The organism is Cognatishimia activa, from assembly GCF_001458335.1.
In the GTDB taxonomy this organism is placed as follows: Bacteria; Pseudomonadota; Alphaproteobacteria; order Rhodobacterales; family Rhodobacteraceae; genus Cognatishimia; species Cognatishimia activa.
This window is the reverse complement of sequence record NZ_CYTO01000009.1, coordinates 112066-167202: the sequence shown is the minus strand read 5'-3', so window position 1 is coordinate 167202 and position 55137 is coordinate 112066. Positions and strand designations below refer to the sequence as shown.

The following is a 55137-nucleotide window of genomic DNA, read 5'->3' as shown; positions in this document are numbered from 1 at the left end:
CGCGCGCGGCAATGCCCGCGCGAGGTCGCGCAGCCGTTGGCCGCGCTGGGTCACACCTTGCTCAAGCGCACGAGTCATACGCGCGCCTTGTTCATCCACCCAAGCGAGCATCTCTAGCCTTACCGGAACCGCAAGCTCCGCCGCAGCCGTGGGCGTGGGCGCGCGTTTGTCGGAGGCAAAATCAATCAACGTCGTATCGGTTTCGTGCCCAACAGCAGAGATCAACGGAATGTCAGATGCCGCAGCCGCGCGGACGACGCTTTCTTCGTTGAACCCCCAGAGATCCTCGACGGAACCACCACCGCGCGCAACGATGATCAGGTCAGGGCGCGGCAAGGCCCCACCGGGGGTCATCTTGTTGAACCCTTCGATCCCGCGCGTGACTTCGGGCGCACATTTTTCGCCCTGAACGGCCACAGGCCAGATCAGCACTTTCCGTGGGAACCGATCCCGCAAGCGATGCAAAATATCGCGAATAACAGCGCCCGAGGGCGAGGTCACCACGCCGATCACACTTGGCAGGGTTGGCAACGGTTTCTTGCGTGCCGGATCGAACAATCCTTCCGCAGACAGCTGTGCTTTGCGCTTTTCCAGCATGGCCATCAGCGCACCAACGCCTGCTGGCTTCATGCTCTCAATGACAATTTGATATTTGGACTGCCCGCCGAATGTGGTGATCCGCCCAGTCGCGACCACTTCCATACCCTCTTCCGGGCGCATGGGCAGCTTGGACGCCACGCCTTTCCACATCACGCCTGCGATGACGGATTTGTCGTCTTTGAGGTCCAGATAAACGTGACCCGAACGTGGGAAACTGACTCGTCCAATTTCCGCACGGATTCGCACATGGCCGAAATTGCCCTCAATGACCTTTTTGATCGCTCCAGAAAGCTCTGAAACCGAGAATTCCGGGGCGTTTTCGCCTTCTCGTGGGTCGTCAAACAGTTCTGACATCCTGCCTCGCTTGATTGCTGCGCGCGCCCAGCTTAGAACGCCCCCAACGGAAGGCCAAGATGCTTGGTCATGTGGAAGGGCGACTTGATGAACATTCTTATTCTCGGCAGCGGCGGACGGGAGCATTCTCTGGCTTGGGCGGTAAAGCAAAACCCCAAATGTGATCGTTTGATCGTAGCGCCGGGCAATGCCGGAATTGCGCAAATCGCGGAATGTGCGTCCCTTGATATCGAGAATGGCGGTGCAGTCGCGTCCTTTGCCGAAGAGAACGCGATTGATTTTGTGATCATCGGCCCAGAAGCGCCATTGGCAGCAGGGGTCGCTGATCGCCTGCGCGAAGCTGGGTTGCTGGTGTTTGGCCCATCGGAAGGGGCCGCGCGCCTTGAAGCGTCCAAATCCTTTACCAAAGAAATCTGCGCGGCTGCGAATGCGCCAACTGCGGGCTATGGCCATTTCACCGACGCCGAGCTGGCGAAAGCCTATATTCGCGAAAACGGCGCGCCGATCGTTGTGAAGGCGGACGGGCTTGCGGCCGGCAAGGGCGTGATCGTTGCGATGGACGAGCAAACCGCATTGGACGCAATTGACGATATGTTTGGTGGTGCCTTTGGCGGTGCTGGCGCGGAAGTTGTCATCGAAGAGTTTATGGACGGCGAAGAAGCATCTTTGTTTGTTCTGGTCGACGGCGAAGAAGTGCTTTCCGTGGGCACCGCGCAAGACCACAAACGTGTAGGTGAAGGCGATACAGGTCTGAACACCGGTGGTATGGGTGCCTATTCCCCTGCGCCGGTTCTTTCTGCAGAGATCGAAGCCAAAGCCATGGACGAGATCGTCAAGCCAACCATGGCTGAGATGGCAAAACGCGGCGTGCCCTTCCAAGGGGTGCTTTATGCGGGCCTGATGATCAAAGATGGCCAGCCGCGTTTGGTGGAATACAACGTGCGCTTTGGTGACCCGGAATGTCAGGCTTTGATGTTGCGCCTTGGGGCGCAGGCCTTTGATCTGATCCATGCAGCCGCAGAAGGTCGTTTGGCCGAGACGCAAGTGAACTGGGCGGATGATCATGCGATCACGGTCGTTATGGCGGCTAATGGTTATCCGGGGTCTTATGAAAAAGGCTCAGTCATTGGTGGGCTTGATGACCTGGCAAATGACAGCATGAATGTTGTATTCCATGCGGGCACGAAAGCGGATGGCGAGAAGGTTCTCGCGTCTGGTGGACGTGTGCTGAATGTCACGGCCCGTGGCGCAAGCCTTCAAGAAGCGCGGGATCGCGCTTATGAAATGGTTGAAGCAATTGATTGGCCTGGCGGGTTTTACCGCAAAGACATCGGCTGGCGTGCGCTTTGACGGTTCGGGAGCGAGGGGCCTGCCCCTCGCGCACCCTGGGATATTTTAGCCAAAAAGAATGTGTTTAACAGCTTGTGGCGGCTGTGATGCTTGATCGGCCGGTGAATGGGCCAAGCCTTTTCACTTCAGTGGTCTTGCCGTCGAAGGTGACAGACAGGATGTTTCTCCAGTTCGCATCTGCCACAATCATTTCTGGGCCTTTACCGCAGTCGCGAATGCCGCCAGAAATGTAATCTTGCCCGATACGATGGTTCGTTACGCCGCTTCGCTGCGCCACGGGAGTTAGAGAATAGCTTTTATCCCCTTCTTGCTTAAACCGCAAAATACGCAGGGTTTTCGCAAGATGCGGACGATCCACGTAAGCGATCTCCATATGGCCATCCCCATCAAGATCCGCAGCACCAACGACCGCAAGCCAACGGAAACGCGTGCCGATAAATGGGTTTGAGACCATCGGGCTCAGTTTGCCATCCTTGAACTGATAAACCGCAACTTGCGCTCCGCCGTTTTGATGGCTTTGCACGGCAATCACTTCGGGTGCGCCGTCCCCGTCAAGATCGACAAGCCGTGGTGCGGTATCTTCAAATACCACGGTGTCTTCCCAAGCCAATGCAAGCCTTTTGCCACCGCGAAGCGTGACTTCTAGCGTCGTATACTCGCCCTCAGCGCCAAGCACCTTGTGGCCATATCGATCTGTCGGATTAAGGTAGCGCGCGGATTTGATTTCGGCGGTCGCAGAGAGCGGCATCATCAAGATTGCCACAAAAGCAGACACCGGCAAAGCGCGGCGAAATAAGCGGTTGAATTGGCGCAACGGCTGACGCCGTGCTTTGCTCTGGGTCAGGTGCTGCGCCAAGTCTCTCATTACACCTGTCGCTCCGGCACAAAGACCTTCAAACCATCCAGTTCTTCGGTCACTTTGACCTGGCATGTCAGGCGGGAGCGTGCGGGGTCCGGCTCAAAGGCGAAATCAAGCATGTCTTCTTCCATGTCGTCCTTGGGCTCCAATTTATCCGCCCAAGCGCTGTCCACATAGACATGGCAGGTTGAGCAGGCACAGGCCCCGCCGCAATCGGCATCAATGCCCGGCACGTTATTGTCGCGAGCGCCTTCCATTACGGTCAGGCCTGGTGCCACATCGACCGTATGCTCGGTGCCACCGAATTCCACATAAGTGATTTTCGCCATTTGTCTTTCCTTAGCTGTCTCAGGAAAACATCTAAGCCGGGCGAGAATGAGAGACCAGTTCTTTTTCGGCGGAATGCTTCACAGTTGCGACAGCCCTGCATAGGGCGAGCAAACGCAAACCTAATCATTCAAATTCCGCCGACAGGCTTTCCGGCTTTCCTCAAACAAGATATGAAAAGAAAAAACGCCTTGAGAGGCCGAGCATGCAACACCGACGCGCTTTGATATCGCTGGCCGCCTTGGCCGTAAGCGCCTGCACCGCAGGTGGGCTGCAAAGCAATGTGGATGCCTTGCGCGAACCAGATGTGTTTGCCAGCGGCGGGCGAACCCCTCCCGGCGCTCCGCCTGGGACGTGTTGGGGCAAATCCGTTAGTCCGGCCGTCGTGGAAACGGTGACCGAGCAAATTTTGGTCCAGCCTCCGGAGGTTTCAACGGACGGTTCCGTGGTTCAGCCCGCAATTTATAAAACCGAAACCTTACAGCGCATCGTAAAAGAGCGGCGGGAAACTTGGTTTGAAGCCCCCTGCCCATCTGTTTTGACCGAAGAATTCATCGCATCGGTGCAAAGGGCTCTTCAGGTACGCAAACTGTACCGCGGCCGTATTTCTGGCGTCATGGATGCGCGGACCCGTGCCGCGATCCGGCGCTATCAAGCACCGCAGGGCCTCGACAGCGGAATTCTGGCTTTGGAAACGGCACGACAGCTGGGTTTGGTTGCGGTCAAACGAGAGCAAAGTGAAGACAGCTGAGACACGAAAAAGGGCGCCGAAGCGCCCTTTGTTTTGACATATAGCTAGCGTGCTATTCCAGACCAAGCGCCACAAAGCGGGGCTCACCGCCGCGATGCACAAGCAGCAAGATCGACTTACGCCCAGCGTCTTCAGCTTCCTCAATCCGTGCATCCAGATCAGAAATCGACAGCAATGCCTGCTGGCTCGCCTCAACGATCAGATCACCGGGGCGCAAGCCTTTTTCGAACGCACTTGATGCTTCATCCACAGCGCTGACCACAAGACCGGTCGCTTCTGGATCAAGCCCCAACTCGTCACGCAATGCTTCCGTCACCGGCGTAACCGTCAGTCCGAGAATCTCTTTCTCAGTTGGTTCTTCCGGATCTTGTTGCGCAACCGCGGGCACGGCCGCTTCTGCTTCTTCACGACGCCCTAAAGTCACTTTAAGTGTCTGAGTTTTCCCGTCACGCAGGACCACAACGCGAACTGCTTTGCCCACTTCGGTGTTACCGACAGTACGAACCAACCCGCGGACATCTACCACATCTTGGCCGTCAAAACTCAGGATCACGTCATTTGCAAGAATGCCGGATTCCTTCGCGGGCCCTTCAGGTACGTTGGTGACGATCGCGCCATTTGTGCCTTCTAGCCCTTCAATGGTTTCCACCATGTCTTCAGAGATGTTTTGGATTTGAACACCCAACCAACCGCGGCGGGTTTCACCAAACTCTTGCAACTGGTCAATCACGCGCGTCACAACGTTTGACGCCATAGAGAACCCAATGCCGATTGAGCCGCCGTTTGGCGACAGGATCGCTGTGTTCACACCAATCACGTCACCATCCATGTTGAACAGCGGACCGCCTGAATTGCCTCGGTTGATCGCAGCATCCGTCTGGATGAAGTCGTCATAGTTACCGGAAAGCGCACGATTACGCTGGGACACGATCCCTGCAGAAACAGAGAAGCCTTGTCCCAGCGGGTTGCCGACAGCCAGAACCCAGTCGCCCACGCGCATTGCATCGCTATCGCCAAAGCTCACGAAAGGTAGCGGCTCTTCGCTTTCAACTTTCAGAAGCGCAATGTCGGTATTTGGGTCTTTGCCGACAACGGTCGCCGGAAGCATTTCGCCAGAGAAAAACTCTACTGTGATTTCATCAGCACCGTCGATCACGTGGTTGTTGGTGACAACATAGCCATCTTCAGAAATCACAAAACCAGACCCCAAGGCAGAGCTACGCCGTGGTCGCTCCCCTTCTCCTTGGCGATCTTGAAACTCGCGGAAGAAATCCTCAAACGGGCTGCCTTCGGGGACGACGCCGCGCGGCCCTGCGCGGCTGGCAACGGTGGTCGAGGTGGTGATGTTCACCACAGATGGGCTCACTTGGTCCGCGAGGTCCGCGAAACTATCGGGACGCGCCTGAGCGACGACCGCCTGCGCAACCAGCGCAACAATGGCAATAAATGAAAGCCACATCATTCGGATGTAGCCCGCCCGGTTGTCTTCGGACTTTGAAATTGGAACGGAAACGGCCTGTGGTTTCACTCCCTGAACTCCTTTATCTGGTCTTCGTTACGCACCTGCCCCCGAAACAGGTATCTTTGCTTAACATAGGTCAGCATTTAATTGTCACAACCAATTGCACGCCGGTTCAATTGCTTGTGAAAAGCTTGTTACAATTCTCTGGGACATCCTTGCACCCAAGATTGGTCACTAAATTTCCTCGTGCATCCTTAATTGAAAAGGTGTTCATTTATAATCACTTAGCAAAAAACTCAAGCAAATCACCGGTCAAGCAATTTAATTACCTAAAATGGAGAAAATATTAACTATTTGTGTTGTCAGATTTCAATAAATTGGCAAGTATCAATTCAATATTAACCGAATGGAGACGAGAAAAGCGCGAGTGAGTTCACCGTAGGGGGAGAAAACATGCACTCATGGTTCACACAAAAACTTAACGAAATGACCGGTCTGGCACATTATTGCCAATACCCGGTACTTAAAGCTCATTTCATCCTGGCTCAGAAAGCCGTTGACGAAATTTACGACAAACCTGCACATAATGGCGTTGGATTGGCGCAGCTTTTGCCATTGTTGGCAAGTGAGGCTGAAAACGACGGCCACTTTGAGGTCGCAGGCCACCTAAGAAATGCGATGAACGCGTTAAATGCTGATCAAGAAAAAGTCCTAGCAGTCGATTTCCGCACCCCCCGTAACCTTGGGGTAGCGCGGCTAGAAGAGAACGCGTCCTAGTAGACTAACGGCGTCATTGTTGAATGCAGAATGCGTTTCATTGATGCCCTTTCAACCAATGGGAAAACGCCTTTTAAAGGCGTCATCCCAGCACTCGGGCACTCACAACAAGACACAAACCGAGCGCCGCGCACAAAACGCCCAATTGGCGTTTTTGCCCCGCTGATAGCTCAGCCATAAGCTTTAGGATCTCTTCCATACGCGAAGGGGCCAGCGCGAACGCCAGCCCCTCAATGATCAGTACAAGCCCGAAGGCCCAGAAAATCGTTGCGATCACGACGCCCTACTGCGCGCCGAGATCAGACTTCAGATAGTTGAAGAATTCACTATCCGGAGACATGACCATGGTGGAGTTATTCTCCAGCAGCGCCGCGCGGTAGGCCGCGAGCGAGCGGTAGAATTCAAAGAACTCCTGATCAGAGCCGTAAGCATCCGCAAAGATTGCGTTCCGATTTGCGTCTGCTTCACCGCGAATGATCTCTGCCTGACGTTTTGCGTCAGACACCAGCTCAACAACTGTACGATCCGCTTGCGCACGAATACGCTGCGCCGCTTCTTGACCGCGGGCACGTTCGTCTGTCGCTTCACGTTCACGTTCTGCGCGCATACGAGCAAATGTTGCGTCAAGGTTTTCGCGTGGAAGGTCGGTGCGCTTCAAGCGCACGTCGATGACTTCAAGACCAAGCGCCTGTGCATCCCTGATCGCACCTGTCCGAATACGCAGCATCAACGCCGCACGGTCGGTGCTGAGGATGTCATTTGAGGCCACGGAACCTAGGATCTCACGGGTTTGAGACCGCAGGATCGAGTCCAAACGACGGCCTGCAACCGCAATCGCCTGATCGCCAGCCGCACCAGTCGCCTGACGGAACTGGTTCACGTCATCGATGCGGTAGCGCGCGAAGGCATCCACAACCAGACGACGGTCATCCAGCGGCGTAACTTCGATTGGGTCAAGGTCACGGCTCAGGATACGGTCATCATAACGCGCGACGTTTTGGATAAATGGCAATTTGAACGCCAGACCCGGCTCTTCTTTGATGTCAGCAACCGCACCAAACTGCAGAACCAGCACCTTTTCCCGTTCATCCACAATGAACAAGGAATTCAGCGCAACGAAGACTGCACCTACAAGTGCAATCAAGGCTAGGAGGGAACGTGTCATTGGTTTGCTCCTTTTCTGAGTTCGTTAATTGGCAGGTAAGGCACAACGCCTTGGCCACCGGTTTGCTCATCAATGATGACTTTATCCACGCGACCCAGCACCTCTTCCATTGTTTCAAGGTACAGACGCTTACGAGTCACTTCCGGTGCCTTCTGGTATTCTTGCAGAACCGCTTGGAAACGGCTTGCTTCACCTTCCGCCTGGTTCACCACTTCAGCGCGGTACGCTTCCGCTTCTTCCAAGGTCTGCGCCGCTTCACCACGCGCACCCGCCAGAACAGCGTTTGCATAAGCATCCGCTTCTTTCTGGGTCCGGTCACGTTCTTGTTCTGCCGCCTGAACGTCACGGAACGCGTCGATCACCTGTGTGGGAGGGTCGGCTTTGTCAAAGTTCACACGAACGATGTTCACACCAGAGTCATAGCTGTCCAACGTGAGCTGGATCAGATCCTGAAGGCGTTCACCGATAGATGCACGATCACGGTTCAAGATCGGCGCCAAATCGGATTGCGCGATAATCTCGCGCATCGCCGATTCAGATACCGCGCGGATCGACAGTTCTGGGTCACGCAGGTTGAACAGGAACTTCGCTGGATCGTTGATGTTCCAAACAACTTGGAAGTCGATATCCACGATGTTTTCGTCACCGGTCAGCATCAAGCCCGCATCAGAGCCACGTGCACCAACACCGATGTCTTCGGTTTGTTCGCGGGTCACCTGAATGACTTCGCGGGTCACAACCGGCCATGGGGCAAAGTTAAGACCCGGCTGGCCTGTGGAGGAATATTCACCCAAGAACAGCTCGACGGACTGTTCTTCCGGTTTCACGGTGTAAAAGCTCGACATGCCCCAAAGCACAACAGCCGCCACAACACCAAGGCCAATCGTGCCTTTGCCAAGGCTAGGACCTTGACCGCCAGAGCCGCCACGGCCACCGCCGGATTGACCGCCACCGCGACCGCCCATGAGGACGCGCAGCTGGTCTTGGCCCTTTTTCATCAGGTCATCAATGTCAGGAATCTGCGGGCCATCATCCTGCGGGCGTCGGCCGCCTCCGTTATTGCCGCGATTGCCACGGTTATCACCCCCCCCACCGCCGCTGTTTCCGCCGCCGCCCCAGGGGCCGCCGTTGTTACCAGCCATAAAGGTACATCCCTTTCGTCATACACTTATGCATCACTCTAACCTGTGTGATGCGTAAAGAAAATCAACCCGTACGGGTCGGAGTTTTCATTGTTACCAATTCTTCGGACATGGTCGGGTGAACGGCCACGGTCCGGTCGAAATCTTCTTTTGTTGCGCCCATTTTCACGGCAATCCCCGCCAGTTGGATCATTTCGCCCGCGCCCGGCGCGACGATATGACAACCCAGAACTTTACGTGTCGCCTGGCTTACAATCAATTTCATCAAAACACGCTCGGATCGACCAGCAAAGGCCTGTTGCATCGGTTTGAACGACGTAGAGTAAACCTCAATCGGCTCCTGCTCGCGCGCGTCTTCTTCTGAGAGACCAATCGTGCCCATTTCAGGCTGCGTAAAGATCGCAGTTGGGATCAATTCGTGATCTGGTTTGGTCGGATTGCCTTTAAAGACTGTCTCCACAAAGGCCATGCCTTCGCGGATCGCAACCGGTGTGAGGTTCGCGCGGTCAGTGACATCACCCACCGCATAGATCGAAGGCACAGCGGTTTGGCTATAGTCATCCACAACGATCTGACCTTTGCGGCCCAGCTCGACGCCAAGTTCCTCAAGCCCAAGGCCCTTAGAGTTCGGGGAGCGACCAGTCGCAAACATCACCTGATCAAACAGGTTTTCGTCACCATTTGTGGCTTTGACCCAAATCTTGTCGCCTTCTTTGCGCATCTCAAGGACATTGGTGCCCAAATGCAGATCAATGCCGCGCTGGCACATTTCCTCAGAAACGAGCCCACGCGCTTCATCATCAAAGCCCCGCAGGATTTGCGCACCGCGGTAATATTGAGTGGTCTTAACACCCAAGCCATTCATGATGCCTGCAAATTCGCTGGCAATGTAACCACCACCCACGATCAGAATGCTCTCTGGAAGCTTCTCCAGATGGAACATCTCATTCGACGTAATCGCATGCTCAATGCCGGGGATTTCCGGCAGGACCGGACGCCCGCCGGTGGCAATCAGAATGTGCTTCGCGGTTTTCTTGGTGCCATCAGACAGTTCAACCGTGTGGGCATCCGTAAGTGTGGCCCGGCTGTCGAACGTCTCGACTTTGTTGTTGCCCAGAATATTGCGATAAATGCCTTCCAGACGGTCCAGCTCGTTATGCATGGATGTCTTGAACTTATCCCAGTCAAACCCGCCCGGCTGAATATCCCAACCATAGTTCTGTGCGTCTTCCACCATGCCGGAATACTCGCTGGCAAAAACCATCAGCTTTTTCGGTACACAACCGCGGATCACACAGGTGCCGCCGTACCGGTCTTCTTCCGCCAAAGCGACTTTTGCGCCTTCTTGCGCCGCAACCCGTGCCGCGCGCACGCCACCGGAGCCACCACCGATGACAAATAGATCGTAATCAAAGCTCATGATTTTCCTCAGTCCGACAAATCAGCGAAGAGGTTTTCGCCTTCCACAAAGTCCAGCATATTCTCTTCTATCGTCCCTGCATTTATGTCGCGCACTTGGGCTTTTCCATCCCCATAGCCGATCACAACCGTGTCACAAATGTCGATGAACAGGCCATTTTCCACAACACCTGGCATTTGGTTCAGGATCATCGCGGTTTGGCGCGCGTCGCCAATGCGCTTGAGGTGCAGATCAAGAATGTGATTGCCTTCATCTGTCACGTAAGGGCTTTCGCCATTCATCCGCAGGGACGCAGAACGGCCCAAGACATCGAGAGAAACGAGGGTTTCTTCGATCAAAGCCTGCGTGGTCTGCCAGCCAAATGGGATCACTTCGACCGGCAAAGGAAAGGCACCCAATGTGTCCACTTCTTTGCTCGCGTCAGTGATGACGATCATCTGATCAGAAGCGGTTGCGACGATCTTTTCCTGCAACAGCGCCCCGCCACCGCCTTTGATCAAGTTAAGTTCAGCGTCAAACTCGTCAGCGCCGTCAATGGTGACGTCCAGCCACTTGGCCGCATCAAGGCTGACCACCTCAACACCCATCTCTTTTGCAAGGCTCGCGGTGCGGGTAGAAGTCGGCACACCGCGGATCTTAAGACCCTCTTCGCGCACGCGTTCCCCAAGGCAACGCACCATCCAAGCGGCGGTAGATCCGGTCCCCAAACCAACACGCATTCCGTCTTCGACAAACTCCACTGCCTTCTTGGCGGCAACAAATTTGGCCTTGTCGATCGGCGACAACTCTGTGGTCATGGGCGACTCCGTTTTTTGTACTTGCAGAGGTTATAGGCAAGATAACCGCCCCACGCGAGAGGCATTTGTGATCGGAATGTCTTGAGGCCTGCAAGAATGGTCGCAAATCGGGTGAAATTGCGAAATCACTTTGAACATACTTGAGGGACTTGATGAAGTTTCCTATAGGAAACTCAGCTGCCGATCCTTATATAGCAGTTAGGGAATTAATATGAGTGACATGTATCGCCTTCATTACGCACCCGACAATGCGTCTGTGATCATCCGGCTTGCGCTGCTTGAGCTGGACGTCCCGTTTGAGGACGTGTTGCTGGATCGCAGTAAGGGCGAACAGAGCCTACCGCCCTATCTAGAGATCAACCCTGCTGGCCTGATCCCTGCATTGGAAACAGATCAGGGCATTCTCTTTGAAACCGGCGCAATCTTGCTTTGGCTGACCGAGCGCCACGGGGCGTTGGCACCAAGCATGAATTCCGCAGAGCGAACAGGTTTCCTGAAATGGCTGTTTTACGTGGCCAACACATTTCACCCTAACCTTCGGATACACTTCTATCCGGGCAAGTATATCGCAGAGGGTCACGAAACTGCGCTGCGCGACGGCTGCCGTACCAATCTCACCCAGTCTTTAAAGTTGCTTAATGAAGCCGCTGGACAAGGTCATATTTGGCTGAACGGGCAAGACCCAAGCGTGGTTGATTTCTATCTAGCCGCCTGTCTGCGATGGGTAGCACTCTATACAAATGGCGGCACACCGTGGTTTTCGCTGTCCGATTGGCCGAACCTCTATGAGCTTTGCGCTAAGCTAGAGAAACGAAACTCGATTCAAAAAGCCAGTTGGATCGAAGGCTATAGCGAAAACCCTTTTACCGATCCGAAACCCATAACCCCACCAGTAGGGACCGCCACCTAATGTTTTTGTCAGTCTTTGATATGTTCAAAGTGGGCGTCGGCCCGTCATCGTCCCACACCATGGGCCCGATGGTGGCAGGCGCGCGGTTTCTGGACGCCATGCGCGCCAGCCCGTTTGAGTTCCACGGCCTTAGAGCCAGCTTGCATGGCTCGCTTGCATTTACAGGCGTGGGCCACGCAACTGACCGCGCCACTGTGCTGGGTCTCGCCGGTTTCAAACCGGAGACATATATACATGAAGACGCAGAAGCGGCTCTGGCAGAGATCCGCGACACCAAAACCGTCGCCCCCGAAGGCCTGCCGGTTTTGGTGTTTGATTCCAAAAATGATCTGAAGTTTGATTTCGGCCCCGCCCTGCCCGGTCACGCCAATGGTATGATCTTGATGGCAACGGACGCTCAAGGCGACGTCATATTACAAGAGACCTACTACTCCATCGGCGGCGGGTTTGTTGTGACCGCAGCAGAGTTGGAAGCTGGCCAAGACACTGATGATGGCGCGCCGGTCCCCTACCCATTCAAGTCAGCCAATGAAATGCTGCAAATGGCGCAGACATCAGGCAAGTCGATCGCCGCCATGAAGCGCGCCAACGAACATTCGCGTGGTGGGGCTGACAATATGGCCAAAGGCTGCGCGCGCATTTGGGACGTGATGAACGGCTGCATTGATCGGGGACTGGAGAACGAAGGGATCCTTCCGGGCGGCCTCAATGTGCGCCGCCGTGCGAAGGCAATCAATGACTCGCTTATGGCTGAGCGGGGTATGAACCTTGTCGCGCCACACACGATCAACGATTGGATCAGCGCCTACGCCATGGCGGTGAATGAAGAGAACGCAGCGGGCGGACAGGTGGTCACAGCACCAACCAACGGTGCTGCAGGCGTTTTGCCTGCCGTAATCCGCTATTGGCTGGATCACGTGCCCGGAGCCACATCCTCGAAAATCGAAGACTTCCTACTCACCGCGGCTGCAATCGGTGGCCTTGTAAAATACAACGCATCCATTTCTGGCGCAGAAGCGGGTTGCCAAGCAGAGGTGGGGTCTGCCTCAGCCATGGCTGCAGCTGGGCTTTGTGCGGTCATGGGTGGCACGCCAGAGCAAGTGGAAAATGCGGCGGAGATTGCTTTGGAACATCACCTCGGCATGACCTGCGACCCAATCAAAGGTTTGGTCCAAGTGCCCTGCATTGAAAGAAATGGCCTTGGGGCTATCAAAGCTGTGTCTGCAGCGAGCCTTGCCCTGCGTGGCGACGGGCAACACCTTGTGCCCCTTGATAGTGTCATCGAGACGATGCGACAGACCGGGGCTGACATGCACGAGAAGTATAAAGAGACCTCTCTGGGCGGTCTCGCGGTGAATGTTCCAAATTGCTAAAGCTTAGTTCGCAATCGGCGCGAAGATGCATGGATCGCTTGGCAAAAGAGGCTGTGTCGTACAAAGACCGCGCGCAACCGAGTAAGCACTCATGACACGAGGCACATAGTTTTTTGTCTCCGGGAACGGAGGCACGCCACCATGGTCACGCACAGCCCCTTCTCCGGCATTATATGCAGCCAAAGCTAAGATTGGGTCGCCATTATAGCGTTTGAGCAAAACATCCAGAAAAGCGACGCCACCCTTAATATTGTCGCTCGGCAGCGTGGCGTCGGCGACTTCAAATCGCTCAACCGTTACCGGCATCAATTGCATCAAACCCAGAGCACCTGCTTTACTCACTGCAGCGGGGTTGCCTGCTGACTCCGTATATATGACCGCCAGTGCAATTGCCGGCGAAACCTCTGTACCAATGGTTGCCAATAGAATGTCACGCCCATAGGCCGTCGCGATGTCTTGCATGGATTGAAGACGAGGCGGCGGCAGGGATTGTTTGCCATCTGGCGTAATCACGGCCTCAACCGCATCGGCCAAGCGTCCTGGATTTGGCGTTTCTGGTGATGCGTCGATGCTTGCCCAGAACCATTCATAAAGGGATTGCGCCGGAGTGGCTGTGTTCAACGTGTCGGCAGGAGGGATCAGAGGCTGAGTAACGCCCGGCGCAGGCGGCACGGCAGGATTCGCGCGTTCTTCGACCTGTACCTTGATGCGCTTGGTCTCGTCTTTGCTTGGCGGCTTCAGGCGCTTCGCTTGAAAATCTGGAAAGGGGGGTGGCTTTTTGGCAGCGGTTTCTGCATGCGTCGCAAAGGGAAACGCAATTAACAAGCCAAGAATCCCTGCGAGTTGCCTGATCTGCATTGAATGTCCGCTCCGATTTTCTGTTTTGAGCGTAGTTTGCCAAGATAATCACATCAGAACCAGAAAAACCGCGTGTCTTTAAGGTAAACAGCTGTCAAAAACTCACAACCCTAGCGGGAAATCGGTGCATTCCCAAAGGCGAAAAACATTAAACTCAAACTTTATTTATTTTTATTTCTATTATTTATCAATGACTTAAATAGCAAAACACAAGAAAAAGCACCCTACCCAAAAAGGCACCATTCGTGCCCAAATCGTGCCCCAATCAAAGGGCTATATATGCTCATACCAAGTCGGGAACAGGCCAAAGAGAGAGACGGCCAACAACGGACCTGAGGCGGTGAAACTGAAATTTACTGAGATCCTTTGGCGGGACACACAATGATCAAGTTCATCAAAAACTTCCGTAAAGACGAAAACGGCGCCGTAACAGTTGACTGGGTTGTTCTGACAGCCGCAGTTGTTGGTCTGGGTGTTGCAGCTTACTCTGCAATCGAAGGCGAAACAAACCAGCTGTCCGCAGACATTGCAGCGACAATTGCCGCAGAAAACGTAACTGCTGACGAAGTTATCGCAGCGGGTACAGCAGGCGGCTAATATACAGCCCCCTAGTTATGCTTATGGGGCCGTGCCGTTCTCGGCGCGGCCCTTTCTTGTTTACCGTCTACGGACTTGCGCTTGAAAGCGTGCGTGTATGATTTTTGGGCTGAGAGGGAGCGCAGATGTTTCAAAAAATTAAAACCTTTGTCCATAACGAAAATGGTGCAGTAACAGTCGACTGGGTCGTGTTGACGGCAGGCATCGTAGGACTTTGTGTTGCCGCTTATTCGTCCATTGAACGAGAAACCAATCAATTATCTGCAGATGTATCTGCAACTGTTGCAGATTGGGACGTTACCACAACACAGCTGACAGCCAGCGATGGCACGTCTGGCGGCTAACTTCGACGCCTAGGGAACTGAGTATACCGTCCCTCAATTGTCAGAAAAAAGTCGGTTGTGGACCGCTATTTTGCCGCAGTTCTCTGCAATCTTGAGATCGAAGTATCGCGGCGCTTTGCCGCCGAAAAAAACAATCTGAGGTGACACCATGCGTGGTTTGTTTGCAGTCGTATTATTGGTTGGGCTCGGCCTTGCGGGCTTCGCTGTCCACATGGCGCAGAGCTATGTGAATAAATACCAATCCGCATTGGCACAGGAACGCCAGTCGCGCGTTCCTCCGATCGAGCTGACAGAAATTTATGTCGCCTCCGAAAAGTTGAACTACGGCGACAAGCTGTTGCCGGAGAAAGTCAAACTCGTCAAATGGCCGAAAGAATCTCTGCCAAATGGCTGGTATGCGGACTCAGATATCCTTTTCAAAAACAACAACTCTAACCCGCGTCACATCTTGCGTCCTATCGAGGATGGCGAACCAATCTTGCAGGTTAAGATTACAAAACCTGGTGAAGCGGCGGGCTTGACCACACGTCTTGAAAAAGGCATGCGCGCCTTTGCAATTCGTGTAGATGTCGCCAGCGGAGTATCAGGCTTCTTGCGGCCGGGCGACCACGTAGATGTGTACTGGACCGGTTCTGTTGAAGCGATCAGCGAAGACGGAAGCCGAGACTTCACGAAGCTCATCCAAGCCGGTGTTAAACTGATTGCGGTTGACCAAAAGGCAGACCTAGAAGGAGTGGACGGTAACGTTGCGCGCACAGTGACTGTTTCTGTCAAACCGGAACAGGTTGCCGCATTGGCCCAAGCACAGAACTCGGGGAAACTCTCTTTGGCGCTTGTTGGGTCACAAGATGACACTATCGCAGAAACCATTGAAGTCGACCAAGACAAGCTTCTAGGCATCGAGCGCGCCGAGAAAAAAGTTGTTCAAGTGCGTGAAGCCGAGCGGACGTGTACCATCCGCACACGCCGAGGTGCCGATGTGGTTGAAATCCCAATTCCGTGCTCAAATTGAGCCTAATCAAACGCTTAGAAATGCGCCCTTGCCGAAGGGCGCATTTTTTGTTGGGCAAGGTGTTGCCCCTGCCCCACATGCAAAACCACGTGGAAGCCATTGATTCTTGCAAAAAAATGCGAACTAGCGCACATTGGCTTCAATGCGGACGAAAAGAACCGCGAATTGAGGCGTGATCGGAGAGGCAGGTCACATGACATATCGGAACTTCCTAAAGGCGGCCCTGCTTGGGGTAACCGTCGCAGTAACACCCATTTTAGGCAGCCATTTGGTTGCCGAAACCCTTCGCGTGGTGCGCAATGGCACTGATGCGAGACTTGGGGTCCCAATGAACCGAGCGGTTGTCGTAGAAAGCGACACACCGTTCGCCGAACTCAGTATTGCCAACCCGGCAATCGCTGACATTTCCAGTCTTTCAGACCGTACCATCTATGTGTTGGGCAAGTCACCAGGGGCGACAACCTTGACCTTGCTCGATGCATCGGGCCGATTGATCACCAATGTGGAAGTCCGTGTGTCCGCAGATGTCACAGAGTTCAAAGAGCGCCTGAAACAGATCTTGCCTGGTGAGAAGATCGAAGTGCGCACTGCAAATGATGGCATCGTTCTCTCTGGCACCGCCAGCAGCCCACAGAAAATGCAACGCGCGCTTGATCTAGCAGCACGTTACGCGCCTGAACGAGTGTCTAACCTCATGACTGTCGGCGGTGTGCAGCAAGTTATGTTGAAAGTCCGCTTCGCAGAGATGCAACGTAACGTTTCCAAAGCGCTCAGCGCATCATTGAACGGTACAATTGATGGAAACGGTCTCAGCACCGGCACGTTCCTGTCTGCAGGTAACGCCCAGGCGCTGATCGATGGTGATCCAATTGCAGTATCTCCAGGTACACTTGGAGCCTTTAATTTTGGCATCAATTCCGGTGCGGTTAACTTGAGCGTCCTGCTGGAAGCCCTGGAATCTCGAGGCATGACACGCTCTTTGGCGGAACCAAACTTGATTGCCCTGTCGGGACAACAGGCAACCTTCCACGCCGGTGGCGAGTACCCAGTACCGGTTGCCCAAGAAGACAGCACGATTACCGTTGAATTCAAGCCGTTCGGTGTAAGCCTGCAGTTTGTTCCGCGCGTGGTCGATGGCGATTTGATCAATCTTGAGCTAAATACGGAAGTATCCGGCATCGACGCGGCGAACGGGTTTACCAATGGTAACTTCACAATTTCCGCCTTCACGTCACGCAAAGCCTCCACAACAGTAGAACTGCGCGATGGCCAAAGCTTTGCAATTGCTGGTCTTTTGGAAGACGACTTCCGAGACGTAAACGCACAGGTCCCTTGGCTTGGCGATATCCCAGTATTGGGCGCCTTATTTCGCAGTGCCGATTACAACCGCTCTCAATCAGAGCTGGTGATCGTCATTACCGCGCATCTTGTTAGCCCAACACGCGGTGAAGCGATTGCATTACCAACAGATCGCGTAATGCCGCCATCTGAAAAAGATTTGTTCTTGTTTGGCGAGATTTCCAAAGGCAACCGCCCCCAAAAGGGCGCTGCGGGCGAAGTGGCAAAACAAGACTTTAGTGGCTCTTACGGCTACGTCTTGGATTAAGAGAGGATAAGGGAATGAAAAAAATCGTTTTGATTTCAACCGCTCTCTTCGGATTGGCCGCATGTGACGATCCTAACGCAACTTTCCCCAACTTTTTTCAGGAAGCGGGCGCCATCACTGACGTGCACGGCACCTTTGGAGCAGCGACGACCAACAATATCGCGATCCAAAACGGGGATCGCAGCTACACAATTAGTCTGGCGCGCCGCTTTGCTGACGAAGTACCAAGCACTGTAACCTTTGCGTTCAACTCAGCGGCGCTGGATGACACGGCGAGAAACACGTTGCGCACCCAAGCCGGCTGGATCGCTCAGTTCCCGGAAGTGCGCTTTAAAGTTTATGGCCACACGGATGCGGTGGGTTCCAATGCTTACAACAAGCGTCTGGGTTTGCGCCGGGCGCGTGCAGCGGTTTCCTATTTGGTCAGTCAGGGAATTGACCGGTCGCGACTAGAAGCCGTTGTGTCCTTCGGCGAGACACAGCCAATTATCGTGACCGAGGGCCGCGAACGCCGCAACCGCCGCACAGTGACTGAAGTTACAGGTTTTGTGGATGGTCATCCAAATATCTTGGACGGAAAATACGCCGCGGTGATTTACCGCGAGTATATCGCGAGCGCTGTGCCAATTCCGACAGGCGCAATACCATCGATCTCTCAGAGCGAATAAGACAACGGTAAAAATAAACCGACTACCAAACTTTGGCCCGCAATTTGCGGGCCATTTGTTGTTAAAGCAGGTTTTTTCGATTGTCTCCAATTCGGCAATAACCGCCCATTTGCCTTCTAAAAGTCGCACGATACCGCACAATTTCGGTTTTTTAGCCCCAATCTTGCCCTGTTTGCCCATCACAAATCTTCCAACGGGATGAGTGTGCTCGGCGTGAGTCGAGTGTGATTTCCGGGAATTGGCCGATACGAGCCGATCTTGGGACATCGTCTAAGGAAGTAAGGCATGACGAGTAGTGAAATGACAAATTCTGATCCGAACGCGATCCTGGCCTGCACGGTCTGTCGCGATGTGCAGAATTTTGACCTGCTGATTGTCGACATGGAAGAAGTCATGGGCGAACAGTGGGGCGATCTTGGATTTGAGGACGCGCTGCAATTTTTTGAACAAACGGAAGCGAAAGATCTCGAATTCATCGCGCTGGCGATTGATGATCTTGACGAAGATGACCCGGAAGTTCTGAAAAAGATCGTCATCGCAGCAAAGGAAAAGGGTATCAAAACCCTCTTGATTGCAGAAGACGTGACCCCTTCCCTGCTCCATCAATTGCTGCGCATGGGGGCGGATGAGTTTATCCCCTACCCGCCGCCCTCCGGCGAATTGCTCCAAGTCGTTGATATGATGCGTAGCGAGCCTGATCTTGATTTGCCCGCGCCAACTCCGAAAGTTGAAACTGAGGCAGCACCGGCCGCCCCGGTTTCTTTAAATGCGGGTGCGCAGCACCATGGTGTCATTATTGCTTCCCACGGTTTAGGTGGCGGCACAGGGACAACCACCCTGGCCGTAAACCTTGCTTGGGAACTGGCCACGGTCGCGAAAGACAAATCCCCCTCAGTCTGCCTGATCGATCTGGACCTGCAGTTTGGCTCTACATCCACTTTCCTAGATCTTCCGCGCAAAGACGCTGTGTTCGAGCTGCTGCAAGACACCGAAAGCATGGACAGCGAAAGCTTTGGCCAGGCGCTTCAAAAATTCGATGATAAACTGAACGTGCTGACGGCACCGCCGGACATGCTGCCATTGGACATGGTCGGACCAGAAGACATCGAGCGCTTGCTTGATATGGCAAGCCGTCACTTTGATTTTGTCGTGATCGATATGCCAAAAACGATCGTTCAATGGACAGAGACGGTTCTGAACAAGTCTCATGTGTACTTCGCGACCCTTGAAATCGACATGCGTTCGGCACAGAACGCAATGCGGATGAAGCGCGCGCTTCAGGCAGAAGATCTGCCGTTTGAAAAATTGCGCTACGTGCTGAACCGCGCGCCGAAATTTACTGATCTCAGCGGCAAGTCCCGCGTCAAGCGCATGGCGGAAAGCCTGGATATCGCGATTGACGTTCTTCTCCCCGATGGCGGCCGCCCAGTCATGCAAGCCAGCGACCACGGCCAGCCATTGGCTCAGCTCGCAGCAAAGAACCCACTACGTAAAGAAATCGCAAAGCTCGCAAAATCCTTGTTTGAGCTTGATGAGGACAACAGCCAGGCGGCTTAAGGAATTGACGGATGTTTAGCAGATACAAAAAAGACACCCAGGCAAAACCAGTTCAAGCGGCCCCAAAAACCGCGCCTGTCCAGGAAGCGGATGCTGGACAAGATCCAGCGGAGTTGGAACGTGCAGTTCTGCGCAAACCGATCCCAAAAGCAAAGGCAAAAGCAGAGGCGAGTGATAAAGAACGCAAACGCAAAGAGCGTTTGGGTGAGATCAAACTGGAACTTCACCGCGAATTGCTCGACAACTTGAATCTGGCTGCGCTGGAAAAGGCGACAGAGAACGATTTGCGTAGTGAAATCAATGCGATTTCCACGGAAGTCTTGCAAGAACGGTCGATCGTTCTAAACCGCCAGGAACGTTCTGGTCTGTTCCAAGAACTCTACAACGAAGTCACCGGCCTCGGTCCGCTGGAAACATTGCTGCAAGATGACACCGTGAACGACATCTTGGTGAACGGTCCGCAGCAGATTTTTGTGGAACGCTCCGGTAAGCTCGAGCTAACAGACATCACCTTTAAAGATGAAAAGCACCTGTTGCGGATCATCGACAAGATCGTATCGGCCGTTGGTCGTCGTGTTGATGAATCAAACCCCTATGTGGACGCTCGTCTCGCTGATGGCTCTCGTTTCAACGCGATGGTCCCGCCAATCGCGGTTGATGGCTCACTGGTTTCCATTCGTAAGTTTAAGAAAGACAAGCTGGGTATTGATGACCTGGTGAACTTTGGTGCGTTCTCTGAGGAGATGGCCGCGTATCTGCAGGCCGCCGTCGCGACCCGCCTGAACGTGATCGTTTCAGGTGGTACGGGTTCTGGTAAAACGACAACGCTGAACGCGCTTTCGTCTTTCATCGACAACTCTGAACGTATCCTCACCATCGAGGATACGGCGGAACTTCAGCTTCAGCAGACCCATGTGGGCCGCATGGAAAGCCGCCCACCAAACGTGGAAGGCAAAGGCGAAGTTTCCCCGCGCGACTGTCTGAAAAACGCGCTGCGTATGCGTCCTGACCGCATCATCGTGGGTGAGACCCGCGGCGAGGAAGTGATCGACATGCTGCAAGCGATGAACACCGGTCACGACGGTTCGATGACCACAATCCACGCGAACTCTGCACGCGATGGTGTATCGCGTCTTGAGAACATGATCGCGATGGCCGGTATCGAAATGCCGATCAAAGCCGTTCGCTCGCAGATTTCATCTGCGGTGAACCTGATCGTACAGGCCTCTCGTCTGCAAGACGGTTCTCGTCGCATGACATCCATCACCGAAATCACCGGCATGGAAGGAGATGTGATCTCTATGCAAGAGGTCTTCCGCTTCCAGCGCACAGGCTTGACGCCTGAGAATAAAATCATCGGTCATTTTACAGCGACCGGTGTACGCAGCCACTTCTCTGAACGTTTCCGCATGTGGGGCTATGACCTGCCTGCGCATATCTATGAACCGAGTGCAGGATAAAAGCCATGAGCACAGAACTTCTGATATATGGTCTAATTTTCGCGGCCGTCCTTGTTTTAGTAGAGGGCGCGTATCTAACGGTCTTCGGGAAATCCATCAGCCTGAATAACAAGGTCAGCCGCCGTCTTGAAATGCTGGACAAAGGTGCGGCACGGCAAGATGTCTTAGAACAGTTGCGCAAAGAAATGGCGCAGCACTCAAAGTCTCGCTCCATTCCGCTATATTCCTTGCTCGCAGAAAAAGCGCAGAAGGCAGCCATTGCCTTTAGCCCGCAGCAATTGATCATGATGATGGTTGTGCTAAGTGGCGTTGCCTTTGTCGGTATGACCATCGGCACGCAGGCAGGCATGCTCACCAACGTGCTCATGTCTGCAGCAGTGGGTATTGGCGCGGTCTATACATGGGTCAGCATGAAGGCCGGCAAACGTGTATCCATGATCGAAGAGCAATTGCCGGATGCCATCGAATTGATGGTCCGCAGTCTGCGCGTCGGTCACCCGTTCTCGTCAGCGATCCAGATCGTTGCGAAGGAAACACCTGATCCATTGGCGACAGAATTCGGCGTAATCGCAGACGAATCCGCTTACGGTCGCGATGTGGGCGAAGCTCTTAAAGACATGGCAGAACGTCTGGACATGCAGGACATGCGTTTCTTGGCGGTGGCAGTCACCATCCAACAACAATCCGGTGGTAACTTGGCTGAGATCCTCGCGGGTCTGTCAAAAGTGATCCGCGCTCGTTTCCGCCTGTTCCGTCGTGTGAAAGCGATTACGGCGGAGGCGAAATGGTCAGGTAAATTCCTGTCTGGCTTCCCGGTTGCAGCATTGATTTTCATCAATTTGAGCGACCCTCACTATTACGACGAAGTGAAAACGCACCCTTGGTTTGTCATGGGCTGCATTGCGGTTGGCTTATTTCTGGCAGCCAACCTGATCGTCATGCGCATTCTCACAAATATCAAAGTGTAAGGACACCCAATGCCTATTTTCGATACACTTACAAATCTGATGACAAACGCCCTTGGTCCCTTCGGACCCGTAATCATCGTTGGTGCCCTGGGTATTGTGACAGTCGCAATGGCAATCGCCATGATAATGCGTGACAAAAACGACCCCCTCGCCAAATTGGGTAAAGCGGGCCGTGAAGGCACGACCAATGACTCAAAAAAGGCCAAAGCCAACAAAGAAGCTTTGCGCCGCGCTTCCAACAATGAGAAGCTTGAAAAATACAAAGGGTTCCTTGAACCTCAAAACGAGGAAGAACTTTCCTCGATGCAGCTCAAACTGATGCAAGCTGGCTACCAGTCTCGCGATGCGGTGCGCGCATTTTACCTTGCGCAGGTTGGTTTTGGCGTGCTCGGCCTGATCATTGGGGTCGCGTATTTCACGCTGGCACTCGATCCGGAAACCGCAACAACCAAAGACATGCTGCAATGGGTCCTTGGCCCCGGTGCTGCCGGTTACTTCCTGCCAAAATACTGGATCACACGCCGTGTTGACAGCCGCAAGGAAGAGATCACCAACGGCTTCCCTGACAGCCTTGATATGATGCTCGTATGTGTGGAAGCGGGCCAATCTCTGGACCAAGCCATCATCCGTGTTGCAAAAGAACTGCGCGCCAGCTTCCCAACCTTGGCAGACGAATATGAAATCGTCGCCCACGAGATGAAAGCCGGTAAAGACAAATCAACCGTTTTGACCGATATGGGAGAACGTTGCGGCGTGACCGACGTGTCAAGCTTTGTGACCGTGATGAACCAATCCACTACCTTTGGTACGCCAATTGCCGACGCGCTTCGGGTTTATTCGGCCGAAATGCGCGACAAGCGTGTCATGCGCGCAGAGGAAGCGGCAAACAAGTTGCCAACCAAGATGACTCTTGCCACTATGATGCTGACGGTTCCGCCACTTCTTTTGATCTTGGTTTCCCCGTCCGTGGTGAACATTACACAGATCTCGCAGTAGGCAACGTGAAACAACTCAATCGGCTGATGTCAAAACTAGTTCTGATTTTCGGTCTTGCATTGGCCGCCTGTACCACGGGCGGCCTTGGCACATCTAAAGACAGCCCTTTTGCGCCAAGCGTAGACTCAAAAAAAGACGCCGTAGATCAAATACTTGTCGGCCATCGTCTGATGGATGCCGGAGAATATGAGCTCGCATTGGATGCTTATACACGCGCTGCAGCCAAAGAAGGCCTTACCGCGGAAATCCTATCAAACATCGGCAGCGCGAACCTGCGTTTGGGTCGTTTGGGACAAGCAGAATCCAATCTGCGTGACGCGATCGAGAAGAACGAATTCAGTCCAGAAATCTTAAACAACCTCGGCGTCATTCTGATCGAGCGAGACAAAACAGCGGAAGCCGTCCAGTATCTGCGCAGGGCGTTCGCACTGGACAATGGCGAAAGTGACGCAATTCGCGACAATTTGCGCTTGGCACTCGCAAAATTTGAAAATCCTGATTATGATGCCTCTCAATTAGAACAAGAATTCAAATTGGTGCGCCGGGGCGGAGCTGACTATCTCCTTCAAAGCACACCATAGAGACGAGCAGCAAAAGGACGCATAAAATGCGCCAGTCTATTCTAATGGGTATGGGGCTCGCCGCAGCGGTAGTGCTGGCGGGCTGTCAAAAAGCAGGCGAAGCAGAAGTAGATCGTGCTCTTGAAGCGGTGAACGCAATCGATGGGGCGGACCTATCGGACGTGATGCTCACCGCAGCGGATCCAAATGAAGCGGTCGCTTATTTCTCACGAACATTATCCGAAAACCCGGATCGCATTGATATTCAACGGGGCCTTGCCACGTCTCTGGTGCGCGCAAAACGATATGATGAATCCGTCACCGCTTGGAAACGTGTTGTGAAACACCCAGATAGCCGACTTGATGATCAGGTTGATCTAGCCGACGCACTGATCCGCACTGGCGATTGGGAACAAGCGGATAAAACGCTGGATGCGATCCCGCCGACTCACGAGACATTCAAACGCTATCGCCTAGAAGCCGTGGTCGCGGACTCCGCCAAGGAGTGGAAGAAGGCCGACAGTTTCTACGAAACCGCGATCGGTCTGACCACGCGACCAGCCGGCGTCCTGAACAACTGGGGCTATTCAAAACTCACCCGCGGCGATTTCTCTGATGCAGAGCGCCTGTTTGGGCAGGCCATCCGCGAAGACACAGGATTGTTCACCGCGAAAAATAACCTTGTTCTGGCCCGCGCCGCGCAACGGAATTATTCATTGCCAGTGGTCCCAATGGAGCAAACCGAGCGGGCGCAGCTTTTGCACACCCTCGCGCTCTCAGCGATCAAACAGGGCGATGTCGAAATCGGCAAAGCGCTTCTGCGTGAAGCCATCGACACGCACCCGCAGCATTTTGAGACAGCAGTACGTAGTCTTCGGGCCCTGGAAGCAAGCTAATGCAAATCACCCTGACTGAGGCGCTTTGGTTCCTACCCTTTGTCGCACCGATCTGTCTTTACGTCGCCTGGACCGACATGAAGATGATGAAGATCACCAATAAAGCGGTGATGGTTTTATTTCTCGTCTTCGCTGTCGTCGGCGTATTTGCATTGCCATTTGAAACGTATCTCTGGCGCTATCTACATCTTATTGTGATCCTTCTGGTTGGGATCGTGCTGAATGCAGGCGGCCTTGTTGGCGCGGGTGATGCGAAATTTGCAGCAGCTGCAGCGCCATTCATTCCGCTTGGAGACGCCACGCAGCTTGCGGTTATTTTTGCGAGCACGCTGATTGCGGCTTGGGTGACTCATAAGCTCGCCAAACATAGCCCTGTGCGACGCATGGTGCCGGAATGGGAAAGCTGGGACCAGAAGAAAGACTTCCCCATGGGGCTCGCGCTGGGTGGCACATTGTTGATTTATCTTCTGTTGGGGGCGCTAAGCTAAGCGCTTAGGGCGCACCCCAATACCTTTCCCTCGCCCAATTCCTGCCATGTTCATCGCGATGATAAAGCGCGGATTACTACGCGTTTGATCAAAGGTCATGCCATGAATATGCCGCTTGAAACCGCCGCTAGCACGGTGATTGCCCCCCCTGCCCCAAAACGGCTGGAGGACATGAAACTGCCCATCGTGATGATGCGGGATATTCTGCTGAAAACCATGTTCCGCAAGAATGTGGATATGGTCAGCGACGTGGCGCGGGCGATTTGCTTGCCCACAGCGGTGACGCAAGAACTGATCGACATGGCGCGCGAACAGAAGTTTCTGGAAGCCACCGGTACATTGAATGCCAACTCTGGCAATGAAATGGGCTATCAGCTGACCGACGCTGGCAAAACCCGTGCCCAAGACGCTTTGGCGCAGTCCGAATACTATGGCGCGATGCCAGTGCCGCTGGCGGTCTATGGCGAACAAATCAAACGTCAATCCATCCGCAATATTCAGATTTCCCGTCAGCAGTTGACCGATGCCATGGGGCATTTGATCCTGCCTGACAGCTTGCTCGACCACCTTGGCCCGGCGGTAAGTGCCGGTCGGTCTATCCTGATGTATGGTCCTCCGGGCAACGGCAAATCCTCGATCTCAAACGGCATTCGCGACGCGATGGGTGACAAGGTCTATGTGCCCCGTGCGATTGAATATGCCGGTCAGGTGATTACGGTTTATGACCCGATTGTGCATTCCAAAGCAGAAGCGGAAGTGGATGACCCAAACAGCCTGCGCCGCAAACGCAGCTTTGACAGCCGTTATGTGCGCTGTGACCGCCCTACGGTCATCACCGGCGGTGAACTGACGCTGGATATGCTGGACCTGGTCTACAACCCTACAGCACGTACCTATCAGGCACCGCTGCAGCTTAAGGCCGCTGGCGGTATCTTCATCGTGGACGACTTGGGTCGTCAGCAAGAACCACCACAGGCGCTGGTGAACCGTTGGATTGTTCCATTGGAAGAAAGCCGCGATATCCTCGCGCTACAATCTGGTGAGAAGTTTGAAACCCCGTTTGATACGTTGGTGGTCTTCTCGACCAACTTCCACCCGAATGAGATTTTTGACCAAGCGGCCCTGCGCCGGATCTTCTTTAAAATCAAGATTGACGGTCCGAACCAAGAAGACTTCCTGAAAATCTTCGCGCTGGTCGCGCGCAAGAAGGGTGTGCCGCTGGATGAAACGGCACTGGTGCATCTTCTGCAGAAGAAATACCCGACGATCGACAATATTTATGCAAACTACCAGCCGGTTTTCTTGATCGATCAGATGATCTCGATCTGTGAGTTTGAGGGCATCCCTTACCAGATGACCCCAGACCTAATTGACCGTGCTTGGGCGAATATGTTTGTGAAAGACGAGATGATCGTCAAATAAGCACACAGGAACCGTCGCGCGCGTTGCAACAACGCGCGTTTTAGGCCATCAGAAGCGGATGAGCCTACGTTACAAAGCCCTCTCCGTTCATTTGCTGACCGCCTCCGGCGCGGTCTTTGCCATGCTGGCCATGCTCGCTGCTGTAGATGGCGAGTGGAGCCTCATGTTTTTGTGGTTGGTTGTGGCCTTTGCCGTGGACGGGATCGATGGTCCTTTAGCCCGGCGATACGACGTTAAAACCCATGCGTCGGAGTTTGATGGGGCACTGCTCGACCTAATCATCGACTACCTCACCTATGTGTTCATTCCCGCATTTGCCTTGTTTAAATCGGGTCTGATGGACGGCTGGACCGGTTGGTTTGCGATTATCATCATCACTTTTGCGTCTGCCATGTATTTCGCAGATATACGCATGAAAACAAAAGACAATTCCTTCTCAGGTTTCCCTGGATGCTGGAACATGTTGGTCTTGGTCATCTTCGCGCTCGAGCCAAATTTCTGGGTCAGTCTGGCCTTGGTTTCGACGCTGGCCATCGCGATGTTCTTACCCCTTCGCTTTATCCATCCGGTACGTACAGAGCGCTGGCGTCGCGTGTCGCTTCCGATGGCCCTGGCTTGGACGTTCTTTGCCGGCTGGGCCGCATGGGTGGATTTTCATCCCGAAAGCTGGGCCCACTGGGGGCTGGTCGTGACCTCAATCTACTTGCTGCTGATCGGGATCGTGCAACAAATCCTGCCGGATCGCACCACAGAGCTCGACACCCTGTAGCGCAATCCATGCCATTTTATTGGTCAAAGGACATCAGAGATCTCTAGCTCTGAACCTTGAAAGGTAAAGCGGTCTCCGGCGTGCAATCCCGCTATGGCTTCATAGATCGGGCTTCCGGTGGAGATGCCCATGTAAGTGGTTCCAATCACGTCAAAACGCGCGGTTGCCACGCAGACAACAAAATGCCGGTTGTTAAAGCTGACCGCCGCGCCGGGCCTCACATAATCCGTCAGCGAGAAATCGGTGTTTTCTATTGCGTCGACTTTCGCGTGGTGTGCCTGCACAGGTGCATCAAAAGCAGCTGCAAGATCGCGGCTTTCGCGGGATGCGACCTGATCATCCGTATCATGAAGATCATGATCTCCGGTTTGGGACTGGCTCAAATGGGCCTCATAATGCGTCATGGCCACCGCCAATTCGCCCTCTTCCGAAGCCATCAGTCGGTCGTGAATGGCCTTTTTCAGTGCCGCGCGATCTGTCATGCGAATGTCCTTTCTCAGCAATACGCATGTCAACCTGACAGGTTCACCAGATCACCGCTTTGATCAATGTCAGATCAGAAAGCCGCCCGCCCCTTCATGGCGCAACAGGGCCACTTTGGTTTCAACCCCGCCTGCCCCGCTAAACCCCGTCAGCTTACCGCCCGCCCCCATCACGCGGTGGCAAGGGATGATGATCGGAATAGGATTGGCACCGCAAGCACCGCCAACAGGTTGGGCTGACACGCCAAGCGTCTTGGCAATATCGCCATAGGTGCAGGTTTCGCCATAGGGGATTTTGAGCATCTCGTCACATACGGCCCGCTGAAATTCAGACCCTTTGACATTGAGCGGCAGGTCAAACACCTGCAGCTCGCTAGCAAAGTAGGCCGCAAGTTGCGTGACGGTTTGATCCAAAAGCGCAGTATGCGCAGACTCCTTTTCCGCCCATCTCAGGCTGGTGATGGCTCCGTCCTCTTCAAAGACAGTCAACGCGCCCACAGGGCTATGGAAACATGCACTTAGCATCACTCAAACCGCCAATCCCTGATTGCCCGGTTTTGGGGTAAACAAAAGCAAGAGCCCAAAGGCAATCATCCCAAAACCAGACGCGCGCTGGAACCAGTGCAGTCGCCTTGAGGCAGCACGCGCGGCAAACCGACCGATACCGGCGTAGATCAAAAGAGCCGCAATTTCCATTAGCAGGAACAGACTGCCCAAGATCAAATAGCTTTGTGTGTAGTTTTCAACGACCACAAATTGCGGGAAAAAGGCTGCAAAGACCAAGATCGCTTTTGGGTTACCAAAGGCGACCAGCATTTCACTGCGAAAAGCCGAGCGAAATTCAAGCGGACGCGGCGCCAGCTCTGAGATGTCCGCCGACGCCGATGACCGTAGTAGCGCTACGCCCAGCCAAACCAGATAGGCCGCACCGAAAATCTTAACCGCTGTAAACACCATGGCCGACGCGGACAGGATCACACCAAGCCCGATCGCAGAAATTGCTATCATCGGTGCAAAGGCCAAAATGCGCCCCATCCCTGCCCTGAGGGCAAATCCCGTGCCGGCCTGAGTGCCGTGTGTCATGGCCAATAGGTTATTCGGCCCAAAGGCCAAATTAATCGCGAAACACGCTGGGATATAGATCGCAAGATCAATCATTTTAGTTGCTTCCCCTAGCCCACATTGGACCAACCATCAGACAGAAACAGAAATAACGCACTGAGCCAAGGCACTTTTTCCGGCTCAAAATTCAAACAGGCCATTCAGAACAGACTGAAACCTAGCTTTAACATAATTATGGTAAGTTTGCGCCGAGGCAGCAGATCAACAAAGGAGAATACCTTTGATCGGACTTATGAATGGAATGGCGCACGGGCACGCAAATCGCCCGTCACCCCACCCTCAGTTGGCAAAACTTGGCGCCGATGAAAACGGCAGCGTCAAACTTGAGGATATTCAGGATACAAAACTTGGAAAATATATCGCTGCAAATCAGGAAGCGATGGATTCCGACGCCGATGGCACGATTACCAAGGGTGAGTTTCGCGCCTTCAAAACCGGCGGAAATGCTACAAATTTCCAAGAAAGCGGGGGCGGACTTACTGTCATTCTGGCGAGCATGGAAGTGGAACCGATCGTACCGGATGATCCTGCTGCTGGCGAAGCAACAGCTCCCACAATCGATGGGGTCGCTGATCCAGCCATAGACGGCGAAACCGTTCCTTCAGAGGGCGATACCGCAGCTGCGCAAGACGGCACGGCCCCAACTGATACGGGCGATGGCGGGGTCGTGGAGGGAGACGTAGCACCGGTTGCTACGGATGAAGCCACTGCGGACGAAACTGCTTCAACTGAAGAGGTAGCCACCCCAGATACCGATCCTATTCCACTTGTAGATACTTCAGACGCTGAGGCTGCGAGTCAGATGTTGGACTCCATCTTGCAATCTATTGAGGAAGCAAACACGGAGTCGACTGAAGATTTGACCGTCTAAAAAGCGACGCAGACCCGAAGTAAAAGGCGCTCTGAAATCAGAGCGCCTTTTTTTTAATATTAGATCAAGCCCGCCGCGCGCAGCTCGTGCAACGCTTCGGCGTCCCGCGCAGAAACATCCGGGAACTCTGGATCAGAGCCCACATCCGGCAGGATCTTCCAAGACCGCTGGCATTTCTGACCTTCTGCCTTGGCAAAGACCACAGCCACGCCCTCGACCTCTGGCATCGTGAAGGCCCCATCAGGAGCAGCACCCGCGTTCACAGTGATCGCGGAGGTGATGCAGACATCTTCGAACTCTACTGAGTTCACCAGATTAAGCAGCGCTTCGTCAGCCACGTAGACCTCTGGCGCCGCTTCCAGTGAGGATCCGATCACCTTCTCGACCCGCTGCACTTCCAGCGCTGCGGTCACAACCCGGCGCACCTGACGCACTTTGGACCATTTCGCGGCCAGATCTTCATCAAGCCACGCCGCTGGGGTGTCTGGGATGTCTACGAGGTGTACAGAGCTGCCCTCACCCGGGAATCGCTCCAGCCACACATCTTCCATGGTGAACACCATGATTGGCGCCAGCCAAGTGGTCAGGCGGTGGAACAAGATATCCATCACTGTGCGAGACGCGCGACGGCGTAAGGTATTGCCATCACAGTACAAAGCGTCTTTGCGGATGTCGAAATAGAAGGCCGAGAGGTCCACCGTTGCGAAGTTAAAGATCGCAGAGAACACCCCTTGGAAATCAAATGCCTTATAGCCTTCACGGACTTTCACATCGAGTTCCGCCAAGCGATGTAGAACCCAACGTTCCAGTTCCGGCATGTCTGCCGGGTCCACACGATCTTCCTCGGTGAAGTTGCCCAGCGCGCCGAGCATATAGCGCATGGTGTTGCGCAGGCGGCGGTAGCTGTCGGCAACCCCTTTCAGGATTTCAGGGCCGATGCGCTGGTCCGCCATATAGTCGGTTTGTGCCACCCAAAGGCGCAGGATGTCTGCACCGTATTGTTTGACGACCGTTTCCGGCACAATGGTGTTGCCCAAGGACTTGGACATCTTGTTGCCCTTCTCGTCCAGGGTGAAACCGTGGGTCACAACGTTGCGGTAAGGGGCGCGGCCATTGGTGCCGACGGATTGCAGCAGGGAAGAGTGGAACCAACCACGGTGCTGGTCGGTGCCTTCCATGTAAACATCCGCGATGCCGTCATCCGTGCCGTCTTCGCGATCGCGCAGGACGAAGGCATGGGTGGAGCCTGAGTCAAACCATACGTCCAGAACGTCATAGACCTGGTCGTAGTCGGCTGGGTTTGCGATGCCTTCCAGAACCTTTTCTTTGAAACCGTCGGTGTACCAAACATCCGCGCCGTCTTCTTCAAAGGCCGCTTTGATACGGGCATTCAGCTCGTCATTGCGCAAGAGGAAGTCAGGGTCTGTTGGCAGCGTGTCTTTCTTGGTGAAGCATGTCAGCGGCACACCCCAAGCCCGTTGACGGGACAGAACCCAATCCGGGCGCGCTTCCATCATGGAATAGAGACGGTTGCGACCGGTTTGCGGGTGCCATTTCACCTCTTGGTCGATGGCGTTCAACGCACGATCCCGGATGGTCTTGCCTAATTTGTCCTGACCATCGCCAACTTCTTTGTCCACGGACGCAAACCATTGCGGCGTGTTGCGGAAGATCACCGGTGCTTTGGAGCGCCAAGAATGTGGGTAGCTGTGTTTCACACGGCCACGCGCGATGATGCCGCCCGCTTCTACCAGCTTCGCGATCACAGCGTTGTTGGCTTTACCTTCTTTGCCCTTGCGGTCAAAGACTTGCAGACCCGCAAAGAATGGCACGTGCGACAGGAACTGAGATTCCTCACCCACATTGTGGGTCATGCGGTCAATCCAATTGCGCGCCACAAAGCACTCATAGTCGTCCTGACCGTGGCTTGGCGCGGTATGCACGAAACCGGTACCGGCATCATCGGTCACGTGGTCGCCATCGATCATAGGAACCTCGTAGTCCCAGAACCCATCTGCACCTTCGAGGCCGTTGAATGGGTGTTTCAGAATTGCACCTGCAAACTCCGACGCGGCGACGTCACGCACCCTCGTGAACTCAGTCACGCGGGATTTGCCCAGAGCGTCCTCCGCCAAAGCATCTGCGAAGAGGTATAGATCGCCCGGTTTCGTCCAGCTTTCTTCCTCGGTCGCGTCCACGCGGTAGAGGCCGTAAGAGATTTTCGGCCCATAGGCGACAGCTTTGTTGGATGGGATGGTCCAAGGGGTCGTGGTCCAGATAACCACGCGGGCCTCGGCCAGATCACCTTGAGCATTTGAGAAAGAGAAAGGCACCCAGATCGTATGGCTTTGGTGATCGTGATACTCGATCTCGGCCTCCGCCAGCGCGGTTTTTTCAACCGGCGACCACATCACAGGTTTTGAGCCTTGATAGAGCGTGCCGTTCATCAGGAACTTCATGAACTCGTCAGCGATGACCGCTTCGGCGTGGTAGTTCATGGTCAGGTATGGGTCATCCCAATTGCCGGTGATGCCCAGCCGCTTGAACTCTTCGCGTTGGATGTCGACCCATTTGTCAGCAAAGGCGCGGCATTCCTGACGGAACTCGACAACGTCAACCGCGTCTTTGTCTTTGCCTTTCTGGCGATATTGCTCCTCAATCTTCCATTCGATCGGCAGACCGTGGCAATCCCAGCCCGGCACGTAACGCGCGTCATAGCCCATCATCTGGTGGGAGCGCACGATCATGTCTTTGATGGTTTTGTTCAGCGCGTGGCCGATATGCAAGTGGCCGTTCGCGTATGGAGGGCCGTCGTGCAGGGTGAACGGCGCGCGGCCTTCCTTTTCACGTAGGCGATCATAAACCCCAATCTCTGCCCAGCGCTTCAGCCATTCAGGCTCTCGCTTTGGCAGGCCTGCACGCATGGGAAAATCGGTTTTCGGCAGGTTCAGTGTGGTTTTGTAGTCGAGAGTATTCTCAGGAGTGTCGGCGCACATGTTTGGCGTCCTTCGGTCATCGGATGTCAGATTGTTTTGAAGGGTCGGCGTGGTATCCCATACGCCTTGTCCCGGCGGCTCGAATGCTTAGAGCGCCGGGCATATAATTCGAATAATGATCGCCATTACACGGGTCATGGGGGCGTTATAGGCCCGAGCGCATGCGGGGTAAAGTCGCAAAACCTAAGTCGTGCCACTAAGGGCGGACCCCGACCGCGGGTGGGGGTGAAGCCCCCGCCCATGGGGGCGGTCGGGGGCTGCCCGACGTGCCGCCGGGCGGAATTTCAAGAGCTACCAAACACCCCAGCCAAAGCGCGTTTGACCAACTGGCTGACTGAGGGCCGTGTCTGTTTGGTGAAAGCGAGCGGGCGACAGACTTCCATGGCGGCAATCCCAACCCGTGCCGTCAGCGCCCCGTTCACCATGCCTTCGCCGAAACGGCGGCTGATTTTGCCAAGCACGGAGCCTCCGGCAACCGAGCCAAGCAGGTCATCACCTACCGCAACCGCACCTGTGGCGACCAAATGGGCCATCACAGCGCGAGTGAGGCGCCAACTGCCCAATGTGCCGGAACGACCGGCATAGACTTCTGCAATTCGGCGGATCATGCGGATATTGGCGACAAGGGCTGTCACCACATCCGCAAGCGCCAGTGGCACCAAAGCGGTCACCGTCGCCACTTGCCTTGCGGCTTGTTCGACCTCTTTGCTTGCCGCCGCATCCAAGCTTGCCATCAGCTCTTTCTCCGCCAAATCAAACACTGCGGCGGCGTCGAATGTGTCGTTAAGACCCTCAGACAACCGCTCGCGCCCCCATGCGGTTTCGGGACGGTTGGCATAGAGCCCCATCAGGTCCCGCGCCACTTTGCGCGCGGCTTCCAGGTTTTCATCCGCAACAGCAGCATCCGCTGCGCGATGCAGGGCATCGACCCGTCGCAGGCGGCCAAAGGCCAGCAATTCGCGGATCACGATGATAGCAGACACGAGCAACAGACCGGCAGACAGCACCGCAAAGCCAAGCCCCACCAACGGATATTGCGCCAAAAGAGATTGCAAGAAGTTCCACGCAGAAACGGACACAACTGCGGCGATCACGCTGAGCAGTAGCCCCCAGAACCATCGCGCCAAGGCAGATGGGCGGCGGGCACCAAGGGTCACGACTTGCTGCATGGTTTGACCGGTCGGCGTTGGCAATGCGTCATCCGGCACGATTGGAGCGTCTTGGACGGCGGGTTGATCCCCGTCCAGTTCGATCAACACCGGCCCTGCGTTTGATTGATCCGAGCTCATGCTGATCCCCTTTCCCAGCGATAGCGAATGTCGGGCAGTTTTTCGTCATTGCCCTGCCCGTCCGTGCGTTCGACTTCCCGAAAACCCTCGCGCAGGTAAAACCGCTGCGCGCCGGTGTTGGCCTGAAACGTCCAAAGTTCCAGCGCGTTTTCGCGCATTTGAGCATCACGCAGCAGGTGCAGACCCAGATGCTGGCCACGGGATTTCTCGTCCACATAAAGCGCGTGAACAGTCCCTGCATCCTGCGCAAGGAAACCTTCGACTTGCCCGTCGATCTCAGCGACTTTGACCCATCCGCGATCTATCATCGTTGCGCAAAACCCGTGGGTTTCATTCCGCTTGTGAAGCGTCGGCATCCATGGGGTTTGCTCAATGAAATCCTGCAGGATATCGCCGGTGCGATGGGCATCTGATGGGATCGCGTCGCGAAGCTGTGCGCTCATAGCCGATCTCCGATCAGGAACTGCGCCGCACGATCCAGGCGGATATGTGGCGGGCCAAAACCGGGTTTAAGCGTCAACTCTGCCGGGGCAAAGGCCATGAACTGATAATCGTCTTTTAACCATTGATCCGCGCCGGATTTTGCGGCCGACAGAATGTGGTTTGGATCTTCAGGCAACTCCCCCGGGAAGAAAGCCGCCTGTTTGCCGCCATCCAGTAAGGTGCCACGCACGCAATCCAGTTGCCGCCCCTTATGGTCCACGGTTTCTTCCACGGTGGTCCGCAAAGACGCCAAAGATAGCGATTGTGTTTTCGCGCCAGCAAATTGCGCCCGGTCGCGGGCGTCGCGGGTCAACGCTTCCATAATCGCCGTGAGTTTGCCGTGCTGACGGTGATGCAAGTGATCCGCCTTTGTCGCGGCAAAGAGAATGCGCTCAACCCGTTTGCCCAGCAAAAGGCGATTCAAAAACGCGTTTCGACCGGGGCGAAAAGCCGACAGGATATCGGTCATGGCTTGGCGCATGTCCTCAACCGCTTTGGGGCCACGATGGATTGCGCCCAAAGCATCCACCAGCACCACTTGGCGGTCGATGCGGGCGAAGTGATCTTGGAAAAATGGCTTCACAACTTTGGATTTGTAGGCTTCAAACCGCCGCGCCATCTCGCGCGCCAATGACCGACGCGGGGCGTCACCTGCGGGCAGTGGTGCAAAGGTCAAAACGGGCGAGCCCGCCAGATCACCGGGCAGCAGGAAGCGCCCCGGTGTGCAATCATAATAGCCCGCGTCCCGCGCGGTATTCAGGTAATCTGTGAACCCCTGCGCCAGAGCTTGCGCCTGCGGCTCATCCAGTTTGGCAGACCCGTCCACATCTTTGATCGCGTCGAGATAGTCGGCGCCTTCAGGCCGTGCCACCAATCGGTCAAGCACCTCAGCGCTCCACTCTTCATAGGATTTGTCCAAGAGCGCGAGGTCGAGCAACCATTCTCCCGGATAATCCACAATATCCAAATGCACGGTGCGTGGTTTTTGTAGTCCGGCCAAAAGACCCGCGGGCTGAACTTTTAAGGACAAGCGCAGCTCGCTCACCGCACGGGTGCTTTCCGGCCAATGTGGTTTTGGACCCAACAAAGCAGCGCGGTGGTTTTCATAGTCAAAGCGCGGCACGGTCACGTCCGGTTGTGGCTGCAGGTAGGCACCAAGAACACGCCCTTCTGAAATGGCCGCCACTTGGCTCATGCGCCCGCGATCCAGCAGGTTTGACACCAAGGACGTGATAAACACGGTCTTACCAGAGCGCGCCAAACCGGTGACACCAATGCGAATGACAGGCTCAAACAGGGCCTCAGACAGACCATCCCCCACCGCTTCCACACGGCGTGACACTTCGTTTGCCAAATCGGTTATGATCACTGCTGCCCCTTTCGTTACATATGGCAAATATGCAGCAGGACGGGCGGTTTCCATAGGGTGAATGCGGGAAAAACCGTGGCGCTTTCCCCGGTTAAGCGTTGAACGCGCCTGTTTCCGACGCTATGGCGAGGCATGCGCATTGCTTTGAAAGTCGAATATCACGGCGCGCCCTTTGCAGGGTGGCAGCGCCAAGCGGATCAGCCTTCTGTTCAAGGCGCGATTGAAGCCGCCTTGGCCAAACTTGAGCCCGGCGAGCACACAATTGCTGCCGCCGGTCGGACCGACGCGGGTGTGCATGGGCTCGCGCAGGTGGCCCATTGTGACTTGCAGAAAGACTGGTCGCCGTTCCGTCTTTCTGAGGCGCTAAACTATCATTTGAAGCCTGACCCGGTGTCTATTGTGGATGCGGCTGTGGTCGACGACGATTGGCATGCGCGGTTTTCGGCGGTGGAGCGGCGCTATTTGTTTCGCATTCTGATGCGCCGGGCTCCGGCCACCCATCAGGCGGGGCTGGTGTGGCAAATCAATCATGAGCTGGATCTGGACGCCATGCAGGCCGGTGCCGACTACCTGATCGGCAACCACGATTTCACGACGTTTCGGTCATCCATCTGCCAGGCACAAAGCCCGCAAAAAACCTTGGATGAGTTGCGCGTGGAGTGGGTCGATATGCCTTGGGGACCCGAGGTGCATTTCCACGTGAGGGCACGGTCGTTTCTGCATAATCAAGTGCGCAGCTTTGTGGGGACTTTGGAACGCGTCGGCGCTGGCGCGTGGTCACCTGAAGATGTGCGGGATGCGCTAGAAGCGAAAGAACGCGCAGCCTGTGGGCCGGTTAGCCCGCCGCAAGGGCTGTATTTGGCTGGGGTTGGGTACCCTGACGATCCGTTTCTAAAAACGTAGGGTGGGGTTTCACCCCACCATCTGGATGCCGAAATGATGCGCGGTGGGGTTAAACACCACCCTACTCAGTTCGCTTCTTCTTCCAGATGTAGCTTCATATCCAGAAGCACTTGCTGCAACGCCAACGTTTCTTTCAACAGGCGCTTCGCTTCGTTGATGGTGATAATCCCATCCTCAATGGACTGATTATACTCACCCATCAACATCGCAAACCGCTGACTTAGGGCGATCACATCCGCATTCACGCCACCGGAGCTTTCTTGGTTGCGACGGCGTTCATCAAAGGACAGTGTGATGCCTTTTAGTTCGGCCAATGCGGTGGTCACGTGCGGATAGCTGGACGCTTCTTCCAATGCTGCGACCGCGTCGACAGGCATAAAGCGGTCTGCGTGTTCTTCGTGTTCAGAGTAGTACCGACCCAGCGTTGCCTTTGACTTACCCGTCAATTTACACGCGGCTTCGATGCCCACATCCTTCACCAATGCTTCGGTGTGTTTTTTCAGATAACTGCCAAGCCCTGCCATAGGCCACCCCCAACTACACGTCTTTTTCAGCCCGTCTCAAAACGGGGAAATCATTAAGTCTTTCCCCTTAAAGACAAATCGTTCTGTTGTCATTTGTAAACTGTCTTGATCGACAATCCAATCCGGAAGAACCCAAAGCACGGGTAATCTTCGGAATAGGATGGGGAACAAAGTCAACAGGCACCTCCTCGGATGCTTTGCGACAGGTTTCTGCTTGAGGAGGGACAATAGTAAAGGTGCGTGGCCATCCCCAGAGGCTTAGCCCACCCATGCACTGGTAACGAGTTCTCTAGCAGATCCGGGTGGCCTCTGCGGGCCATCCGGAACTCAATTTAACGCCTTTACTTTTCATCCCATCGCGCTTGATTTTTGCCCGGCGACAGGCCTATCTGCCTGCATGGCAAAACTGTATTTCCAATACTCGACAATGAATGCGGGCAAATCGACTGTCTTGCTACAAGCGGCCCACAACTATCGCGAACGGGGCATGGTCCCGTTTTTGCTCACAGCACAGCTTGATAACCGTGCAGGCGAAGGTCGTATCGCTTCTAGAATTGGAATTTCAGATGCAGCTCAGACATTTACGCCTGACACGAACCTGTTCAACACACTTGAAAAACGCTTAGGCGAAGGCGACGTCGCATGCGTTTTCATTGATGAGGCGCAATTTTTGACCAAAGATCAGGTCTGGCAATTGGCCCGCGCTGTGGATGATTTGAAGGTCCCTGTCATGTGTTATGGCTTGCGGGTCGACTTCCAAGGCGAGCTTTTTCCGGGATCTGCGGCGCTGCTGGCGCTGGCCGATGAAATGCGCGAGGTGCGCACCATTTGCCATTGCGGGAAAAAGGCGACGATGGTGCTGCGTTATGACGATCATGGCAACGTGCTTGCGGAAGGTGAGCAGGTGCAGATTGGTGGCAATGAGACTTACGTGTCCGTCTGTCGCCGCGAGTGGCGTTTTAAGATGGGACAGTGCGAAACGGGCTGTGGGACTAAAAATTAGGCGCCGCCGCACCTATATAATTGGCATAGCTTGACGTGAGGTCACGATGAAGTTTGCATTTCTGTCCGAGTATCAAATCCGAAAAGCTGAACGAGAGGGTCAGCTTGAGAATCTCAAAGGCGCAGGCAAACCTTTGCCGCGCGCAGGAGACGGTGATTTCTCTGAAAACGTTGGCTTTCGCATCATGGCTGAAGCCGGTGCACTGCCCAAAGAGATTGAACTGAAACAGGAAGAAGAGGCCCAGCTGAAAATCCTGCAGGCCACGACCGATCCAGCATTGCGCAAGGACGAAATGAAGAAACTGGCGGATATCCAGCTTCGCCGCGCCATTCAGGAAGAGGCGCGACGGAAGTATTATTCACAAGGTTAGCATCAGACCTTGTTTGGCAATGCTTCGCCCTTTGCGAAGGCAATCAAATTGTCGACGGCCATCAGCCCCATCCCGGTCCGCACTTCGAGTGCCGCAGTGCCAAGATGCGGCAACAACGTGACGTTTTCCATGGCGATCAATGCCTCAGGAACCTTGGGTTCAAACTCATAGACACCCAACCCAGCACCCGCGATTTCCCCCGCCTGCAGCGCCGCGATCAGAGCTGCTTCATCTACGATTTCACCACGTGCGATGTTGATAAAAATGGCGTGGCTTTGCATGGCCGCAAAAACCGATGCATCGATCAAATGCTGCGTATCCGCGCCACCCGGCACCGCCACCACAAGCACGTCCACTTGTTCGGCCAGTTCATGGATCGAGCCAACCTGCTCGGCCGGGAAATCCATCTCTTTCGCAGAGCGGTTGGCGTATTTGACCTCCATTCCAAACCCAAAATGCGCTCGTCGCGCGATGGCTTGTCCGATGCGCCCCATTCCGACAATGCCAAGCGTCTTGCCGCTCATGTGCATTCCTAGAAATTGGGTTGGATGCCATCCCTCCCATGCTCCATTGCGAAGAATGCGCTCGCCTTCGCCTGCGCGGCGGCAGGTCATCAGCATCAGCGTCAGGGCGATATCAGCGGTGGCATCGGTGACAGCACCCGGAGTGTTGGACACCAAAATACCCGCCTTTGCGGCTGCATTGACGTCGATGTGATTGTAGCCGACACCGAAATTCGCCATCACCTTTGTTTTGGGACCGGCCACTGCAGCAAAAACATCTTCCGAGTAACGATCCCCCAAAGTCGGTAAGATCGCGTCATATGTCTGCAGGCTTTCGATCATCTCCGCCTCAGAAAGCGGCGTCGTCTCGGGCCGCACGGTCACGGCGTAGTGTTCCTGCGCGGCGGCAATGACGGTTTCCGGCAATGGCCGCGTGATCAATAGAGTTTTCAAAACATCCGTCCTCCGATTGGGACTTCTTTGTCCGGTGCCAACAGCACCACTTCACCGTCCTCATCGGGCACGCCAAGCACCAGGATTTCAGACATGAATTTGCCAATCTGGCGGGGCGGGAAGTTCACCACAGCGATCACTTGTTTGCCGATCAACTCATCAGGCGTGTAGTGCTTGGTGATCTGTGCCGAGGATTTCTTGATCCCCAAATCACCCCCAAAATCCACCCAAAGCTTGATTGCCGGTTTGCGAGCCTCTGGATAGGGCTGCGCATCGACGATTTTACCTGTGCGGATATCGACCTTCATAAAGTCATCAAAACTGATCTCAGCCACCGGCCAACTCCTTTGAACGCTCTGTCGCCGCTGTCACTGTTTTGGTGATCAGATCCGGCAGGCCATTGGCTTCATCCATCAAAACTTCAAGCCCTGCTTGCGTGGTGCCATTGGGGCTGGTGACATTGATGCGCAGTTGGGTTGGGGTATCGTCGGCATCTTCCGCCAAAGCCCCTGCCCCTGCGACCGTTGCCTTGGCCAAGGCCATGGCCAGATCAGAGCCAAGACCCTGCGCCTCACCCGCTTTGGCCAAACATTCGATCATGTGGAAGACATAGGCCGGACCAGAACCAGAAACGCCGGTGACCGCGTCCATCTGACCTTCCGCGTCCAAACGCACAACTTGTCCCACCGCGCTGAGCAATGTGTCCGCCAAATCCAGTTGAGCCGCATCTGTCTGGGCGTTGCCAACAATCGCTGTGATGCCCTTGCCCACGGCAGCAGGTGTGTTTGGCATGGCGCGAATGATGGGCGTTTCAGCGCCTAAGATGTCTTCGTAGGTGGCTATAGAAATCCCTGCCGCCACGGATAGGAAGACGGTGGATCCATTGCCCATCGCTTTTAGTACCGGCAGTGCGTCCGCCATCATCTGTGGTTTCACGGCAATCAAAACAATGGCCGGTGCGGTCGGCAGATCCGCATTCACATGAACGCCAGCCCCCTTCACCCAGTCGCTTGGATAAGGGTCTTGGACATAAACGGATGCCGCCGGGAGATCGTCTTTCAGCCAACCTTCCAGCATGGCCGAGCCCATTTTTCCACATCCCAACAACACCAACCCGTGCTGCGCCACAAATGACATATCCATTGAAGGCTCCTTCTCTCTTGCTGCGCACTTTGGCGAGATTTCACGGGAGCGTCGAGAGCGAAATGCCTGGGGGTTTTGATCCGCGTCAAAGCAGTACACGCGGCGATGTGCTAAAAGAGAAAGGTGAAAAGGAGGTTTCCTATGCTGACAATCACAAAGAAAGGCGACAACCGCGTTGATGTCGATTTGAACGGGCATATTGATGCGGTGAATATGCGCGTCGCGCTAGACGAATTGATCGCCGCCTCAGAGGGGGTCGAACATGGCCGTATGCTTTATACGATCCCAGAGTTTGCAATGCCGAGCCTTGCCGCAATCGGCGTGGAGATGACCTATTTGCCAGGGTTATTCAGCTTGCTCGGCAAGTATGATCGATGTGCAGTGCTGACCGATGCAAACTGGATTCAAAAAGCCGCCGAAATCGAAGGGGCTTTGTTCCCCGGCATTGAAATCAAGGGCTTCGATCTCGACCAGGTCACCCTCGCCGAAGACTGGCTCGACGAGGCGGAGTGAGGGGCGTCACCCCTCTCAGTCTTCTTTACGCGCGACCGTAGGCCTCTGCGATCGCGACTTGCATGGCGTCTTCCACGGAACGACCGCCCCATGTGGCCAATTGAATGGCTGGATAGAAACGTTCTGCGCTCATGATCGCTACGTTAATCATCGTGTCGATCTGATCAGGGCTTGCGACTTGGCCGCCCGCCAGAACCAAACCGTATCGATAAATCATCAGCTTTTGGTCATCCCAAAACGTAAACCCGCCGGCCCAGCATTGATCGTTGATGCTGTTGAGCACCTGATACAGCTCAGGCATTTTTTCCGCAGGAGGCTCCATTTCAAAGGAGCAAACCATCTTCAGCGTTTCATCAAAGCCTGACCACGCAAGCGTGATCGAGTACGTCCGCCACTGGCCATCAACGGCCATCGCGATTTGGTCATCTGCGATGCGATCAAAGGTCCAGTCGTGGTGTTCTGCGATGTGTTCGACAATGTCGATTGGATGAATTTCTTCTTCAAGAAACTGCTCAGAAACTGCCATAGCGCCACCTCTTTTCTGGTTTGCGCCGAGACGTGGCAGCGTCTGCTAGCGCTTGGTGCCTGCTCGAAGGGGAGTATATTTTTCTCGCCCCCTCACTAGATATGGTAGGTGGGCAGTGTCACATTAGTAAAGCGAAATATTTGTGGATAACGCAATTTCTTGTGGATTGTTTCACCACGAAACGCAAATTGTCGTATTTTCAGCAAAACACTGTACCATAAACAAAAAAGGCTCCGCGCAATCGCGAAGCCCTTTCTTTAACCCATCATTAATGAATCTTATTTGCCTTCCAGCGCTTCGATACGCGCCTTAAGGGCTTCGTTTTCTTCGCGCGCTTTTTGCGCCATGGCGCGTACCGCGTCGAACTCTTCGCGTGTTACGAAATCGCGGTCTGCCAGCCAGCGATCCATTAAGGATTTCATGGCGTTTTCCGCTTCATCTTTCGCGCCTTGGGCCACACCCATGGCGTTGGTCATCAATTCGGACATGTCGTCCATGAATTTATTGCGGGTCTGCATATGTCACACTCCAAAGGTGTTGGCGTTACATTTGATCCCTATATGGGGGTAAAGCCGCCCGGCCTCAAGGTTGACCTTATTTAAAAGCAAAGGCAGACATGCGCATATGCAGGCCATGATCCCCTTCCCCGATATTTCACCCGAGATTTTCACCATTTCTTTGGGTGGCTTTGAATTCGCCCTGCGTTGGTACGCCATGGCGTATATCGTCGGCATTTTGATTGCATGGCGCATCACGGTGCGCGCGGTCGAAACGCCAAGACTTTGGAATGCATCAGGCGCGCCGATGAACAAGGTTCAGGTCGAGGATTTCCTGACCTGGGCCATTTTAGGTGTCATTGTCGGCGGGCGCTTGGGGTTCGTGCTGTTTTATCAGCCGGGCTACTACCTTTCCAATCCGCAAGACATCCTAAAGGTCTGGCAAGGCGGTATGGCGTTCCATGGAGGCATGCTAGGCGTCGTGATTGCCGGTTGGATCTATTGCGCTCGGCATAACCTTCCCAAACTCTCTGTCGCCGATGTGGTTGTTTTGGGGGTACCGGTCGGTCTGCTGTTGGGCCGTATTGCCAATTTCACCAATGCCGAGCTTTGGGGTCGTGCAACAGACCTGCCGTGGGGGGTCGCATTCCCCGGCTTTGACGCACAAAATTGTGGACAGCTTGCCGGAGTATGCGCACGCCATCCCAGCCAGCTGTATGAAGCGTTCCTTGAAGGTGCTGTGCTGCTCGCGGTCCTCCTCTGGCTCGCTTGGCGCAAAGATGCACTCAAGACGCCGGGCCGCATAACAGGCACTTTCTTTGCGGGCTACGGATTTGCGCGGTTCCTAGTGGAGTTCGTGCGCCAGCCTGATCTGCAATTCATTTCTGACGGCAACCCACTGGGTCTTGCGCTGCAGCTTAACGGTTACGGATTAACCATGGGCCAAATCTTAAGTCTTCCAATGATCCTTGGCGGCTTGTGGCTGATGCGCCGTGCTGCCACAGTGAGGGCATGAGTCTAAAAGACATTTTGATTGAGCGCATGCGCACCGTGGGGCCCATGCGCATTTGTGATTACATGGCGGAGTGCTTGATGCATCCGCAATTTGGCTACTACGCCACCCGTGATCCGTTTGGGGAAAAAGGCGACTTCACCACAGCCCCGGAGATGTCTCAGATGTTTGGCGAGCTGATTGGACTGTCGCTGGCCCATGCTTGGATGGATCAAGGGTCACCTGACCGCATTATACTGGCGGAGATTGGCCCCGGCCGCGGGACATTGATGGCCGATCTTCTACGCGCCACCAATAAAGTGGCCGGTTTTCATGATGCATTAGAGCTTCATTTAGTTGAGGCCTCCCCCGCCTTACGCGCGAAACAAAAGGAGCTGCTGGGCGACGCCATATGGCACGACTCTGTTCATGACCTTCCAGACGCCCCGCTCTTTTTGGTGGCAAACGAGTTCTTTGACGCGCTCCCGATCCGCCAATTCATTCGCGAAGGCGATGTGTGGCGCGAACGGCTGGTTGGTTTTGAGAACGCTCATATTTGCTTTGGCCTCGGCGCCCCGAGTGACCAACCGATGCTTAGGCATCGATTAGAAGACACAGAAGACGGGCAATTGGTGGAGCTTTGCGAACCGGTGCAACCCATCGTTCATGAGATTGGCACACGGATCAAACGCCACGGCGGTGCCGCCTTGATCATTGATTATGGCGATTGGCGCTCTCAAGGGGACACGTTGCAAGCGATCAAAGGCCATGAAGAGGTCGATGTTCTGGACCTGCCGGGGGACAGCGATCTGACGGCGCATGTGGATTTTGAGCTTCTTTGCGCCTGCACCCCAAGCCGGTTTTCGCGCGTGACCCCTCAAGGGGTGTTTTTGGAAAGGCTTGGTATCACCACCCGTGCGCAGGTTTTGGCCGAGTTGATGGAACCCGTTCAGATCGAACAGCATGTGGCCGCACATCGGCGCTTGACCCACCCCGACGAAATGGGGAATTTGTTCAAGGTGGTTGCGTTTTATCCCGACGGCGAAACCCCACCCCCCGGTACAGAAGCATAACCGCCGATCAATGAGCATGGACTTATGAGCCTCGAGATTCTGACATCTTCCCGTCTGACACCCATTCAACATGGGTTTTTCACTCGTAAGGGGGGCGCGTCGTCTGGAGTGTTCTCTGGGCTCAACTGCGGCATGGGCAGCTCTGATCAAAAAGAAATGGTGACAATCAACCGTGACCGAGTCGCCTCGGCCATGGATGTTGATGCGCTTGCGCGGGTTCATCAGGTGCATTCTGCGGATGTGCTGGTGGTGGATGCACCTCAGCATGAGATGCAAAAAGCAGACGCCATGGTGACAAACACGCCGGGTGTGGCCTTGTCGATTCTGACTGCCGATTGCCAGCCGGTTCTGTTTGCGGACCGTGACAATCGTGTCATCGGTGCAGCCCACGCAGGTTGGCGCGGTGCGCTTGATGGCATCTTGGAGAACACGATTGAAGCTATGGTGGGTCTGGGTGCGAAACGTGAAAGCATTTCCGCCGTGATTGGCCCAACGATTAGCCAGCAGGCCTACGAGGTCGGGCCGGAGTTTTTGGATGCTTTTCTGACAGAAAGCCACGAAAGCGAGCGCTTCTTCACCAAAGGCAACGGGGATCGTTTCCTGTTTGACCTGCCCGCCTTTGGCCTGTCACGCCTAGAGGGGGCTGGTATCCGACACGCTGAATGGACACGCCACTGCACCTATTCTGACCCGGATCGGTTTTATTCCTATCGCCGCTCCACCCATAAAAAAGAGGCAGATTACGGGCGTTTGATTTCGGTTATCCGCCTTTAGGACCAATCGAAACCGCCCCGGTTTTACCTCTGCAAATCCGCTAAATTACTAAAATTGTGCCCCATCTGTGCCCCAATTGACCGCCAGATTGTTCATCAACAGAGAACAATCCCGATTGGGCAAGACGGAGCAGTCAAATGTGTAAACAACGGTTTTTGAAATCGATCCTGGAAACTTCCAAGACAGAACAAGTCGTTCTGCCGTGGGCCAAAAAACGCCTGAACGGCGCGTCCGTGAAAGTTTCCCTGAAGCCAGCGATGCCACTGCGCAAAATCGCTTAAGGCAAAGACAGAATTCCCCACAGATTTCCCCCCGGAGTTTCTTTACGAGTGAGACTCCAACCTCCCTATGACTCCCCGCATGGCCAATGCCTGCGGGGATTTTTTTATGTTGATCTTGGGTCATAGAGCTTGCGCCCCGTAATCGCTGGCCTTTTCGACCCAGTGATCAATCTTTTTCTGCGGTGCATGGCTCGCTCCAGAAAAAGTGGTCACTTTGGTTTTCAGACCGATGAAACCAAGAACTTGTTTCTTGAGCTGCGAAATCAGCGCGTTGCCGTAGATCAGGCGGAAATACCAACCCGGGGTGTCAGAGGTCAAAAACACGCGGCTGGTGCGCCCCTTCAGCATTGGTTTGGGCAATTTGCCTCGCGTATCAAAAGTGCGACCCGGCAAAAATGCGCGGTCAAATAACCCTTTCAGCTTTGCGGGAACCCCACCCCACCACATGGGCGTGGACACAACCACATGCTCTGCCCATTCAATATTGCCGAGAACTGTTTCCAAATCGGGTTCTAAAGGCTTGGCGTTTTTATAGCCGCCCATTCCGTAATCCATGTCGAATTTCAGATCATGCAGGTTCAACTGCCGAACCTCGTGCCCCGCCAACTCGGCGGCTTTTGCATAGGCGTCTACCAAGGCTGATGAAATTGAACGTTCTGCTGGGTGCCCATTCAGGACAAATATCCGTTTCTGTGTCATGCGAATCTCCATTATTGACCATGGTCAATTTATTACTGGATAAAAATGACCGTGGTCAATATTAAATTTGACCACGGTCAAAACCTATGTCACAAGATGACATGACAAAGGTTCAAGCACGCACATTGAAAACCCGCGCCAAGCTGCTCGCAGCCGCTCAAGAGGTCGTCGCCGATATCGGATTTGAAGCGCTGCGCGTCGAACAGGTTGTGGCCAAGGCTGGTGTTGCCAAGGGGACCTTCTTTGCACATTTCAAGGACAAAGATGCCTTGATGGAACAGCTCATTGCCCCGGTGGTCGATAGCTATCTAGATGAGCTGGAGATGCGCCCCGCCCCCCGATCGGTCGAAGAAATTGTCGAGGCTCTGACCCCGGTCATCCGCTTCATGACAGCAGAGCGCTATGTGTTTGATGTCATCCTGCGCCATTCCGGGGCGGCCGCAAAAGAAGAGATCGGCCCCATCGCGCAAAATTTCTATCGCACGCAATTCGCCCTTGCCCCTTGGTTGGCAAAAGGGCCGTTTCGCAAAGATATCTCAGCGGAATTGTTGGCCGATGGGTTGGGCGCGTTTCTTATTCAAGCCATGGCGCTGAACTTTTGCGCGCTACACAATGAGCGCACAATCGAAGATCAGCTGACAATCTATTTGAAGGCTTGGTTGCAGCCCGCTCTTTAAGCGTTGCGGCTGATGCGTTCTTCCAGAACATCAAACGGAACGCCCGGTTCGTCTTTGGCATCGCGGATCACCAAAGACGTTTTCACGCTTGCTACGTTTTCCGCCTTCAGCAGGTCCTCGGTCAAGAAGCTCTGGAAGGTCGACAGGTCTGGCGCCACACATTTCAGAATGAAGTCCACCTCGCCATTGAGCATGTGGCACTCACGGACCAAAGACCAACAGCGGCAGAGTTCTTCAAAGGCGGACAGATCTGCCTCGGCCTGGCTGTTCAGCCCCACCATTGCAAAGACCTGCACTTCAAAGCCCAATTCGCGGGAATCAACATCCGCGTGGTAGCCGCGAATGTAGCCGGATTCCTCTAGGGTCCGCACACGGCGCAAGCATGGTGGCGCTGAAATCCCGACGCGCTTGGCAAGCTCGACATTGGTCATTCGACCGTCCGCCTGCAGTTCTGCAAGGATTTTACGGTCAATCGGGTCAAGGCGGGTGCCGGCCATGCGGAAATCTCCAAAGAATTTGCGGTTGTTATAACAGCAGCCGGAGATTGCGCAATAATATTTCAAAAATCAGTAGAAATCTTGCGCAGGGAATTTTCTGGCGCACTATTATTTGAGCACATACCCGCTATGTGAGGGGTTTTCGTCCTCGCCTTGCGCGTCTATATCCGATGCCTAACGCAAAACTGCAAGCACATGGGTGGGAAATATGGGCGAGACCAAACACACAAAGGTTCTGATCATCGGATCGGGGCCAGCAGGATACACCGCCGGGGTTTATGCAAGCCGCGCGATGCTGGAGCCAATTCTCGTGCAAGGCATTGAGCCGGGCGGCCAGCTGACCACCACCACAGAGGTCGAAAACTGGCCGGGTCACACGGAAATCCAAGGCCCAGACTTGATGGTCAACATGGAAGCCCACGCCCGCGCGATGGGCACCGAGATCATTGGCGACCTGATCACAGAGCTTGATACAGAAAGCCGCCCTTTTGTGGCCAAAGGCGACAGTGGCACCACTTATACTGCGGATGCGGTGATCCTTGCGACCGGCGCGCGCGCGAAATGGTTGGGTCTTGAGAGCGAAGAGAAGTTCAAAGGCTTTGGCGTTTCTGCTTGTGCAACCTGTGACGGGTTCTTCTATCGCAACCAAGAGATCGTGGTGATCGGCGGCGGCAACACCGCGGTGGAAGAAGCGCTATTCCTGACGAACTTCGCCTCTAAAGTGACCTTGATCCACCGTCGTGACGAGCTGCGCGCGGAGAAGATCTTGCAAAACCGTCTGTTCAAACACGAAAAGATCGAAACTCTTTGGTTCCATGAGTTGGAAGAGGTTGTGGGCACCGAAGAGCCTTTGGGTGTGACCGGCGTGAAGGTAAAGCACACTCAGACTGGCGAGATCACAGAGATCCCATGCGCCGGTGTCTTTGTGGCAATCGGCCACGCGCCAGCAACCGAGTTGGTGAAAGACGTGCTGGAAACCCACAATGGCGGCTATGTGAAGGTCGAAGCGGGCAGTTCGCGCACCTCTATTCCGGGCATTTTTGCGGCTGGCGACCTGACCGATCACGTTTATCGCCAAGCGGTGACCTCGGCGGGCATGGGCTGTATGGCCGCGCTGGACGCCGAAAAGTTCCTCGCGGAACAGGAATAAAAAGAAAGCCGCCTCCGGGCGGCTTTTTTATTGATCAATTTGCTGGGACTGAAGGTTTGCAGCACGCGGCATTTATTGGTCTTTGGATCAATCTTTACCCGCGCCCAATCTTCTTTCTTGCGCGCAGCGGCTTTCTTTGTGCCACCAATACAGATGTTTAGCGCATCGGTTTGCGCTTGTTTTTTGGTTTCGCGGATCGCCCAACCCCAGTTGTAAAAGTTCGACGCAGCAAAGGCGGCATATTCCTTTGGTCTTACTTCCATCCGCTCCAGCATCCCAGCGAACCCATCCAGGGACTTCCGGCTTAAAGTCTCGTTGAATGAACCTTTGCTTTTTGTTGCTGGGACAACGGACAGCAGAAGGACGCAATTCGCACCCGGCTGGGTGGTCTTGGAACGGCAGTATTTCAAGGCATGCTGCTGGGCTACCTCCAACGAATTATATCCCCAAGTCGCCCCAACACCGTCTTTACCGCGAGATGGAAGATCCACTGCAATGGCACCGTAAAACGTCGCTTCTTTTTGAAATTTTTTGACCCGCTGGCGTTCTTTGCGGTCAAACTCCACATCCGAATGCAAGATCAGCTTTCGCCCCTTCCCTTTTAAATCGACGACGGGATCAGCTGCCAGCTCTGTGGCGAGAAAGGCCGCAGCACAGGCCGCGAGAAGGAATCTTAGTCGCATGAAAACCCTTTGTTCAAATTTGTGAACGCGCCCAATGTTACAACGCGCCCAAATAACGTCTTTAGATTAGGCATATCTGCGGAATTTTGTCACCTTTTTGCGTTGCGGGGAGGCAACAGCCTCCCTTTCCCCAAAAACTTCACATTTTTTTCTTTGTTCAATCGTGAACACATGAAATACGTTCAGACGTGAACACATTTTGAGCCAACTCGAGCCATGACGACCGCACAGGTAAAAACCACAACCGCTGAGGAAGACATCCTCTTCCGGCTTCTGCGCCAGCTTGATGCTGCGCCGGATGCCTCTCAGCGTGTGATTGCGGAAGCTCTTGGGATATCCCTGGGTGGGCTGAACACTCTTTTACGCAATGCCGCAGATAGCGGTTACATCAAGATCAGTGAAAGAGGTGGGCCAGATAAGCGCAAGCGCTTTGCTTATAGTGTGACCTCAAAAGGGGCGGCCACCAAAACCCGCCTGACTGATGCCTTTCTTGCCAAGAAATTCGCCGAATACGATGCATTGCACGCGGAATTGACGGGCACCACCACTGGATTTAACCCATTAAAATCAAGGGCCAATCTCATGCAATCCAACTTTGCACCTATCCCAGAGCTCTATGTTTCTTATGAGAGCTCTCAGAAACTGAAAGTCGAAGCGGCTGACCTGACAAGCCACGATCTGACCCCGCGCCAGATCTGTGATCTTGAACTGCTGATGAACGGCGGCTTTAACCCGTTGAAAGGCTTCCTGACCGAGGAAGACTATAATGGCGTTGTGGAAAACATGCGTCTGGCAGATGGGTCTTTGTGGCCAATGCCAATCACGCTGGATGTGTCTGAAGACTTCGCACAATCCGTCGAACTGGGCCAAGACATCGCCCTGCGCGACCAAGAAGGTGTGATTCTGGCGACGATGACCGTCACAGACCGCTGGGAGCCAAACAAATCCCGTGAAGCGGAAAAAGTTTTCGGTGCGGACGACGATGCGCACCCTGCGGTGAACTACCTGCACAACCAAGCGGGCAAGATCTATCTGGGTGGCCCTATCGTAGGCATCCAACAGCCGGTGCATTACGACTTTAAAGCGCGCCGAGACACACCAAACGAGCTGCGCGCCTATTTCCGTAAAATGGGCTGGCACAAAGTTGTGGCCTTCCAGACCCGCAACCCACTGCACCGCGCGCACCAGGAACTGACCTTCCGCGCCGCCCGTGAAGCAGAAGCCAACCTGCTGATCCACCCTGTTGTGGGCATGACCAAGCCAGGCGACGTGGATCACTTCACCCGCGTGCGCTGCTATGAAGCGGTTCTGGACCAATATCCAAGCTCAACAACAAACATGTCTTTGCTGAACCTTGCGATGCGTATGGCCGGTCCACGCGAAGCGGTTTGGCATGGCCTGATCCGCGCAAACCACGGCTGTACCCACTTTATTGTTGGCCGCGACCACGCTGGCCCGGGCAAGAACTCTGCCGGTGAAGATTTCTACGGTCCTTATGACGCGCAAGAGCTGTTCCGCGCCCATGAAGAAGAAATCGGCATCACAATGGTCGACTTCAAACACATGGTTTACGTGCAAGAACGCGCGCAATACGAGCCAAATGACGAGATCGAAGATCGTGATAAAGTCACCATCCTGAACATCTCTGGCACCGAGCTGCGTCGCCGTCTGGCGGAAGGTCTGGAGATTCCAGAGTGGTTCTCCTTCCCAGAAGTTGTGGCAGAGCTGCGCAAAACCAAGCCACCACGCTCCAAGCAAGGCTTCACCGTGTTCTTCACTGGCTTCTCCGGCTCCGGTAAGTCCACTATCGCCAACGCTTTGATGGTGAAGCTGATGGAAATGGGCGGCCGTCCGGTGACGCTGCTTGATGGTGACATCGTGCGTAAAAACCTGTCTTCCGAGCTGGGCTTTTCTAAAGAACACCGCGACTTGAACATCCGTCGCATCGGCTACGTGGCATCCGAGATCACCAAAAACGGTGGTATCGCGATCTGTGCGCCAATCGCGCCATACGCCACAACACGCCGCGCGGTACGTGAAGACATCGAACAGTTCGGTGCATTCGTGGAAACCCACGTGGCGACCAGCATCGAAGAATGTGAACGCCGTGACCGCAAAGGCCTTTATAAGCTGGCGCGAGAAGGCAAGATCAAAGAGTTCACTGGTATTTCTGACCCATATGACGTGCCAGAAAACCCAGAGCTGCGCCTAGAGACCGAAAACACCGAGGTCGATCACTGCGCGCATCAAGTGATTCTGAAGCTGGAAAGCATGGGTCTGATCAAAGCGTAAGCTTTGGGAGACATGCAGAAAAAGAAAACGCGGCCTCTAGGGGCCGCGTTTTTTCATTCAATGACCTAGTGACGTTCTTAGTGCACCGTCACCGGCGCGTAGTCGTTCTGGCGCGCCAAGGCAAAAGCCAGACCACGCTCTTTCACAACCGCCAGACGCTCGCCGTCAGATGCGGCGTGTACGGCGTACAAGTGCTCTGCGCCTTCGACCTCTTCCTGCAGCTCCGCAGGCAAATCAGAGGCGTCAATCTCACGGATATAGACCATGCGATCGTCCGTCAGTGCGTCAATATCGAACTTACTTTCCATGGCTTACCCTTTCTTAATCTGGATGGTTTGAACAACGGTTTCCGGACGGGACCTGGTCAAATCCACATGCAGCAGGCCATTCTCCATGGCCGCCTCACCGACTTCGACACCGTCAGCCAACACAAAAGAGCGTTGGAATTGGCGCGCAGCGATTCCCCGATGCAGGAACACGCGATCCGCGCCATCATCATGCTGACGGCCTCGGATCACCAGCTGGCGATCCTCAACGGTGATCGACAAATCCTCTTCCGCAAACCCCGCCACCGCGAGCGTGATCCGGTAAGAAAAATCCGAAGTTTGTTCAATGTTAAAAGGGGGATAGCCTTCGTTGCCAGTTTTTGCGGTGCGCTCCAAAAGGCGCTCCAACTGTTCAAAACCCAGCATGTGGGGGTATGACCCCAACGTCATCTTGCTCATCGACACGTCCTTTTCTTAAAGCGACCGTGATTGGTATGGGCCCCATTCCGGCGACCCGATCTGTTAAGAATATGGGTGTGCAACGCATCAAGCGCAAGGGCTTTGCTCTTGGCCGGGAAAGCGGTATCCTCTAGGGAAGGCCATAGGCACCCTGTCACTCACTGACTCACCCACTGACCCAGACGGACCCCCAATGAACACCCAAAGCGATCTGTCCATGAAAACCGACGATGTTCTACGTGTAGAACTCGAGGTGTTTCGACAAGAACACCGGGATTTGGATGATGCAATCGCGGCCCTTGTGGACCGTGGTACCGGTGATCAGTTGACGATTCAGAGGCTGAAAAAGCAAAAGCTGCGCCTTAAGGACAAAATCGCCCGAATTGAAGACCGTTTGACCCCAGATATCATTGCCTAAGGGGGCATTCTGAGTATAGTGCGCGCTCCTTTACAAGAGGCGAAAATGACCGACATTAAAGTGGGAATCATCATGGGCAGCCAAAGCGATTGGCCGACCATGAAAGAAGCAGCGGATGTGCTGGATGAATTGGGTGTGGCCTATGAGACCAAGATCGTCTCGGCACACCGCACACCGGACCGGCTGTGGGACTATGGCAAAACCGCAGTGGACCGCGGTTTGCAGGTCATTATCGCAGGCGCTGGCGGTGCAGCGCACCTTCCGGGCATGATGGCGTCAAAGACTCGCGTGCCTGTTGTGGGCATTCCGGTGCAGACCAAAGCGCTATCAGGCGTTGATAGCCTCTACTCCATCCTACAAATGCCGCGAGGCTTTCCCGTGGCGACGATGGCCATTGGCGCAGCTGGCGCAAAAAACGGTGGCCTGATGGCCGCAGGTATTCTTGCGCTGCAAGATGCGGATTTGGCAGCGCGTTTGGATAAATGGCGCGAAGACCTATCCGCCTCCATCGCGGATGAACCTGAAAAGTGAGCCGCATTGGTTTCATAGGCACCGGCCATATCGCGGCACCAATGGTGCGACGCATGGTGGCACTTGGTCATGATGTGATCATTACAGAACGCAGTCGCGATGTGTCTGCCGCTCTGGCCGCCTCTCATGGTGTCGCCATTGGCACAGCACCAGAGGTTTTGGAGGCAAGCGACATCGTCTTTGTTTGCCTGCGCCCAAGCATGGCGCCGGACATCCTGAAAGACCTCACATTCCGAGCCGATCATCAGATCATTTCGGTGATGGCGGAGCTGAATGAAGCGGAGCTTCAACAGATTTGCGCTCCGGCAACCCTGATCACCCGCACCATTCCTTACGGATTTGTCGAACAAGGCGGGTGCCCTTTGCCGGTTTGGGGCGATGTGGCCTTGATCAACGCGCTTTTCGGCCCGGACAACACCGTCCTTGCGATGCCTGAAGAGGCAGGATTGAACGCAATCCTTACCTCTGCGGCTGTGATTGCGGGCCAATTGGACATGCTGAACACCATTGCCCAATGGACCAACGCGAAACTTGGCGATCAAGCGGTTTCAGAAACCTACATCAAAACTTTGGTGCAAGGGTTCCTCACAACGATGCCGACCCATGCAGGTGCTTTGGGCGAAGAGCGCGATGCGCTTTGTTTGCCCCGTTCCCTCAACGGGCATTTTCGTGACAACCTGCGTGATGCAGGCGTCCATGACACCATCTCCACCTCTCTGGATGAGATCTACAAAAGGCTGACCTCCTCATGAGCACTCCCCTTCCCCTCGGCAGCACCATCGGAATTTTGGGCGGCGGTCAGCTCGGGCGCATGCTTTCCGTGGCCGCGTCGCGGCTGGGCTACAAAACGCACATCTTTGAACCTGGCGCAAATCCACCGGCAGGTCAGGTGGCGGATCAGGTGACGACAGCGGCTTATGAAGACGAGGCGGCACTCCTTGCATTCGCTGACGCGGTGGATGTCATCACCTATGAGTTTGAGAACATCCCCACATCTGCCCTGGACACGTTAGAGGCGCATCGTCCGATCCGTCCAGGCCGCGAAGCCCTGCGCGTGAGTCAGGATCGCATCACGGAAAAAGAATTCCTGTCTGATCTGGGCCTTACGGTTGCGCCTTTCGCTGCTGTTCAAACCAAGGAAGAGCTGGACGCTGCTCTGGACACAATTGGTACTCCGTCGATCTTAAAACCCCGCCGCTTTGGCTACGACGGCAAAGGACAAGCACGGTTGAACTCGCAAGCGGATGCCCCTGCGGCGCTTGCGGATATGGCGGGTTCTCCATCTGTGCTGGAAGGCTTCGTGAACTTCAGCCACGAAGTCTCCGTCATTGCCGCGCGGGGCATCACCGGCGAAGTTGCCTGCTTTGATCCCGGCGAAAACGTGCATGTGGGTGGCATTCTGCGCACAACAACAATCCCAGCAAACCTCCCCGGCTCCATGCGCATGGATGCGGTGTTGATGGCATCTAAAATCCTGAATGCATTGGATTATGTGGGGGTGATGGGCGTTGAGCTATTCGTCACCAAAGACGGTTTGGTGGTCAATGAGATCGCCCCTCGGGTGCATAACTCCGGGCACTGGACACAGAACGGCTGCGCGGTCGATCAGTTCGAACAACACATCCGCGCCGTTGTGGGTCTGTCTTTGGGTGACGGCAAACGCCACTCTGATGTCGTGATGGAAAACCTGATCGGCGATGACATGGATAAGGTGCCGGCGCTGCTGTCAGAGCCTCATGTGGCTGTGCACCTCTATGGCAAAGCGGAAGCCAAAGCGGGCCGCAAGATGGGCCACGTAAACCGGGTTACCC

General features: G+C 54.6%; 63 protein-coding genes (1 of these 63 only partly in view). 35 read left to right on the top strand and 28 right to left on the bottom strand.

Going from position 1 to position 55137, the window contains the following annotated elements; genetic code table 11:
- Window positions 1-954, bottom strand: the 5' portion of a protein-coding gene (gene xseA, locus TA5113_RS05265; protein WP_058315311.1) for an exodeoxyribonuclease VII large subunit. 576 nt of this gene lie to the left of the window's left edge; 954 of the gene's 1530 nt are visible here — the first part of the coding sequence; it begins with the start codon at window positions 952-954; the stop codon falls past the left edge of the window.
- Between the two features lie 87 nt (window positions 955-1041).
- On the opposite strand from xseA, the gene purD reads away from it, so the two are divergent.
- Window positions 1042-2304, top strand: coding sequence for a phosphoribosylamine--glycine ligase (gene purD, locus TA5113_RS05260; RefSeq protein ID WP_058315794.1), 1263 nt, complete (start codon window positions 1042-1044; stop codon window positions 2302-2304).
- Window positions 2305-2368: 64 nt separating this feature from the next.
- Here the strand turns inward: purD and TA5113_RS05255 are convergent, their stop codons facing one another.
- Together TA5113_RS05255 and TA5113_RS05250 are read right to left on the bottom strand one after the other, a co-directional pair.
- Complete coding sequence (locus TA5113_RS05255) at window positions 2369-3169, bottom strand: FG-GAP repeat domain-containing protein (protein WP_082625889.1); 801 nt, start codon at window positions 3167-3169, stop codon at window positions 2369-2371.
- Entirely contained in the window at window positions 3169-3492 is a 324-nt protein-coding gene (locus TA5113_RS05250) for a 2Fe-2S iron-sulfur cluster-binding protein (protein ID WP_058315310.1), read from the bottom strand. The genes TA5113_RS05255 and TA5113_RS05250 overlap by 1 nt, the downstream gene beginning before the upstream one ends.
- A 203-nt stretch (window positions 3493-3695) precedes the next feature.
- On the opposite strand from TA5113_RS05250, the gene TA5113_RS05245 reads away from it, so the two are divergent.
- On the top strand, window positions 3696-4241 hold the full coding sequence (locus TA5113_RS05245; protein WP_058315309.1) for a peptidoglycan-binding domain-containing protein: 546 nt from the start codon (window positions 3696-3698) through the stop codon (window positions 4239-4241).
- A gap of 52 nt (window positions 4242-4293) precedes the next feature.
- Here TA5113_RS05245 and TA5113_RS05240 read toward each other — a convergent pair whose 3' ends face one another.
- Window positions 4294-5769 (bottom strand): Do family serine endopeptidase, encoded by a 1476-nt coding sequence (locus TA5113_RS05240; protein ID WP_058315308.1) that lies wholly within the window; start codon window positions 5767-5769, stop codon window positions 4294-4296.
- Window positions 5770-6156: 387 nt separating this feature from the next.
- Between TA5113_RS05240 and TA5113_RS05235 the strand changes: the two genes are divergently transcribed.
- On the top strand, window positions 6157-6480 hold the full coding sequence (locus tag TA5113_RS05235) for a hypothetical protein (RefSeq protein ID WP_058315307.1): 324 nt from the start codon (window positions 6157-6159) through the stop codon (window positions 6478-6480).
- An 82-nt stretch (window positions 6481-6562) separates the two neighbouring features.
- Here TA5113_RS05235 and TA5113_RS05230 read toward each other — a convergent pair whose 3' ends face one another.
- From TA5113_RS05230 to rpiA, 5 genes are all read right to left on the bottom strand, one after another.
- Window positions 6563-6757, bottom strand: coding sequence for a DUF2065 domain-containing protein (locus TA5113_RS05230; protein ID WP_245627166.1), 195 nt, complete (start codon window positions 6755-6757; stop codon window positions 6563-6565).
- 6 nt (window positions 6758-6763) lie between these two features.
- Complete coding sequence (hflC, locus tag TA5113_RS05225; RefSeq protein ID WP_058315306.1) at window positions 6764-7645, bottom strand: protease modulator HflC; 882 nt, start codon at window positions 7643-7645, stop codon at window positions 6764-6766.
- A complete protein-coding gene (gene hflK / locus TA5113_RS05220; protein ID WP_058315305.1) occupies window positions 7642-8787 on the bottom strand; it encodes an FtsH protease activity modulator HflK in 1146 nt (381 codons plus the stop codon). The genes hflC and hflK overlap by 4 nt, the downstream gene beginning before the upstream one ends.
- 64 nt (window positions 8788-8851) lie before the next feature.
- The gene (gene gor / locus TA5113_RS05215; RefSeq protein WP_058315304.1) at window positions 8852-10207 is read right to left on the bottom strand and encodes a glutathione-disulfide reductase; all 1356 of its coding nucleotides are present in this window, start codon (window positions 10205-10207) and stop codon (window positions 8852-8854) included.
- Between the two features lie 8 nt (window positions 10208-10215).
- Window positions 10216-11004 carry a ribose-5-phosphate isomerase RpiA gene (rpiA, locus tag TA5113_RS05210; RefSeq protein WP_058315303.1) on the bottom strand — a complete coding sequence of 263 codons (789 nt, stop codon included), beginning with the start codon at window positions 11002-11004 and terminating at the stop codon, window positions 10216-10218.
- 211 nt (window positions 11005-11215) lie between these two features.
- Between rpiA and TA5113_RS05205 the strand changes: the two genes are divergently transcribed.
- Together TA5113_RS05205 and TA5113_RS05200 are read left to right on the top strand one after the other, a co-directional pair.
- Complete coding sequence (locus TA5113_RS05205; protein WP_058315302.1) at window positions 11216-11914, top strand: glutathione S-transferase family protein; 699 nt, start codon at window positions 11216-11218, stop codon at window positions 11912-11914.
- On the top strand, window positions 11914-13287 hold the full coding sequence (locus tag TA5113_RS05200; protein WP_058315301.1) for an L-serine ammonia-lyase: 1374 nt from the start codon (window positions 11914-11916) through the stop codon (window positions 13285-13287). Before TA5113_RS05205 ends, TA5113_RS05200 begins: the two co-directional genes overlap by 1 nt.
- A gap of 3 nt (window positions 13288-13290) precedes the next feature.
- On the opposite strand, the gene TA5113_RS05195 is transcribed toward TA5113_RS05200, so the two are convergent.
- Window positions 13291-14112 (bottom strand): lytic transglycosylase domain-containing protein, encoded by an 822-nt coding sequence (locus tag TA5113_RS05195; RefSeq protein WP_245627165.1) that lies wholly within the window; start codon window positions 14110-14112, stop codon window positions 13291-13293.
- A 414-nt stretch (window positions 14113-14526) separates the two neighbouring features.
- On the opposite strand from TA5113_RS05195, the gene TA5113_RS05190 reads away from it, so the two are divergent.
- The 14 genes from TA5113_RS05190 (at window position 14527) to TA5113_RS05125 (ending at window position 27488) form a co-directional block, all read left to right on the top strand.
- Window positions 14527-14742 (top strand): hypothetical protein, encoded by a 216-nt coding sequence (locus TA5113_RS05190; protein WP_058315299.1) that lies wholly within the window; start codon window positions 14527-14529, stop codon window positions 14740-14742.
- A gap of 125 nt (window positions 14743-14867) precedes the next feature.
- Complete coding sequence (locus TA5113_RS05185) at window positions 14868-15086, top strand: hypothetical protein (protein ID WP_058315298.1); 219 nt, start codon at window positions 14868-14870, stop codon at window positions 15084-15086.
- Between the two features lie 148 nt (window positions 15087-15234).
- Complete coding sequence (cpaB, locus tag TA5113_RS05180) at window positions 15235-16098, top strand: Flp pilus assembly protein CpaB (RefSeq protein ID WP_058315297.1); 864 nt, start codon at window positions 15235-15237, stop codon at window positions 16096-16098.
- A 193-nt stretch (window positions 16099-16291) separates the two neighbouring features.
- Window positions 16292-17704: a type II and III secretion system protein family protein gene (locus tag TA5113_RS05175; protein WP_058315296.1), complete on the top strand. Its 1413-nt coding sequence runs from the start codon at window positions 16292-16294 to the stop codon at window positions 17702-17704.
- A 14-nt stretch (window positions 17705-17718) separates the two neighbouring features.
- Window positions 17719-18372 (top strand): OmpA family protein, encoded by a 654-nt coding sequence (locus tag TA5113_RS05170; protein WP_058315295.1) that lies wholly within the window; start codon window positions 17719-17721, stop codon window positions 18370-18372.
- A gap of 285 nt (window positions 18373-18657) precedes the next feature.
- Window positions 18658-19929 carry a CpaE/TadZ family protein gene (locus tag TA5113_RS05165; RefSeq protein WP_058315294.1) on the top strand — a complete coding sequence of 424 codons (1272 nt, stop codon included), beginning with the start codon at window positions 18658-18660 and terminating at the stop codon, window positions 19927-19929.
- Between the two features lie 11 nt (window positions 19930-19940).
- Window positions 19941-21389: a TadA family conjugal transfer-associated ATPase gene (locus tag TA5113_RS05160; RefSeq protein ID WP_058315293.1), complete on the top strand. Its 1449-nt coding sequence runs from the start codon at window positions 19941-19943 to the stop codon at window positions 21387-21389.
- Between the two features lie 5 nt (window positions 21390-21394).
- Entirely contained in the window at window positions 21395-22357 is a 963-nt protein-coding gene (locus TA5113_RS05155; protein WP_058315292.1) for a type II secretion system F family protein, read from the top strand.
- A gap of 9 nt (window positions 22358-22366) precedes the next feature.
- Window positions 22367-23353 (top strand): type II secretion system F family protein, encoded by a 987-nt coding sequence (locus TA5113_RS05150; protein ID WP_058315291.1) that lies wholly within the window; start codon window positions 22367-22369, stop codon window positions 23351-23353.
- A 26-nt stretch (window positions 23354-23379) separates the two neighbouring features.
- Window positions 23380-23934: a tetratricopeptide repeat protein gene (locus TA5113_RS05145; protein WP_058315290.1), complete on the top strand. Its 555-nt coding sequence runs from the start codon at window positions 23380-23382 to the stop codon at window positions 23932-23934.
- A gap of 26 nt (window positions 23935-23960) precedes the next feature.
- Complete coding sequence (locus tag TA5113_RS05140) at window positions 23961-24809, top strand: tetratricopeptide repeat protein (RefSeq protein ID WP_058315289.1); 849 nt, start codon at window positions 23961-23963, stop codon at window positions 24807-24809.
- Window positions 24809-25297: a prepilin peptidase gene (locus TA5113_RS05135; RefSeq protein ID WP_058315288.1), complete on the top strand. Its 489-nt coding sequence runs from the start codon at window positions 24809-24811 to the stop codon at window positions 25295-25297. The genes TA5113_RS05140 and TA5113_RS05135 overlap by 1 nt, the downstream gene beginning before the upstream one ends.
- A 102-nt stretch (window positions 25298-25399) precedes the next feature.
- Window positions 25400-26719: a DUF8689 domain-containing protein gene (locus TA5113_RS05130; protein ID WP_058315287.1), complete on the top strand. Its 1320-nt coding sequence runs from the start codon at window positions 25400-25402 to the stop codon at window positions 26717-26719.
- A gap of 58 nt (window positions 26720-26777) precedes the next feature.
- Window positions 26778-27488 carry a CDP-alcohol phosphatidyltransferase family protein gene (locus TA5113_RS05125; RefSeq protein ID WP_058315286.1) on the top strand — a complete coding sequence of 237 codons (711 nt, stop codon included), beginning with the start codon at window positions 26778-26780 and terminating at the stop codon, window positions 27486-27488.
- A gap of 23 nt (window positions 27489-27511) precedes the next feature.
- On the opposite strand, the gene TA5113_RS05120 is transcribed toward TA5113_RS05125, so the two are convergent.
- The 3 genes from TA5113_RS05120 to TA5113_RS05110 all read right to left on the bottom strand — a co-directional run bounded on the left by TA5113_RS05120 (window position 27512) and on the right by TA5113_RS05110 (window position 29128).
- Window positions 27512-27970, bottom strand: coding sequence for a hypothetical protein (locus TA5113_RS05120; protein ID WP_058315285.1), 459 nt, complete (start codon window positions 27968-27970; stop codon window positions 27512-27514).
- Between the two features lie 69 nt (window positions 27971-28039).
- Window positions 28040-28495 (bottom strand): methylated-DNA--[protein]-cysteine S-methyltransferase, encoded by a 456-nt coding sequence (locus TA5113_RS05115; RefSeq protein ID WP_058316634.1) that lies wholly within the window; start codon window positions 28493-28495, stop codon window positions 28040-28042.
- 3 nt (window positions 28496-28498) lie between these two features.
- Window positions 28499-29128: a LysE family translocator gene (locus TA5113_RS05110; RefSeq protein ID WP_058315283.1), complete on the bottom strand. Its 630-nt coding sequence runs from the start codon at window positions 29126-29128 to the stop codon at window positions 28499-28501.
- Between the two features lie 184 nt (window positions 29129-29312).
- Between TA5113_RS05110 and TA5113_RS05105 the strand changes: the two genes are divergently transcribed.
- Entirely contained in the window at window positions 29313-29963 is a 651-nt protein-coding gene (locus tag TA5113_RS05105) for a hypothetical protein (RefSeq protein ID WP_131726425.1), read from the top strand.
- A 59-nt stretch (window positions 29964-30022) separates the two neighbouring features.
- On the opposite strand, the gene ileS is transcribed toward TA5113_RS05105, so the two are convergent.
- The 4 genes from ileS to TA5113_RS05085 all read right to left on the bottom strand — a co-directional run bounded on the left by ileS (window position 30023) and on the right by TA5113_RS05085 (window position 36100).
- Window positions 30023-32959 carry an isoleucine--tRNA ligase gene (ileS, locus tag TA5113_RS05100; RefSeq protein ID WP_058315281.1) on the bottom strand — a complete coding sequence of 979 codons (2937 nt, stop codon included), beginning with the start codon at window positions 32957-32959 and terminating at the stop codon, window positions 30023-30025.
- A gap of 284 nt (window positions 32960-33243) precedes the next feature.
- On the bottom strand, window positions 33244-34248 hold the full coding sequence (locus TA5113_RS05095; RefSeq protein WP_058315280.1) for a YcjF family protein: 1005 nt from the start codon (window positions 34246-34248) through the stop codon (window positions 33244-33246).
- Window positions 34245-34691, bottom strand: coding sequence for a GNAT family N-acetyltransferase (locus TA5113_RS05090; RefSeq protein WP_058315279.1), 447 nt, complete (start codon window positions 34689-34691; stop codon window positions 34245-34247). Before TA5113_RS05090 ends, TA5113_RS05095 begins: the two co-directional genes overlap by 4 nt.
- Window positions 34688-36100, bottom strand: coding sequence for a YcjX family GTP-binding protein (locus TA5113_RS05085; RefSeq protein WP_058315791.1), 1413 nt, complete (start codon window positions 36098-36100; stop codon window positions 34688-34690). The genes TA5113_RS05090 and TA5113_RS05085 overlap by 4 nt, the downstream gene beginning before the upstream one ends.
- A 132-nt stretch (window positions 36101-36232) precedes the next feature.
- On the opposite strand from TA5113_RS05085, the gene truA reads away from it, so the two are divergent.
- Window positions 36233-37003, top strand: a complete 771-nt coding sequence (gene truA / locus TA5113_RS05080; RefSeq protein ID WP_058315278.1) for a tRNA pseudouridine(38-40) synthase TruA — start codon at window positions 36233-36235, stop codon at window positions 37001-37003.
- Between the two features lie 65 nt (window positions 37004-37068).
- On the opposite strand, the gene TA5113_RS05075 is transcribed toward truA, so the two are convergent.
- Window positions 37069-37527 carry a hypothetical protein gene (locus tag TA5113_RS05075; RefSeq protein WP_058315277.1) on the bottom strand — a complete coding sequence of 153 codons (459 nt, stop codon included), beginning with the start codon at window positions 37525-37527 and terminating at the stop codon, window positions 37069-37071.
- Window positions 37528-37924: 397 nt separating this feature from the next.
- Between TA5113_RS05075 and TA5113_RS05070 the strand changes: the two genes are divergently transcribed.
- Together TA5113_RS05070 and TA5113_RS05065 are read left to right on the top strand one after the other, a co-directional pair.
- Window positions 37925-38530, top strand: a complete 606-nt coding sequence (locus TA5113_RS05070; RefSeq protein ID WP_058315276.1) for a thymidine kinase — start codon at window positions 37925-37927, stop codon at window positions 38528-38530.
- A 46-nt stretch (window positions 38531-38576) separates the two neighbouring features.
- Window positions 38577-38900, top strand: a complete 324-nt coding sequence (locus TA5113_RS05065) for a DnaJ family domain-containing protein (protein ID WP_058315275.1) — start codon at window positions 38577-38579, stop codon at window positions 38898-38900.
- Between the two features lie 2 nt (window positions 38901-38902).
- Here TA5113_RS05065 and TA5113_RS05060 read toward each other — a convergent pair whose 3' ends face one another.
- The 3 genes from TA5113_RS05060 to proC are packed head-to-tail and all read right to left on the bottom strand — an operon-like array spanning window position 38903 to window position 40999.
- The gene (locus tag TA5113_RS05060) at window positions 38903-39856 is read right to left on the bottom strand and encodes a 2-hydroxyacid dehydrogenase (protein ID WP_058316633.1); all 954 of its coding nucleotides are present in this window, start codon (window positions 39854-39856) and stop codon (window positions 38903-38905) included.
- The gene (locus tag TA5113_RS05055; RefSeq protein ID WP_058315273.1) at window positions 39853-40191 is read right to left on the bottom strand and encodes a tRNA-binding protein; all 339 of its coding nucleotides are present in this window, start codon (window positions 40189-40191) and stop codon (window positions 39853-39855) included. Before TA5113_RS05055 ends, TA5113_RS05060 begins: the two co-directional genes overlap by 4 nt.
- Window positions 40184-40999: a pyrroline-5-carboxylate reductase gene (proC, locus tag TA5113_RS05050; protein WP_058315272.1), complete on the bottom strand. Its 816-nt coding sequence runs from the start codon at window positions 40997-40999 to the stop codon at window positions 40184-40186. Before proC ends, TA5113_RS05055 begins: the two co-directional genes overlap by 8 nt.
- A 141-nt stretch (window positions 41000-41140) precedes the next feature.
- On the opposite strand from proC, the gene TA5113_RS05045 reads away from it, so the two are divergent.
- A complete protein-coding gene (locus TA5113_RS05045; protein WP_058315271.1) occupies window positions 41141-41512 on the top strand; it encodes a SpoIIAA family protein in 372 nt (123 codons plus the stop codon).
- Window positions 41513-41537: 25 nt separating this feature from the next.
- Here TA5113_RS05045 and TA5113_RS05040 read toward each other — a convergent pair whose 3' ends face one another.
- Window positions 41538-42038 (bottom strand): type III secretion system chaperone family protein, encoded by a 501-nt coding sequence (locus tag TA5113_RS05040; protein WP_058315270.1) that lies wholly within the window; start codon window positions 42036-42038, stop codon window positions 41538-41540.
- Window positions 42039-42316: 278 nt separating this feature from the next.
- The gene (locus TA5113_RS05035; protein ID WP_058315269.1) at window positions 42317-42556 is read right to left on the bottom strand and encodes an accessory factor UbiK family protein; all 240 of its coding nucleotides are present in this window, start codon (window positions 42554-42556) and stop codon (window positions 42317-42319) included.
- A 106-nt stretch (window positions 42557-42662) separates the two neighbouring features.
- Between TA5113_RS05035 and lgt the strand changes: the two genes are divergently transcribed.
- The 4 genes from lgt (at window position 42663) to TA5113_RS16910 (ending at window position 45654) form a co-directional block, all read left to right on the top strand.
- Complete coding sequence (gene lgt / locus TA5113_RS05030; protein WP_058315268.1) at window positions 42663-43550, top strand: prolipoprotein diacylglyceryl transferase; 888 nt, start codon at window positions 42663-42665, stop codon at window positions 43548-43550.
- The gene (locus TA5113_RS05025) at window positions 43547-44599 is read left to right on the top strand and encodes a class I SAM-dependent methyltransferase (RefSeq protein WP_058315267.1); all 1053 of its coding nucleotides are present in this window, start codon (window positions 43547-43549) and stop codon (window positions 44597-44599) included. The genes lgt and TA5113_RS05025 overlap by 4 nt, the downstream gene beginning before the upstream one ends.
- A gap of 24 nt (window positions 44600-44623) precedes the next feature.
- Complete coding sequence (pgeF, locus tag TA5113_RS05020) at window positions 44624-45373, top strand: peptidoglycan editing factor PgeF (protein ID WP_058315266.1); 750 nt, start codon at window positions 44624-44626, stop codon at window positions 45371-45373.
- A gap of 137 nt (window positions 45374-45510) precedes the next feature.
- Entirely contained in the window at window positions 45511-45654 is a 144-nt protein-coding gene (locus TA5113_RS16910) for a hypothetical protein (protein WP_165589384.1), read from the top strand.
- Window positions 45655-45774: 120 nt separating this feature from the next.
- On the opposite strand, the gene TA5113_RS05015 is transcribed toward TA5113_RS16910, so the two are convergent.
- Window positions 45775-46353 carry an NAD(P)H-dependent oxidoreductase gene (locus TA5113_RS05015; protein ID WP_058315790.1) on the bottom strand — a complete coding sequence of 193 codons (579 nt, stop codon included), beginning with the start codon at window positions 46351-46353 and terminating at the stop codon, window positions 45775-45777.
- 86 nt (window positions 46354-46439) lie between these two features.
- On the opposite strand from TA5113_RS05015, the gene TA5113_RS05010 reads away from it, so the two are divergent.
- Window positions 46440-47030, top strand: coding sequence for a TetR/AcrR family transcriptional regulator (locus TA5113_RS05010; protein WP_245627164.1), 591 nt, complete (start codon window positions 46440-46442; stop codon window positions 47028-47030).
- Here the strand turns inward: TA5113_RS05010 and TA5113_RS05005 are convergent.
- The gene (locus TA5113_RS05005; RefSeq protein WP_058315265.1) at window positions 47027-47527 is read right to left on the bottom strand and encodes an Lrp/AsnC family transcriptional regulator; all 501 of its coding nucleotides are present in this window, start codon (window positions 47525-47527) and stop codon (window positions 47027-47029) included. The two genes, TA5113_RS05010 and TA5113_RS05005, sit on opposite strands and share 4 nt — an antisense overlap.
- 208 nt (window positions 47528-47735) lie before the next feature.
- On the opposite strand from TA5113_RS05005, the gene trxB reads away from it, so the two are divergent.
- Window positions 47736-48677, top strand: coding sequence for a thioredoxin-disulfide reductase (trxB, locus tag TA5113_RS05000; RefSeq protein WP_058315264.1), 942 nt, complete (start codon window positions 47736-47738; stop codon window positions 48675-48677).
- Here trxB and TA5113_RS04995 read toward each other — a convergent pair.
- Complete coding sequence (locus TA5113_RS04995) at window positions 48596-49360, bottom strand: hypothetical protein (protein WP_058315263.1); 765 nt, start codon at window positions 49358-49360, stop codon at window positions 48596-48598. The genes trxB and TA5113_RS04995 overlap by 82 nt on opposite strands.
- 216 nt (window positions 49361-49576) lie before the next feature.
- Here TA5113_RS04995 and TA5113_RS04990 point away from each other — a divergent pair, with 216 nt between their 5' ends.
- Entirely contained in the window at window positions 49577-51652 is a 2076-nt protein-coding gene (locus TA5113_RS04990) for a bifunctional sulfate adenylyltransferase/adenylylsulfate kinase (protein WP_058315262.1), read from the top strand.
- A gap of 77 nt (window positions 51653-51729) precedes the next feature.
- Here TA5113_RS04990 and TA5113_RS04985 read toward each other — a convergent pair whose 3' ends face one another.
- Window positions 51730-51960, bottom strand: coding sequence for a DUF1150 family protein (locus TA5113_RS04985; RefSeq protein ID WP_058315261.1), 231 nt, complete (start codon window positions 51958-51960; stop codon window positions 51730-51732).
- Between the two features lie 3 nt (window positions 51961-51963).
- Entirely contained in the window at window positions 51964-52377 is a 414-nt protein-coding gene (locus TA5113_RS04980; RefSeq protein WP_058315260.1) for an Hsp20 family protein, read from the bottom strand.
- Window positions 52378-52570: 193 nt separating this feature from the next.
- Between TA5113_RS04980 and TA5113_RS04975 the strand changes: the two genes are divergently transcribed.
- From TA5113_RS04975 to TA5113_RS04960, 4 genes are all read left to right on the top strand, one after another.
- Window positions 52571-52795: a YdcH family protein gene (locus TA5113_RS04975; RefSeq protein WP_058315259.1), complete on the top strand. Its 225-nt coding sequence runs from the start codon at window positions 52571-52573 to the stop codon at window positions 52793-52795.
- Window positions 52796-52840: 45 nt separating this feature from the next.
- Window positions 52841-53326: a 5-(carboxyamino)imidazole ribonucleotide mutase gene (gene purE, locus TA5113_RS04970; protein WP_058315258.1), complete on the top strand. Its 486-nt coding sequence runs from the start codon at window positions 52841-52843 to the stop codon at window positions 53324-53326.
- A complete protein-coding gene (locus TA5113_RS04965; protein ID WP_058316632.1) occupies window positions 53323-54078 on the top strand; it encodes an NAD(P)-binding domain-containing protein in 756 nt (251 codons plus the stop codon). Before purE ends, TA5113_RS04965 begins: the two co-directional genes overlap by 4 nt.
- A partial coding sequence (locus TA5113_RS04960) for a 5-(carboxyamino)imidazole ribonucleotide synthase (RefSeq protein ID WP_082638106.1) occupies window positions 54075-55137 on the top strand: 1063 nt, incomplete at its 3' end. The genes TA5113_RS04965 and TA5113_RS04960, both read left to right, overlap by 4 nt.

Coding starts and splice junctions, on each gene's coding strand:
- purD (WP_058315794.1), top strand. CDS start 1,042: ATGAACATTCTTATTCTCGGCAGCGGCGGACGGGAGCATTCTCTGGCT.
- TA5113_RS05255 (WP_082625889.1), bottom strand. CDS start 3,169: ATGAGAGACTTGGCGCAGCACCTGACCCAGAGCAAAGCACGGCGTCAG.
- TA5113_RS05250 (WP_058315310.1), bottom strand. CDS start 3,492: ATGGCGAAAATCACTTATGTGGAATTCGGTGGCACCGAGCATACGGTC.
- TA5113_RS05245 (WP_058315309.1), top strand. CDS start 3,696: ATGCAACACCGACGCGCTTTGATATCGCTGGCCGCCTTGGCCGTAAGC.
- TA5113_RS05235 (WP_058315307.1), top strand. CDS start 6,157: ATGCACTCATGGTTCACACAAAAACTTAACGAAATGACCGGTCTGGCA.
- hflC (WP_058315306.1), bottom strand. CDS start 7,645: ATGACACGTTCCCTCCTAGCCTTGATTGCACTTGTAGGTGCAGTCTTC.
- hflK (WP_058315305.1), bottom strand. CDS start 8,787: ATGGCTGGTAACAACGGCGGCCCCTGGGGCGGCGGCGGAAACAGCGGC.
- gor (WP_058315304.1), bottom strand. CDS start 10,207: ATGAGCTTTGATTACGATCTATTTGTCATCGGTGGTGGCTCCGGTGGC.
- rpiA (WP_058315303.1), bottom strand. CDS start 11,004: ATGACCACAGAGTTGTCGCCGATCGACAAGGCCAAATTTGTTGCCGCC.
- TA5113_RS05205 (WP_058315302.1), top strand. CDS start 11,216: ATGAGTGACATGTATCGCCTTCATTACGCACCCGACAATGCGTCTGTG.
- TA5113_RS05200 (WP_058315301.1), top strand. CDS start 11,914: ATGTTTTTGTCAGTCTTTGATATGTTCAAAGTGGGCGTCGGCCCGTCA.
- TA5113_RS05190 (WP_058315299.1), top strand. CDS start 14,527: ATGATCAAGTTCATCAAAAACTTCCGTAAAGACGAAAACGGCGCCGTA.
- TA5113_RS05185 (WP_058315298.1), top strand. CDS start 14,868: ATGTTTCAAAAAATTAAAACCTTTGTCCATAACGAAAATGGTGCAGTA.
- cpaB (WP_058315297.1), top strand. CDS start 15,235: ATGCGTGGTTTGTTTGCAGTCGTATTATTGGTTGGGCTCGGCCTTGCG.
- TA5113_RS05175 (WP_058315296.1), top strand. CDS start 16,292: ATGACATATCGGAACTTCCTAAAGGCGGCCCTGCTTGGGGTAACCGTC.
- TA5113_RS05170 (WP_058315295.1), top strand. CDS start 17,719: ATGAAAAAAATCGTTTTGATTTCAACCGCTCTCTTCGGATTGGCCGCA.
- TA5113_RS05165 (WP_058315294.1), top strand. CDS start 18,658: ATGACGAGTAGTGAAATGACAAATTCTGATCCGAACGCGATCCTGGCC.
- TA5113_RS05160 (WP_058315293.1), top strand. CDS start 19,941: ATGTTTAGCAGATACAAAAAAGACACCCAGGCAAAACCAGTTCAAGCG.
- TA5113_RS05155 (WP_058315292.1), top strand. CDS start 21,395: ATGAGCACAGAACTTCTGATATATGGTCTAATTTTCGCGGCCGTCCTT.
- TA5113_RS05150 (WP_058315291.1), top strand. CDS start 22,367: ATGCCTATTTTCGATACACTTACAAATCTGATGACAAACGCCCTTGGT.
- TA5113_RS05145 (WP_058315290.1), top strand. CDS start 23,380: ATGTCAAAACTAGTTCTGATTTTCGGTCTTGCATTGGCCGCCTGTACC.
- TA5113_RS05140 (WP_058315289.1), top strand. CDS start 23,961: ATGCGCCAGTCTATTCTAATGGGTATGGGGCTCGCCGCAGCGGTAGTG.
- TA5113_RS05135 (WP_058315288.1), top strand. CDS start 24,809: ATGCAAATCACCCTGACTGAGGCGCTTTGGTTCCTACCCTTTGTCGCA.
- TA5113_RS05130 (WP_058315287.1), top strand. CDS start 25,400: ATGAATATGCCGCTTGAAACCGCCGCTAGCACGGTGATTGCCCCCCCT.
- TA5113_RS05125 (WP_058315286.1), top strand. CDS start 26,778: ATGAGCCTACGTTACAAAGCCCTCTCCGTTCATTTGCTGACCGCCTCC.
- TA5113_RS05120 (WP_058315285.1), bottom strand. CDS start 27,970: ATGACAGATCGCGCGGCACTGAAAAAGGCCATTCACGACCGACTGATG.
- TA5113_RS05115 (WP_058316634.1), bottom strand. CDS start 28,495: ATGCTAAGTGCATGTTTCCATAGCCCTGTGGGCGCGTTGACTGTCTTT.
- TA5113_RS05110 (WP_058315283.1), bottom strand. CDS start 29,128: ATGATTGATCTTGCGATCTATATCCCAGCGTGTTTCGCGATTAATTTG.
- ileS (WP_058315281.1), bottom strand. CDS start 32,959: ATGTGCGCCGACACTCCTGAGAATACTCTCGACTACAAAACCACACTG.
- TA5113_RS05095 (WP_058315280.1), bottom strand. CDS start 34,248: ATGAGCTCGGATCAATCAAACGCAGGGCCGGTGTTGATCGAACTGGAC.
- TA5113_RS05090 (WP_058315279.1), bottom strand. CDS start 34,691: ATGAGCGCACAGCTTCGCGACGCGATCCCATCAGATGCCCATCGCACC.
- truA (WP_058315278.1), top strand. CDS start 36,233: ATGCGCATTGCTTTGAAAGTCGAATATCACGGCGCGCCCTTTGCAGGG.
- TA5113_RS05075 (WP_058315277.1), bottom strand. CDS start 37,527: ATGGCAGGGCTTGGCAGTTATCTGAAAAAACACACCGAAGCATTGGTG.
- TA5113_RS05070 (WP_058315276.1), top strand. CDS start 37,925: ATGGCAAAACTGTATTTCCAATACTCGACAATGAATGCGGGCAAATCG.
- TA5113_RS05065 (WP_058315275.1), top strand. CDS start 38,577: ATGAAGTTTGCATTTCTGTCCGAGTATCAAATCCGAAAAGCTGAACGA.
- proC (WP_058315272.1), bottom strand. CDS start 40,999: ATGGATATGTCATTTGTGGCGCAGCACGGGTTGGTGTTGTTGGGATGT.
- TA5113_RS05045 (WP_058315271.1), top strand. CDS start 41,141: ATGCTGACAATCACAAAGAAAGGCGACAACCGCGTTGATGTCGATTTG.
- TA5113_RS05040 (WP_058315270.1), bottom strand. CDS start 42,038: ATGGCAGTTTCTGAGCAGTTTCTTGAAGAAGAAATTCATCCAATCGAC.
- TA5113_RS05035 (WP_058315269.1), bottom strand. CDS start 42,556: ATGCAGACCCGCAATAAATTCATGGACGACATGTCCGAATTGATGACC.
- lgt (WP_058315268.1), top strand. CDS start 42,663: ATGCAGGCCATGATCCCCTTCCCCGATATTTCACCCGAGATTTTCACC.
- TA5113_RS05025 (WP_058315267.1), top strand. CDS start 43,547: ATGAGTCTAAAAGACATTTTGATTGAGCGCATGCGCACCGTGGGGCCC.
- pgeF (WP_058315266.1), top strand. CDS start 44,624: ATGAGCCTCGAGATTCTGACATCTTCCCGTCTGACACCCATTCAACAT.
- TA5113_RS16910 (WP_165589384.1), top strand. CDS start 45,511: ATGTGTAAACAACGGTTTTTGAAATCGATCCTGGAAACTTCCAAGACA.
- TA5113_RS05015 (WP_058315790.1), bottom strand. CDS start 46,353: ATGACACAGAAACGGATATTTGTCCTGAATGGGCACCCAGCAGAACGT.
- TA5113_RS05010 (WP_245627164.1), top strand. CDS start 46,440: ATGTCACAAGATGACATGACAAAGGTTCAAGCACGCACATTGAAAACC.
- TA5113_RS05005 (WP_058315265.1), bottom strand. CDS start 47,527: ATGGCCGGCACCCGCCTTGACCCGATTGACCGTAAAATCCTTGCAGAA.
- trxB (WP_058315264.1), top strand. CDS start 47,736: ATGGGCGAGACCAAACACACAAAGGTTCTGATCATCGGATCGGGGCCA.
- TA5113_RS04995 (WP_058315263.1), bottom strand. CDS start 49,360: ATGCGACTAAGATTCCTTCTCGCGGCCTGTGCTGCGGCCTTTCTCGCC.
- TA5113_RS04990 (WP_058315262.1), top strand. CDS start 49,577: ATGACGACCGCACAGGTAAAAACCACAACCGCTGAGGAAGACATCCTC.
- TA5113_RS04985 (WP_058315261.1), bottom strand. CDS start 51,960: ATGGAAAGTAAGTTCGATATTGACGCACTGACGGACGATCGCATGGTC.
- TA5113_RS04980 (WP_058315260.1), bottom strand. CDS start 52,377: ATGAGCAAGATGACGTTGGGGTCATACCCCCACATGCTGGGTTTTGAA.
- TA5113_RS04975 (WP_058315259.1), top strand. CDS start 52,571: ATGAACACCCAAAGCGATCTGTCCATGAAAACCGACGATGTTCTACGT.
- purE (WP_058315258.1), top strand. CDS start 52,841: ATGACCGACATTAAAGTGGGAATCATCATGGGCAGCCAAAGCGATTGG.